The organism is Streptomyces sp. NPDC051636, from assembly GCF_044453765.1.
Taxonomy (GTDB): Bacteria; Actinomycetota; Actinomycetes; order Streptomycetales; family Streptomycetaceae; genus Streptomyces.
Window position 1 is genome coordinate 113155 of sequence record NZ_JBITDA010000016.1, and the last position, 57671, is coordinate 170825.

At 71.6% G+C, this 57671-nt stretch carries 47 protein-coding genes and 2 pseudogenes (2 of these 49 only partly in view); 19 read left to right on the forward strand and 30 right to left on the reverse strand.

The window, feature by feature from the left end; all coding sequences use genetic code 11:
• Positions 1-64: the 3' portion of a GNAT family N-acetyltransferase gene (locus ACIBBH_RS26110; RefSeq protein ID WP_399408517.1), read on the forward strand. Its footprint begins 1049 nt before the window's first position; 64 of the gene's 1113 nt are visible here — the last part of the coding sequence; its start codon lies beyond the left edge, outside the window; the stop codon is at positions 62-64.
• A 17-nt stretch (positions 65-81) separates the two neighbouring features.
• Here ACIBBH_RS26110 and ACIBBH_RS26115 read toward each other — a convergent pair whose 3' ends face one another.
• Entirely contained in the window at positions 82-1365 is a 1284-nt protein-coding gene (locus tag ACIBBH_RS26115; RefSeq protein WP_399408519.1) for a glycoside hydrolase family 26 protein, read from the reverse strand.
• A gap of 164 nt (positions 1366-1529) precedes the next feature.
• On the opposite strand from ACIBBH_RS26115, the gene ACIBBH_RS26120 reads away from it, so the two are divergent.
• Both ACIBBH_RS26120 and ACIBBH_RS26125 read left to right on the forward strand, forming a co-directional pair.
• Complete coding sequence (locus ACIBBH_RS26120; protein WP_399408521.1) at positions 1530-2789, forward strand: ATP-grasp domain-containing protein; 1260 nt, start codon at positions 1530-1532, stop codon at positions 2787-2789.
• Positions 2789-4051: an NAD(P)-binding domain-containing protein gene (locus ACIBBH_RS26125; RefSeq protein WP_399408523.1), complete on the forward strand. Its 1263-nt coding sequence runs from the start codon at positions 2789-2791 to the stop codon at positions 4049-4051. Before ACIBBH_RS26120 ends, ACIBBH_RS26125 begins: the two co-directional genes overlap by 1 nt.
• 56 nt (positions 4052-4107) lie before the next feature.
• Here ACIBBH_RS26125 and ACIBBH_RS26130 read toward each other — a convergent pair whose 3' ends face one another.
• The 9 genes and pseudogenes from ACIBBH_RS26130 to ACIBBH_RS26170 all read right to left on the reverse strand — a co-directional run bounded on the left by ACIBBH_RS26130 (position 4108) and on the right by ACIBBH_RS26170 (position 12711).
• Positions 4108-4806 (reverse strand): LPXTG cell wall anchor domain-containing protein, encoded by a 699-nt coding sequence (locus ACIBBH_RS26130; protein WP_399408525.1) that lies wholly within the window; start codon positions 4804-4806, stop codon positions 4108-4110.
• 655 nt (positions 4807-5461) lie between these two features.
• Positions 5462-5716 carry a hypothetical protein gene (locus ACIBBH_RS26135; protein ID WP_399408527.1) on the reverse strand — a complete coding sequence of 85 codons (255 nt, stop codon included), beginning with the start codon at positions 5714-5716 and terminating at the stop codon, positions 5462-5464.
• A 179-nt stretch (positions 5717-5895) separates the two neighbouring features.
• Positions 5896-6177, reverse strand: coding sequence for a hypothetical protein (locus ACIBBH_RS26140; RefSeq protein WP_399408529.1), 282 nt, complete (start codon positions 6175-6177; stop codon positions 5896-5898).
• A gap of 275 nt (positions 6178-6452) precedes the next feature.
• A complete protein-coding gene (locus ACIBBH_RS26145; RefSeq protein ID WP_399408531.1) occupies positions 6453-6734 on the reverse strand; it encodes a hypothetical protein in 282 nt (93 codons plus the stop codon).
• Between the two features lie 555 nt (positions 6735-7289).
• Complete coding sequence (locus ACIBBH_RS26150; RefSeq protein ID WP_399408533.1) at positions 7290-7571, reverse strand: hypothetical protein; 282 nt, start codon at positions 7569-7571, stop codon at positions 7290-7292.
• Between the two features lie 140 nt (positions 7572-7711).
• The gene (locus tag ACIBBH_RS26155) at positions 7712-8056 is read right to left on the reverse strand and encodes a hypothetical protein (RefSeq protein ID WP_399408534.1); all 345 of its coding nucleotides are present in this window, start codon (positions 8054-8056) and stop codon (positions 7712-7714) included.
• 450 nt (positions 8057-8506) lie between these two features.
• Positions 8507-9026 (reverse strand): annotated as a pseudogene (locus tag ACIBBH_RS26160) (von Willebrand factor type A domain-containing protein); the annotation flags it as partial.
• 164 nt (positions 9027-9190) lie between these two features.
• Positions 9191-10063, reverse strand: coding sequence for an ABC transporter permease (locus ACIBBH_RS26165; RefSeq protein ID WP_399408536.1), 873 nt, complete (start codon positions 10061-10063; stop codon positions 9191-9193).
• A complete protein-coding gene (locus tag ACIBBH_RS26170; RefSeq protein WP_399408538.1) occupies positions 10060-12711 on the reverse strand; it encodes a CocE/NonD family hydrolase in 2652 nt (883 codons plus the stop codon). The genes ACIBBH_RS26165 and ACIBBH_RS26170 overlap by 4 nt, the downstream gene beginning before the upstream one ends.
• A 115-nt stretch (positions 12712-12826) precedes the next feature.
• Here ACIBBH_RS26170 and ACIBBH_RS26175 point away from each other — a divergent pair, with 115 nt between their 5' ends.
• Positions 12827-13252 carry a GNAT family N-acetyltransferase gene (locus tag ACIBBH_RS26175; RefSeq protein ID WP_399408540.1) on the forward strand — a complete coding sequence of 142 codons (426 nt, stop codon included), beginning with the start codon at positions 12827-12829 and terminating at the stop codon, positions 13250-13252.
• 3 nt (positions 13253-13255) lie between these two features.
• Here the strand turns inward: ACIBBH_RS26175 and ACIBBH_RS26180 are convergent, their stop codons facing one another.
• Complete coding sequence (locus tag ACIBBH_RS26180; protein ID WP_399408543.1) at positions 13256-14653, reverse strand: APC family permease; 1398 nt, start codon at positions 14651-14653, stop codon at positions 13256-13258.
• A 295-nt stretch (positions 14654-14948) separates the two neighbouring features.
• On the opposite strand from ACIBBH_RS26180, the gene ACIBBH_RS26185 reads away from it, so the two are divergent.
• Entirely contained in the window at positions 14949-15782 is an 834-nt protein-coding gene (locus tag ACIBBH_RS26185; protein ID WP_399408545.1) for a hypothetical protein, read from the forward strand.
• A 52-nt stretch (positions 15783-15834) separates the two neighbouring features.
• Here ACIBBH_RS26185 and mmsA read toward each other — a convergent pair whose 3' ends face one another.
• From mmsA to iolC, 5 genes are read right to left on the reverse strand one after another with little or no spacing between them, the layout of a single operon-like run.
• Positions 15835-17337 (reverse strand): CoA-acylating methylmalonate-semialdehyde dehydrogenase, encoded by a 1503-nt coding sequence (gene mmsA / locus ACIBBH_RS26190; protein WP_399408547.1) that lies wholly within the window; start codon positions 17335-17337, stop codon positions 15835-15837.
• 14 nt (positions 17338-17351) lie between these two features.
• Complete coding sequence (gene iolD / locus ACIBBH_RS26195) at positions 17352-19244, reverse strand: 3D-(3,5/4)-trihydroxycyclohexane-1,2-dione acylhydrolase (decyclizing) (protein WP_399408549.1); 1893 nt, start codon at positions 19242-19244, stop codon at positions 17352-17354.
• Positions 19241-20065: a 5-deoxy-glucuronate isomerase gene (gene iolB / locus ACIBBH_RS26200; protein WP_399408551.1), complete on the reverse strand. Its 825-nt coding sequence runs from the start codon at positions 20063-20065 to the stop codon at positions 19241-19243. The genes iolD and iolB overlap by 4 nt, the downstream gene beginning before the upstream one ends.
• 7 nt (positions 20066-20072) lie before the next feature.
• A complete protein-coding gene (locus ACIBBH_RS26205) occupies positions 20073-21011 on the reverse strand; it encodes a deoxyribose-phosphate aldolase (RefSeq protein WP_399408553.1) in 939 nt (312 codons plus the stop codon).
• Entirely contained in the window at positions 21008-21958 is a 951-nt protein-coding gene (iolC, locus tag ACIBBH_RS26210) for a 5-dehydro-2-deoxygluconokinase (RefSeq protein ID WP_399408555.1), read from the reverse strand. The genes ACIBBH_RS26205 and iolC overlap by 4 nt, the downstream gene beginning before the upstream one ends.
• A gap of 151 nt (positions 21959-22109) precedes the next feature.
• Between iolC and ACIBBH_RS26215 the strand changes: the two are divergent.
• Both ACIBBH_RS26215 and ACIBBH_RS26220 read left to right on the forward strand, forming a co-directional pair.
• Positions 22110-22718 (forward strand): annotated as a pseudogene (locus ACIBBH_RS26215) (sugar phosphate isomerase/epimerase family protein); the annotation flags it as partial.
• Positions 22719-23027: 309 nt separating this feature from the next.
• Positions 23028-23228 (forward strand): helix-turn-helix transcriptional regulator, encoded by a 201-nt coding sequence (locus ACIBBH_RS26220; RefSeq protein ID WP_399408627.1) that lies wholly within the window; start codon positions 23028-23030, stop codon positions 23226-23228.
• 34 nt (positions 23229-23262) lie between these two features.
• Here ACIBBH_RS26220 and ACIBBH_RS26225 read toward each other — a convergent pair whose 3' ends face one another.
• Both ACIBBH_RS26225 and ACIBBH_RS26230 read right to left on the reverse strand, forming a co-directional pair.
• Positions 23263-24306, reverse strand: coding sequence for a zinc-dependent alcohol dehydrogenase family protein (locus ACIBBH_RS26225; protein ID WP_399408557.1), 1044 nt, complete (start codon positions 24304-24306; stop codon positions 23263-23265).
• A gap of 93 nt (positions 24307-24399) precedes the next feature.
• The gene (locus ACIBBH_RS26230) at positions 24400-26634 is read right to left on the reverse strand and encodes an MMPL family transporter (RefSeq protein WP_399408559.1); all 2235 of its coding nucleotides are present in this window, start codon (positions 26632-26634) and stop codon (positions 24400-24402) included.
• Between the two features lie 161 nt (positions 26635-26795).
• Here ACIBBH_RS26230 and ACIBBH_RS26235 point away from each other — a divergent pair, with 161 nt between their 5' ends.
• From ACIBBH_RS26235 to ACIBBH_RS26250, 4 genes are all read left to right on the forward strand, one after another.
• Positions 26796-27473: a TetR/AcrR family transcriptional regulator gene (locus ACIBBH_RS26235; protein ID WP_399408561.1), complete on the forward strand. Its 678-nt coding sequence runs from the start codon at positions 26796-26798 to the stop codon at positions 27471-27473.
• Between the two features lie 57 nt (positions 27474-27530).
• Positions 27531-28481 (forward strand): PrsW family intramembrane metalloprotease, encoded by a 951-nt coding sequence (locus tag ACIBBH_RS26240; protein WP_399408563.1) that lies wholly within the window; start codon positions 27531-27533, stop codon positions 28479-28481.
• Positions 28482-28553: 72 nt separating this feature from the next.
• Complete coding sequence (locus ACIBBH_RS26245; protein WP_399408565.1) at positions 28554-28793, forward strand: heavy-metal-associated domain-containing protein; 240 nt, start codon at positions 28554-28556, stop codon at positions 28791-28793.
• 419 nt (positions 28794-29212) lie between these two features.
• On the forward strand, positions 29213-30055 hold the full coding sequence (locus tag ACIBBH_RS26250; protein ID WP_399408629.1) for a hypothetical protein: 843 nt from the start codon (positions 29213-29215) through the stop codon (positions 30053-30055).
• A gap of 410 nt (positions 30056-30465) precedes the next feature.
• Here ACIBBH_RS26250 and ACIBBH_RS26255 read toward each other — a convergent pair whose 3' ends face one another.
• The 5 genes from ACIBBH_RS26255 to ACIBBH_RS26275 all read right to left on the reverse strand — a co-directional run bounded on the left by ACIBBH_RS26255 (position 30466) and on the right by ACIBBH_RS26275 (position 37936).
• A complete protein-coding gene (locus ACIBBH_RS26255) occupies positions 30466-31755 on the reverse strand; it encodes a citrate synthase (protein WP_399408567.1) in 1290 nt (429 codons plus the stop codon).
• A 223-nt stretch (positions 31756-31978) separates the two neighbouring features.
• A complete protein-coding gene (locus ACIBBH_RS26260) occupies positions 31979-34228 on the reverse strand; it encodes an ATP-dependent RecD-like DNA helicase (protein WP_399408569.1) in 2250 nt (749 codons plus the stop codon).
• A gap of 572 nt (positions 34229-34800) precedes the next feature.
• Positions 34801-35601: a sugar phosphate isomerase/epimerase family protein gene (locus ACIBBH_RS26265; protein WP_399408631.1), complete on the reverse strand. Its 801-nt coding sequence runs from the start codon at positions 35599-35601 to the stop codon at positions 34801-34803.
• Between the two features lie 35 nt (positions 35602-35636).
• Complete coding sequence (locus tag ACIBBH_RS26270; RefSeq protein ID WP_399408571.1) at positions 35637-36788, reverse strand: dihydrodipicolinate synthase family protein; 1152 nt, start codon at positions 36786-36788, stop codon at positions 35637-35639.
• A complete protein-coding gene (locus tag ACIBBH_RS26275; protein WP_399408573.1) occupies positions 36785-37936 on the reverse strand; it encodes a Gfo/Idh/MocA family protein in 1152 nt (383 codons plus the stop codon). Before ACIBBH_RS26275 ends, ACIBBH_RS26270 begins: the two co-directional genes overlap by 4 nt.
• A 295-nt stretch (positions 37937-38231) precedes the next feature.
• Here ACIBBH_RS26275 and ACIBBH_RS26280 point away from each other — a divergent pair, with 295 nt between their 5' ends.
• Positions 38232-39278, forward strand: a complete 1047-nt coding sequence (locus ACIBBH_RS26280; RefSeq protein ID WP_399408575.1) for a LacI family DNA-binding transcriptional regulator — start codon at positions 38232-38234, stop codon at positions 39276-39278.
• Between the two features lie 273 nt (positions 39279-39551).
• Entirely contained in the window at positions 39552-40145 is a 594-nt protein-coding gene (locus tag ACIBBH_RS26285; RefSeq protein WP_399408577.1) for a dihydrofolate reductase family protein, read from the forward strand.
• Positions 40146-40241: 96 nt separating this feature from the next.
• Here ACIBBH_RS26285 and ACIBBH_RS26290 read toward each other — a convergent pair whose 3' ends face one another.
• Both ACIBBH_RS26290 and ACIBBH_RS26295 read right to left on the reverse strand, forming a co-directional pair.
• On the reverse strand, positions 40242-42347 hold the full coding sequence (locus ACIBBH_RS26290; RefSeq protein ID WP_399408579.1) for an ABC transporter substrate-binding protein: 2106 nt from the start codon (positions 42345-42347) through the stop codon (positions 40242-40244).
• Positions 42344-42742, reverse strand: a complete 399-nt coding sequence (locus tag ACIBBH_RS26295) for a hypothetical protein (protein ID WP_399408581.1) — start codon at positions 42740-42742, stop codon at positions 42344-42346. The genes ACIBBH_RS26290 and ACIBBH_RS26295 overlap by 4 nt, the downstream gene beginning before the upstream one ends.
• Before the next feature lie 221 nt (positions 42743-42963).
• Here ACIBBH_RS26295 and ACIBBH_RS26300 point away from each other — a divergent pair, with 221 nt between their 5' ends.
• Positions 42964-43764, forward strand: a complete 801-nt coding sequence (locus ACIBBH_RS26300; protein ID WP_399408583.1) for a sugar phosphate isomerase/epimerase family protein — start codon at positions 42964-42966, stop codon at positions 43762-43764.
• Between the two features lie 292 nt (positions 43765-44056).
• Here the strand turns inward: ACIBBH_RS26300 and ACIBBH_RS26305 are convergent, their stop codons facing one another.
• The 3 genes from ACIBBH_RS26305 to ACIBBH_RS26315 are packed head-to-tail and all read right to left on the reverse strand — an operon-like array spanning position 44057 to position 47043.
• Positions 44057-44689 (reverse strand): GNAT family N-acetyltransferase, encoded by a 633-nt coding sequence (locus tag ACIBBH_RS26305; RefSeq protein ID WP_399408585.1) that lies wholly within the window; start codon positions 44687-44689, stop codon positions 44057-44059.
• Between the two features lie 22 nt (positions 44690-44711).
• On the reverse strand, positions 44712-45953 hold the full coding sequence (gene aroA, locus ACIBBH_RS26310; protein WP_399408587.1) for a 3-phosphoshikimate 1-carboxyvinyltransferase: 1242 nt from the start codon (positions 45951-45953) through the stop codon (positions 44712-44714).
• A gap of 4 nt (positions 45954-45957) precedes the next feature.
• Entirely contained in the window at positions 45958-47043 is a 1086-nt protein-coding gene (locus ACIBBH_RS26315; RefSeq protein ID WP_399408589.1) for a helix-turn-helix transcriptional regulator, read from the reverse strand.
• A 100-nt stretch (positions 47044-47143) separates the two neighbouring features.
• On the opposite strand from ACIBBH_RS26315, the gene ACIBBH_RS26320 reads away from it, so the two are divergent.
• The 5 genes from ACIBBH_RS26320 (at position 47144) to ACIBBH_RS26340 (ending at position 54992) form a co-directional block, all read left to right on the forward strand.
• Positions 47144-47551, forward strand: a complete 408-nt coding sequence (locus ACIBBH_RS26320) for a DUF3224 domain-containing protein (protein WP_399408591.1) — start codon at positions 47144-47146, stop codon at positions 47549-47551.
• A gap of 294 nt (positions 47552-47845) precedes the next feature.
• Complete coding sequence (locus ACIBBH_RS26325) at positions 47846-49678, forward strand: glycoside hydrolase family 3 protein (RefSeq protein ID WP_399408593.1); 1833 nt, start codon at positions 47846-47848, stop codon at positions 49676-49678.
• Between the two features lie 113 nt (positions 49679-49791).
• Positions 49792-50418 carry a hypothetical protein gene (locus tag ACIBBH_RS26330; protein ID WP_399408595.1) on the forward strand — a complete coding sequence of 209 codons (627 nt, stop codon included), beginning with the start codon at positions 49792-49794 and terminating at the stop codon, positions 50416-50418.
• 96 nt (positions 50419-50514) lie between these two features.
• On the forward strand, positions 50515-50862 hold the full coding sequence (locus tag ACIBBH_RS26335) for a CU044_2847 family protein (protein WP_399408597.1): 348 nt from the start codon (positions 50515-50517) through the stop codon (positions 50860-50862).
• A gap of 5 nt (positions 50863-50867) precedes the next feature.
• Entirely contained in the window at positions 50868-54992 is a 4125-nt protein-coding gene (locus ACIBBH_RS26340; RefSeq protein WP_399408599.1) for a trypsin-like peptidase domain-containing protein, read from the forward strand.
• A gap of 39 nt (positions 54993-55031) precedes the next feature.
• Here ACIBBH_RS26340 and ACIBBH_RS26345 read toward each other — a convergent pair whose 3' ends face one another.
• Positions 55032-55424: a hypothetical protein gene (locus ACIBBH_RS26345; RefSeq protein ID WP_399408601.1), complete on the reverse strand. Its 393-nt coding sequence runs from the start codon at positions 55422-55424 to the stop codon at positions 55032-55034.
• Between the two features lie 122 nt (positions 55425-55546).
• Positions 55547-57671 carry the 3' portion of an ABC transporter ATP-binding protein gene (locus tag ACIBBH_RS26350; protein ID WP_399408603.1) on the reverse strand. It continues 1598 nt past the right edge of the window, so 2125 of the gene's 3723 nt are visible here — the last part of the coding sequence; its start codon lies beyond the right edge, outside the window; its stop codon occupies positions 55547-55549.

Here is a 57671-nt window from a genome sequence, read left to right on the forward strand (position 1 = left end):
GCGCGGCAAGGACTTACTGCGCCGCCTCCCCCAGCGCGCCGGTGGCGGCGGCCCCGCCTCATGAGCCGCCGCCGACGGCCGTCACCGGGTGCGCGACCACCATCCGAGGCGCAGGCACAGCTTCCCGCCGAGCCAGTGCTCGGCCCAGTCCTCGAGGTTCAGCGGCGAGCAGTCTTCGGGGAGCCGCGGCAGCGCGACCGGGGCCTCCGGCGTGGCCGGTTCGTCGGCGCCCCCGAAGAAAGCGGCCCGGTAGATCCGGGACGACTCGGGGTTGGCCGCGCACTGCCAGACACCGTGCGGACAGTAGTCGGTCAGCGTGTTGTACAGCGGCTTGTGCTCGTCCATCCAGGCGAGCATCCCCCGCATGTAGTCGGCGTTGTCGCCATTACGGAAGAGCCCCCATTCGGGATAGGAGATGGGCTTGTTGTGGGATTTCGCGAAGTCCACGTGTGCCTGAAGCCCGTAGGGCTCTGTGACCTGCTCGGCGAACGGGAGACCCGCCGGCTGGTCGTAGGCGTCCATGCCGATGATGTCGACCGTGTCGTCTCCCGGATAACACTGCGTCCAGGCAACGGCGTCCCGGCCGCGGCTCGGCGTGAATTCGAACCGGAATTCCTGGCCCGGCACCGAACGCATCGTGGTGACGATCCTGTTCCAGTACTTCTTCCATGCCTTTGGATCCGGCCCGCAGCGATGGGTGTACGTCGTGCCGTTCATCTCCCAGCCGAGCACCAGGACCGTGTCCGGCACCTTCAGCTCGACCAGCCGCTCGGCGAGGGCGCGGAAGTGGTGATCGAACTGGCCGTCCGCGCCCTGCCGCAGCAGCCGCCGGACCCGGGTGTCAGAGACGGCCTCCTCGTTGCCCTCCTGCAGGGGCACGTTGAGGACGAGCATCCGGTCGTCCTTCTCCCTGCGCCAGCGCGCCCACGGGTCGAGGACGTCGGGGGCACCCTCGATGTTGCTCCAGCTGTCGCCGGGCAGGTAGGTGTGGCCGACGCGCAGGCCGGCGCCACCCAGCCAGCTGCTGAACTGCGCCATGCGGGCCACGCCGCGGGCTCCGGAGCCGAGGAACGCACCGAAGGCCGGCCTCTCCTTCCGGGGCTCCGCGGCCGTCGGCCCGGGGGCGGACGGGCTCGGCGGGTCCGGCGTCGGCGATACGGAGCCGGACGGGGCCGTGGGGACGGGAGTGACCGTGGTTGCCTGCGGTTCTGCCGGTTCCGCGGCCGGCGCCGGAGCGGGAGGGTCGGGCAGGCGCACGGACCCCGCCGCGAACCCGGTCCCGGACGCCAGCGCGACCGAGACGGCAACCGCCACCGCGATGACCGCCGGCCGTCCGGTCCGGGCACGGCTCTGCTGTGGGGCCATGCCTGCTCCTCTCTCCGCTCTCGATCGCCATGTGTGCGCTCTTCACTACTGACGCTCTGTCACCCGAAGTCAGTCACATGAAATGACATACCGCCACTGCCGGTAGCGCTTTCGAGTGCCTTGCTCGCCCGCACGGGTGAGCCGACCCCAAGGAAAGACAATCCGTGTCACTGCTCGACACCCGCGTCCCCGCCGTTCTGCTGCGAATCGACCGGAATCCCTTTCACCACGGAACGCTCGGAGCCGTGCGCTCGCTGGGCAGAGCGGGAGTGGAGGTGCATGTGGTCGCCGATTCGGTGGGAAGTCCCGTCTCCAGATCCCGCTTCGTACGCCAGATGCATCCCCCGCCGCCACCCGGGGCATCCCCCCGCGAGATCGCCGCGGTGCTGCGCCGGGTGGCCACCCGGATCGCGCGTCCCGCCGTCCTGGTCCCGATGGACGACGCCGGCGCGGTCGCGGTCAGCCGCATGCGTGAGGAACTCGCGCCCTGCTATCTGCTGCCCGACGGACCCGGCGCACTGCCCGAACGCGTCGCCGACAAGGCCGAACTGGCCACCGTCTGCGCGTCCGCCGGCATCCCGCACCCGGTGACGGTGGTCCCGGACAGTCCGGCACAGGCCGCCGACGCCGCCTGGCAGCTGGGGCTGCCGGTGGTGGCGAAGTGGAGCCGGCCCTGGCTGGTGCCGGCCGGCAGTGGGCTGCGCAGCACGGTGCTGGTGGGCTCGGCGCAGCAGGCCCGGCAGCTGTATCTGCGCACCGAGGAGGCCGGCAGCCCGCTGCTGCTCCAGGCGTATCTGCCCCCGGGCCCGGACCGCGACTGGTTCTTCCACGGATACGCCGACCGCTCCTGCGCCGTGCGCGCGGGCGGGCCGGGCCGCAAGCAGCTGGCCTGGCCGCGCGGGGCGGGCCTGACCGCGGTCGGCTGCTGGACGCCCAACCCGCAGGTGCGGACGCTCGCCGAGCGGCTCACCGGGGAGCTGGGCTACCGCGGCATCTTCGACCTCGACTTCCGCCGCTGCGGCGCGACGGGCCGCTATCACCTGCTCGACTTCAACCCGCGTCCCGGCGCCCAGTTCCGGCTCTTCACCGACACCGCCGGGCTGGATGTCGTACGCGCCCTGCACCTCGACCTGACACACCGTCCCATGCCGGAGGGCTCGCCGCAGGCGGGGCGGGCGTTCGTGGTGGAGAACTACGCGCCGCTCGCGGCGCTGCGGCCGGCGCCCCGCGGCCGCGAACTTGCCTGGCACGCCCCGGACGACCCGGCTCCCGGCCGGGCGATGTGGGCCCTGTGGTGCCGCCATGTGTCCCGTCGGCTGCGGGAGCGGCTGAGTGCGGCCACGACGGCATCTCCACCCGCGCGCGTGGTCCGCCAAGCGGCCACGCCGTCCCCGACCGACGACGAGAAAGCGAGTAGTTGCTGATGTACGACCTGCTGGTGGTGGGCGCCGGCCCGTACGGCCTGTCCATCGCGTCCCATGCCGCGGCCGCCGGGCTGAACGTGCGCGTCCTCGGGCGGCCCATGGCGTCCTGGCGGGACCACATGCCCCGCGGCATGTTCCTGAAGTCGGAACCCTGGGCCTCCAACCTCGATGATCCCGACGGCCGTTGGCGGCTGGACGCCTACTGCGCGACCCAGGGCCTGACGGCCCGTCACGCCGAACCGATTCCGGTGGCGACGTTCGCCGCGTACGGCCTGTGGTTCGCGCACCACGCCGTACCCCGGGTGGACGAGCGCATGGTGAGCCGGGTGACGGCCCGCCCTTCCGGATTCGATGCGGTCACGGAGGACGGAGAGGTACTGCGCGCCCGGACGGTGGCGCTGGCGGTCGGCGTCATGCCCTTCGTGGAGGTACCGTCCCCCCTGCGTGGCCTGCACCCAGCGTTCGTCTCGCACAGCAGTCACCACAGTGACCTCGAACGCTTCCGCGGCAGGGACGTCACGGTGATCGGCGGCGGCCAGGCGGCCCTGGAGACCGCTGCGCTTCTCGCCGAACAGGGCACGCGGGTACGGGTACTGGCCCGGGCCGACGGGCTGTGCTGGAACGATGTGCCACCGCCGTGGCAGCGCCCCTGGTGGCAGTCGGCCCGCGCCCCGCACAGCGGACTCGGCTGCGGCTGGCGCAACTGGTTCTACGCCGAGCGCCCAGGGCTCTTCCGCCGCCTCCCCGAGCCGACCCGGGCCCGCATCGCGGCCACCGCGCTGGGACCGGCGGGCGCCTGGTGGGTACGGGACCGGGTCGAGCGGGCGGTGGAGGTGCTGCTCGGCCGCGAGGTCGCCGCGGCCCGTCCGGTGCCGGGCGGCGTACGGCTGGAGACGGTGAGCCGGGCCGGGGAGCGGTACTCCCTGGAGACCGAACACGTCATCGCGGCCACGGGGTTCCGGGCGACCCTGGACCGGCTCGGCCTGCTCTCCGACGAACTGCGCGGGAGCCTGGCGACGGCGGCCGACGGCTCCCCCGCGGTCGGGCGGGACTTCGAGTCCTCGCACCCGGGGCTGTTCCTGGCGGGCCTGGTGACCGCCTCCGCGTTCGGGCCGGCCATGCGCTTCGTCCACGGCGCGACGTTCACGGCCACGACGCTCGTACAAGGGGTGTGCCACCGACTGCGCACGACGCCGCCCGTCGGAACGATCCCCGCAGCGGTGGTCCGGGGCCGGGTGGAAGCGGTGCACGCACTCCGTTGACGGACGGAGTGGCTCCGGGTGCCGGACATGGTCCGTCCGGCACCCGGACCGGGACGCTACCGACGGGACGCGGCCCGGCCCCGGCGGTACAGGAGGGCGCCACCGGACATCAGCAGTGCGGCGGCACCCGCGGCCATGAACGTCTGCTCTCCGGCGCCGGTGTCGGGAAGGGAGGGCGGCTGCACCGGAGGTGCGGCAGGCGGGTTGGCGGGCGGCGTGGCCGGCGGGGTGGCCGGCGGCACCGACGGGTGCGGCGTCTTCGCCGGTGGAGTGGTGGCGGGCGGCGTGGAGGGGGGCGGCGTGGTGGGGGGAGTCGTGGGCGGCGTGTCCGAGTCGTCGCCGTAGCCGACCTCGTCGTCAACGGCGTGGTTGCCGTTACCGCCGTCGTCCCCCTTGCCGACGACGTCCTTACCGCTGCCGCCGTCGTCGCCCTTGCCGACGACGTCCTTACCGCTGCCGCCGTCATCGCCCTTGCCGACGACGTCCTTGCCGTTACCGCCGTCGTCGACACCATCGCCGTCGTCGCCGTAACCGTAGGCGTCGGCGTCGGCATGCCCTCTGGCGGAGCTGTGATCGGCGTGCTCACGGGGGGCGCTGTCATCGGGCTGGGCGTCGGGCGCACCCGACAGGGCACCGAGCGATCCCCCCAGGGTCCCTTCGGAGTGTGCGTCCGCGAACGCCGGGATGCCGCACAGGGACAGGATGCTGGTCGCGGCGGCGGCCACGACCATTCCCTTGCTCAGGTTCTGTCGCACTCTAGTCGTCTTCCTGATCGAAGCAGTGGGAAAAGCCGGCCCCGGTTCGTCAACTCCTCCCCCTCTTTCTGCCGTTGCGCCGGGAAACGGCTTGCCGCCTGCCGTAGTTTCGTTGCCAGCTGATTTTCTGGCTGGGCCAGTGATGGGATCCGGTGAAGTGCCAGTACCGGCAATCCGAGCATCGGTAGATGCGATCCGGAATTCTCTCCAACAGTGGCTGCTTGATCAGCCAGGCCCTTGCCTCGGATTCGGTCCGGAAAGACGCTTTCCCTGTCTCCGGACAACGCGGAAAGACGATCATATCGCCCACATTTCCCTCCGAGGCGCGATTCGGTTCACGTTCCTCTTCAGCAGAAGGACGGAACCGATGTTGCACCAAGAGGAAAACGGGTATCAAGCAGGTGGCACTCTTACGGATGAAGATCCGGCGAAGTTCATTCGCACAGCCCACAATATGGGGGTGATGTGAATTTCACTGATCGGACGATATTTGTAGAGCTAAAAAGAATCAGCGGCCACCGTGAAGGTGGCCGCTGCCGATCCGCTGATGTTCAGTTCTACCGAGCCTCGCGGTTCGCCGCCGGCGTCCGAGGGGCGAGCGCGTTTCCGCATCACGGGGCTCACCCCTCCGGATCAGCCGGCGACGGCCATCCGATCAGTGGTTCGGACCGACCAGCGTGCAGAAGTTGCCGATGTTCGTAACGCTGTCACCGAGGACCGTGATCGGCGCGTTGACCGTTACCAGGGAGGAAGAATCGAATTCCTGGTCGCATTCGAGGGACTGCGCGTTGGCGACGGGGGCGTGGGGCGGCTCACCACCACAGTCCTCGGCCTGGGCGACCCCTGCGGCCGTCAGGCCGATGCCACTGATAACGCTGGTCACCAGCATGACTTTCTTGAACCTGCGCATAGATGTCTCCGTGTGTTGACTCGCGGCCTCTGCGAAACTCAGTGGCCGCGTCAGAGAAGCAAAGGGGACGTCGAGCTCTTACTGCCTCAACGTCCCCTGTCAGCGATTTGTCGGTCCCCGTCCCGAGGACCAGGTCACGCACCGAAGGCACGAGACCCAACTGCTCCCGGCGCCCGGGATCAGTCGTCGATGGACCCGATCACCGTGCAGAAGTTACCGATGTTGGCCGTGGTGGTGTCGAGCCCGCCGGCGATGAGGGGACCGCCGGGGCCGGCGTCGAACGACTGGTCGCAGTCCACGACCTGCAGGTTGTTGACGGCGAACGGGTACTGGTCGTCGTAGTCGTGACCACCGTGGGCGCTGGCAACCCCGCCGCCGACCAGACCGAGACCGCCGACCATGGCCGCAACGGCCGCGGCCTTCTTGAGCTTGTGCATCGTTTCTCCGGTTTCTTCACGCACACGGCCCTCCTTACGGACCGTGTCCGACTCGTCACAGACGATAACACACTCCAGCCTTAATGCCCTATTCCCGACACCTACTCTAAAGTGAGGCTAATAGAGTTATGTACCTTTTATCCTGGCCGGAATTGCCACCCGGCTCACCCGAGGGTCCAAACAGAGCGCCTCCGACAGGCACTGAAGAAAGGACCTCATGTCCTCATTCGCACCAGTCGGAGGCTTCTTCTGTTCGCACGCCGGAGGACACGCGACCCAGCCGTGCCCGGAGTCCGGGATCAGTCGTCGATGGACCCGATCACCGTGCAGAAGTTACCGATGTTGGCCGTGCTGTCGTCGATCCCGCCGGCGACGAGGGGACCGCCGGCGCCACCGTCGAAGTCCTGCTCGCAGTCCACAACCTGCAGGTTGTTGACGGCGAACGGGTACTGGTCGTCGTAGTCGTGACCACCGTGGGCGCTGGCAACCCCGCCGCCGACCAGACCGAGACCGCCGACCATGGCCGCAACGGCCGCGGCCTTCTTGAACTTGTGCATCGTTTCTCCGGTTTCTTCACGCACACGACCCTCCTTACGGACCGTGCCCGACTCGTCACAGACGATAACATATGTCGCTCTCGTTCCCGAATTCCCGACACGCCCGATTGGGTGCATCTGCGCATTGCTCGAACCTATTTGGGGTATTCGAGACCGCTGCGCCGCGCCACAGCAGGGGCGGCCGGACAGTTCGGGGCCCGAGCCCGCCGTACGCAGGCCTGAGCGGAGGAAGAGGTCGGCTGAAAGCCGTCCCGACCGCGGAGAAGGAGTGCGGCCGGGACCCCGCACGAAGGGCACCGCTGTCCAGATTGGCGCCGGCGGCAACTCCCGTGGGCGCCGACGGCACACGTGCGCGGTCGCCGCCGTCCACCAAGACCCTGACGGATCGCGGGATGGGCGGCGGCGGCCGTGTCAATCAGACGGATGCCGGTGAGGGACTACCGTCAGAGGGTGCAGACCGCGATGCGCTCACCGTCGGCCCGCAGCGTGGCGCAGACCCGGGCACGGTGGCGGTCCGCCGGACCGAGGAGCGGGCCGCACACTCGGGCGCGGCACCCGGCTCTCCTCGGCGCCGTGGGGTCAGTCGCCGATGGACCCGATCACCGTGCAGAAGTTACCGATGTTGGCCGTGGTGGTGTCGAGCCCGCCGGCGATGAGGGGACCGCCGGCGCCACCGTCGAAGCTCTGGTCGCAGTCCACCTTCTGCAGGTTGTTGACGGCGAACGGGTACTGGTCGTCGTAGTCGTGGTCACCGTGGGCGCTGGCAACCCCGCCGCCGACGAGGCCGAGGCCGCCGACCATGACTGCAACGGCCGCGGCCTTCTTGAGCTTGTGCATCGTTTCTCCGGTTTCTTCACGCACACGACCCTCCTTACGGACCGTGTCCGACTGGTCACAGAGAATAACACGCACCCCTCTTAGTGCCTCATTCCGGACACACCCGATGAGTGCAACTAAGGGAGTTATGCGCCTCATTCAGATGGACGGCGGCGGTCACGCCGTCAGGGGGTGCAGACCATGGTGGTCTGTTCGTCGGCCTCCAACGTCGCGCAGACCTGCGGCACTCGAGGCACGGTGACGGTGACCGTCTGCCGGACATTGGCCTGGACGGTCTCCTGCAGGCTCAGGAGCTCGGTGCTGCCTGCGGTGATTCTCACGCTGACGGTGCGCGTCTCACCGCACTGGACACTGAGGGTGACCGTACTGGTCAGCGTGCTGTCGACCTTCTGGAGGCCGACAGCACAGGGAAAGTCCCGCTGAGGGGCGGCATGCGCGGGCGCGGCGGCGAGGAGCGGTGCGGATGTCAGCAGCGCGATGGCCGCCGAACGGAGCATACGGTGAGGCATTGGTCCTCCCAGGTGTCACTCGGGCAGGCCGCCACACGCCGTCTGCCCTCGATGGTGGCGCCCGAATTACCCACTGGGTGCCATTTCGGGAAGATAAGATCATTGGCGAACAAACCCCGCAACGCGGGTGCGCCGCCCAGCTGAAGATCCGTCGGGACCCGCCGCGGGCCCGTGGTTCAGTCCAGGGCGGTGGCGTGGCGGTGGAGCGTGTCGAGGTTCGGGGCGCCGGGCAGCGGGGTGCGGTCGTGGTCCGTCGAGCGGAGGGCGTCGGCGAAGCAGGCGGTGACCGCGGTGACCTGGGAGCGGGGGCTCGCGGTCCAGACGGACGTCTTCAGCGCGCCGCTCTCCAGGTCGCCGGAGGCCTCGTGGGAGTGCGGGTACCGGGGTCGAGCCAGCGGACGGTGGCGGTGGCCAGGTGGCCGTCGTGGCCGGGGCGGGTGCGCACTCCGGGGACTTCTTGGCGAGGTCCCGGCGGCCCGGCTCGTCCATGGAGCCGGAGACGTCGACGACGAAGGTCAGGGCGGCGGGCGGGCGTTCGCCCTCCGGGTCCGCCTCCCGGGTGGCGAGGCCGACGCGGACCAGGGACCACTTCGCCTTGTCCGTGCGGGCGCCGTCGACGGTCACCGAGGAGCCGTTGCCGTCGGGGCGGCGGTAGTCCTGGCTGAAGCTGTGACGAACTCCTCCGGCCGCACCGTCGACGCGGCGGGCCGGCGCCCCTCGGCGAGCAGGCGGCGCGCGTAGTCGTAGGAGGCGGTGTCGACGTCGAGGGGGAAGGTGGACACGTGGTCGGAGGGTGATGGGGAGTCGGCGGTCGTGCCGCCCGGGGCCACGGTCCGAGCCGGCGCGGGGCCCGCTTCTGTCCGTGGTTCGGGCCGTCGACGCCCACGTCGCTGTCGCCCGCGCCGCAGGCCGTCAGCAGCAGGCCGCCCGTCACCGTGAGCGCGAGCAGCGCACCGCGCAGCCGCCTGATCCGGTACCGCTCCCTCTCGTCCGCCCCTGTGCCGGTCGACGCCGTCGTCTGTGACTGTGACGGCGCGGGCGGCGCCCGAACGTGCGCCCCGGGGCGTTGCGGAAGCCTCTCGAAGCGGCCACGGCAGAGGCCCGCCGAGACCGGTGGCTGATCCTCCCGGTGACCTAGGAGACCACGTCCTTGCGGGCGAACCCCCTGAAGGCCAGGGCGAACAGCACCAGGGCGTACGTTGCGGAGATCGCGGTGCCCTGGATCATGCCGGACCACTCGGGACGCGGCTGGACGGCGTCCGCCCAGGCGAACTGCCAGTGCGCGGGCAGGAAGTCGCGCCAGTGGCCGAGGGCGGTGACGGCGTCCAGGACGTTGCCGACGATGGTCAGGCCGACCGCGCCGCCGACCGCGCCCAGCGGGGCGTCCGTCTTCGTCGACAGCCAGAACGCGAGGCCCGCGGTGACCAGTTGGGACACGAAGACGTAGGCCACGACCACCACGAGGCGCTGGGCCGCGGTGCCGGAGCCGAGCTGGCCGCCGGTGGGGATCTCCAGGGGGCCCCAGCCGTAGGCGGCCGTGCCGACGGCGAGCGCCACGAGCGGCAGCAGCACCATCGCGGCCAGGCTGAGCCCGAGTCCCACGACGAGCTTGGACCACAGCAGCCGGGCCCGGGGCACGGGCGCGGCGAGCAGATAGCGCAGGGAGGACCAGCTCGCCTCCGAGGCCACCGTGTCCCCGCAGAACAGGGCGACCGGGATGACCAGCAGGAAGCCCGCCGACACGAACAGGTTCACCGCGGCGAAGTTGGCGCCGGACGCGGTGGCCGTGTCCATCAGGGTGACCTGGTTGTTGCGGCTCCCAGGGTCGCCGCCGATGGCGAAGGCGATGACCAGGACGAACGGCAGAACGGCGAGGATGCCCCCCATGATCAGCGTGCGGCGCCGCTTCAGCTGGCGGACCAGCTCGACCCTCAGGGGCAGCGTGCGGCCGGCCCGGTAGCCGGAGGCGGTCTCGACGGGCTCGGTGCTCTCGGCGAGCGGGCTCATGCCGTTCCTCCGATCAGGGTGAGGAAGGCGTCCTCCAGGCGGCGGTGGGGGCCGACGGACTCGACGGGGATGTCGAGCCGGACCAGTTCGGCGACCAGGCGGGATGCGCTTCCGTCGGTGTCGAGGCGGACGAGGAGCCCGTCCTCGGTGCGGACGGCCGAGGCGACGCCCGGCAGTGCGGCGACCTTCTCCACGACCGGCTCCTCCACGGGCGCGGTGGTGCCGACCAGAAGGGTGTCGCCGGAGCCGACGATCTCCCCCACGGGTCCGGCCCGGACGAGCCGGCCCCGGTCCATCACCACGAGGTGGGTGCAGGACTGCTCGACCTCCGCCAGGAGGTGGCTGGAGACGATCACCGTGCGCCCGGCGGCGGCATACCGGATCATCACCTCGCGCATCTCGCGGATCTGGGGCGGGTCGAGGCCGTTGGTGGGCTCGTCGAGGATCAGCAGGTCGGGCAGGCCGAGCATGGCCTGGGCGATGGCGAGGCGCTGGCGCATGCCCTGGGAGTAGGTGCGCACCGCGCGGCCGAGCGCCTCGCCCAGGTCCGCGATCTCCAGGGCCTCGTCCAGGTGTGCGTCCTCGGCCGGGCGGCCGGTGGCCCGCCAGTACAGCTCCAGGTTCTCCCGCCCGGACAGGTGCGGCAGGAAGCCCGCGCCCTCCACGAACGCGCCGACCCGGGACAGCACCGGCGCGCCCGGCCGGATGGCGTGCCCGAAGACGCGGATCTCGCCGTCGTCCGGCCGGATCAGGCCCATCAGCATGCGCAGGGTCGTTGTCTTTCCCGCGCCGTTCGGCCCGAGCAGGCCGAGGACCTGGCCCTTCTCCACGCGGAAGGACAGTTCCCGGACCGCGTACCGGTCCGCCGACTTCGCGTACCGCTTGCTCAGGTCCGTTATCGCGAGCGGGACTTCGGCCAGCCCGGGGTCGGGGGCGGGACCGGCCGTGCGGCGGCGGCCGGTCACCAGCAGGACCAGCGCGAGCGCCGCGCCCGCCGCGGGCAGCCACCACACCCACGACGGCAGCGGGGCCGCCGCGGTGCTCACGCCGGGGGCCGTCGGCACGCTCAGGTCGCTCTTGAGGGAGACGGTGTACGTGGCCGGGGCCGCCGGGGAGGCGTAGCCGAGGTCGGTGGAGGCGAGGACCAGGCGGAGCCGGTGGCCCTTCCGCACCTCGTGGTCGACCGCCGGGAGCGTGAACGTGACGTCCTTGCCGGACCTGGCACCCTCGACGCGGATCGGTGCGACCAGCTGGGAGGGCAGCACCTGCTGGGTGCCGCCGGGCGAGACGTCGTACACCTTCCCGAACAGCACGGCGTCGTCGCTCGTCGAGGTGACGTGGACGGTGACCGTCGGCGACCCGGTGATCTGCAGGTCGTCGCCCATCCGCGCCGAGTCGAACGCGGCGTACTGGCCGGGGAAGTCGAGGGACACCCCGACGCCGAGGGCGGACAGCTGGGCGAGGCCGCCGGAGCCGCCGAGGCCGGGCAGGGCGGAGACACCGGGCGGGCTGGCTCCCGCCGGGTTGGCGACGGGCTGCTCGCCGCCGCGCAGCGCGATCGTCCGCCGGCCGCTCTCCAGGCCGGGGTAGGCGTCCGCGCTCGCGCCCCGCAGCTGGGCGGCGCCGTCGGTGGAGTCGACGCCTCCGGTTCGGGTGATCCGGAAGGCCGGGCCGGTGTCGGCGCTTCTGTCGTCCTTGAGGTAGCGGTCGAACCAGGCCGTCACCCGGGCCTGGACGCGGCCGGTCTCCATGTCGCCGCCGTCGTGCCCGCCCGCGATCCAGTCGACGTCGACCGGGGCGCCGTTGGCGTGGATCGCCTTCGCTGCCGCGTCGGACTGGGCGAGCGTGAACAGGGAGTCGGTCTGGCCCTGCGTCAGGAGCGCGGGCACCTCGATGCGGTCGGCCACGGCGGACGGCGAGCGCTCCTCGAGGAGTTTCCGCGCCGCCGCGTCCGGCGTGCCCGACTCGGCGACCCGGTCGTACATCCGGCACAGCGCGGGCTCGAACCTCGCGCAGCCGCCGCCGTTGCTGAAGAAGATGCCGGCCCAGAGCTTCTTGAACACCCCGTTGGGGAACAGGGCGTCGGCGAGGTTCCAGTAGGTGATCGACGGGGCGATGGCGTCCACCCGGTGGTCGTACCCGGCGGCGAGCAGGGAGACCGCGCCGCCGTAGGAGCCACCGGCCATGCCCACGCGCGGGTCGCCCGCCTTGTCGAGCCGGACCTGGGGCTGCTCGGCCAGCCAGTCGATGAGCCGGGAGACGTCGGCGACCTCGCCCTTCGGGTCATTGATGCCGATCTTCCCCGTCGATTTCCCGAAGCCGCGCGCCGACCAGGTCAGCACCGCGTACCCGTCTCCGGCGAGGTCCTCGGCCTGCTGCCGCATGTCGTCCTTGCTACCGCCGAAGCCGTGCCCCAGCAGCACTGCCGGGCGGCGGCCGGTGGAGCCGGCGGTGAAGTACGAGGTGTCGATGCGCACCCCGCCCCCCATGCTCATGACCCGGTCGGTCCGGCGCACCGAGGGCGTGTCGTCGGAGGCGACCGCCGTCCACGTACCGGCACCGGCGAGCACGACGACGGCGGACACGGCGGCCAGCAGCCGCCGCGGCCCCCGAAGCGGCCTGCGCCATCCGGGCACTCGAAGATCCATGCGTCCACGGTACGGGCCACCACGGACAACCGATGCAATCCGCGGACCGAACCTCTCGCCCTCCTGCGGGAGTACGGCTCGGCTCCCGCGTACGCCGACCGTGGTACGAAGTGCCATGAGCAGCTTCGCCATCCGCCGCGCCGGCACCGTGGCAGAAGTCGCCGCCGCCGAGTGCCTGTTCGATATCCCCGTCCGCGCCGAGTGGGCCGGGCGTTTTCTGACCGCCGCCGGGCACCATCTCCTCCTGGCGTACGCGGACGAGGAGCCGGCGCCCGTCGGCTTCGTCAGCGGGGTCGAGACGATCCACCCGGACAAGGGCACCGAGATGTTCCTGTACGAGCTCGGGGTCGCGGAGCCCTACCGGCGCCGGGACATCGGGCGGGCGCTGGTCCGGCGGCCGGCGGCGCTGGGCCGGGAGCTGGGCTGCTACGGGATGTGGGTGCTGGTCGACACCGGCAACGACGTCGCCCTCGCCGCCTGTCGCAGTGCGGGCGGCAGGGACGACGGGACGTGCGCGGTGGTGACGTGGGAGTTCCCGTAACGGCTACGCCTGCGCGTCCTCGGGGATCGACACCAGCCAGCGGGTGTCGCGGCGCGGGCGGAGGTAGCAGGCCCAGTAGAGGGTGGCGACCGCGGTGATGCCGCCGGTCCACAGCAGGTAGCTCGTCTCCTGCCGGCTGAGGATGTAGCCCAGGACCGCGATCAGGAGCACCGGCATCGCGGGCCACAGCGGCATGCGCCAGGCGGGCGTGTGCTTGTGGTGACCGCGGCGGGCCAGCAGGGCGGCGACCGCGACGAGCAGGTACATGCCGGTCACGGAGACGCCCGTGACGCCGTACAGCGTGTCCAGGTTGACGAAGCAGAGCAGTGCGCCGGGGACGCCGACCGCGAGCGTGGCGACCCAGGGGGAGCCGAAGCGGCCGAGCTCGGCGAAGACGTTGTTGACCGGCTCGGGCCAGGCCTTGTCGCGGGCGGAGGCGAACAGGACGCGGGAGTTCTGGATGACCATGACGATGCCCGCGTTGATGATCGCGAGGGCCACGCAGAGGCTGACGAAGGTGCCGACGGCGGAGTCGGACCAGGCGGTGACCATGGAGCTGATGTCACCGCCGGTCAGCTCCTCGAGGTCGGAGGCGCCCAGGGTGATGGCGGCGACCGGGACCAGGATGACCACGGTGGAGATGGCGAGGGTGGCCAGCACCGTGCGGGCGACGTTGCGGCGCGGGTGCTCCAGCTCCTCGGAGAGGTAGACGGCGGTGGAGAAGCCCTGGGTGACGAAGAGGGCGATCGCGAGTCCGGAGACGACCAGCATGGCCGTCACGCTGTCCGTGTGCCCGTCGGCGCCCGCGACCCGCATGGAGGTGAGGCTGCCGAAACCGCGGTGGCCGTGTGTGAAGCCCAGCAGGGCGACGACCCCGGCGGCGACGACCTCCAGGACCAGGAAGATGCCGGTGATCCAGGCGTTGGCGCGCAGGTCCAGCAGGCCGGCGAGGGTGGCAAGGAGCATCACGCCGGCGCCGGTCATGGCCGGGTCGAGGTGGACGATCGGCAAGAGGTAGTCGGCGGTGCCCATCGCGATCACCGGCGGCACGATCATGACGACCAGCAGGGACAGCACGAAGACCAGCCAGCCCGCAAGGCGCCCGGCCATCGTCGACACCATGGCGTACTCGCCGCCCGCGCTGGGGATGAGGGTGCCCAGCTCCGAGTAGCAGAACGCCACGGCGATGCAGAGCAGCGAGCCGATGGCGATGGTCAGGGCGGTGGCGGTGCCGAGCGAGCCGAACAGGTCGGGCACCACCACGAAGAGGGTGGAGGCGGGGGTCACGCACGACAGCGTGAGGAGGGTGCCGCCGACCACCCCGATGGAGCGCTTGAGCTTCTGGGGGCTGTCGGGCGCCTGTGGGGCGGCGTTCTCGACAGGGCGGAGCGTGTCGGTCATGCGGCGGTTTCCGATCGACTCGTGCGGATGCCTCCGGCGGCTGAGGTGCGCTGCATCGAACCCCGACGAAAACCGCCACGTCAATAGCCGTTTACCTACGGAATTCGTAGATCCGGACGGCTCGTGATCGCGTATACAGCAGTTTCCGTAGCTGTTTCCCTGCCTTTGGTCCGTGCGGGAACCGCAGGGCCCGTGGCGAAAACGTTGCGGTAATCCGGTCGCGCCGCTGTCAGTGGATGCCGCTAGAGTCCTCACCGTTCACAACAGACACACAGTCATACAGGGGTGGGGACACATGAAACTGCGGCACACCGCGGCCTGGGTGGGGTGCACGGCGGCGGCGCTGCTGGCGACCTCCGCGTGCGGCGCCGAGGGGGCGAAGACGGCCGCCAAGACGGTCGACAGCGCCGGCAAGGCGATGGCGGCGCTGGCCCGGGCGACGGACCGTACGGAGGACCTGGGGTCCGCCGAGGTCAGGACGACGACCGACCTGGGCAACGGCACCCCGATCGCCATGGAGGGCACGTTCTCCTGGGGCCACGGGTACGCGTACGACGTCGAGATGGACACCAAGGCCGCGAACATGCAGGCCGTGCAGGACTCCCCGAAGATTCACTGCCTGCTGGTCGACGGCTCCTACTACTACAACGTCGACCCGCAGCCCTCCGGGCCGCTCAAGGGCAAGGAGTGGATGAGGATCGACGCGTCCGCCGTGCTCGGTGAGCAGGGCGCGCAGAGCCTCAGTGGCAGCAGCGGCAGCCCGACGGCTTCCATGAAGGGCCTGAAGTACGCCAACGACGTCGACGACCTCGGCACCCAGACGGTGAACGGGCAGCGCACGACCCACTACCGGGCCGTGATCGACGAGGCGCACATGGGCAAGTTCAAGCACGCCTACGGCGACAAGGACAGTGTCCTCGGCTCGATGACCGGTGGCGCGAGCTCCATCACCATGGACATCTGGGTCGGCGCCAAGGACCTCCCGGTCCGGATGCGCCAGGAGGTGGGCGCCGTGAAGATCACCATGGACTTCGAGAAGTTCGGTGAGACCGCCGCGGTGAAGGCGCCGCCCGCCGCGCAGACCGCCGACCTCACCGAGCAGGTGAAGAACGCCTCGAAGACGAGCTGAACACACCGGTGCCCCGGCCTCTCCCACGGGACGGACGGGGCACCGTACGGCGTCAGTGGTTGCGCGGGAAGCCCAGGTCGACGCCCGCCGGGGCGTCGGCCGGGTCGGGCCAGCGCGTGGTGACGACCTTGCCGCGGGTGTAGAAGTGCGTGCCGTCGTTGCCGTAGATGTGGTGGTCGCCGAAGAGGGAGTCCTTCCAGCCGCCGAAGGAGTGGTAACCCACGGGGACCGGGATCGGCACGTTCACACCGACCATGCCCGCCTCGATCTCCAGCTGGAAGCGGCGGGCGGCGCCGCCGTCCCGGGTGAAGATCGCGGTGCCGTTGCCGAACGGCGAGTTGTTGATGAGGGCCACGCCGTCCTCGTAGGTGTCGACGCGCAGCACGCACAGCACCGGGCCGAAGATCTCGTCCTGGTAGGCCTTGGCGCCGGTCGGCACCTTGTCGAGCAGCGAGATGCCGATCCAGTGGCCGTCCTCGAACCCGTCGACGGTGAAGCCGGTGCCGTCGAGCACCACCTCGGCGCCCTCGTCGGCGGCGCCCTCGACGTAGGACGCCACCTTGTCGCGGTGGGCCCTGGTGATCAGCGGGCCCATCTCGGAGGCCGGGTCGTTGCCCGGGCCGATCTTGATCTTCTCGGCGCGCTCGCGGATCTTCTCCACCAGCGTGTCACCGATCGCGCCGACGGCCACGACCGCCGAGATGGCCATGCAGCGCTCGCCTGCGGAGCCGTAGGCCGCCGAGACCGCCGCGTCGGCCGCCGCGTCCAGGTCGGCGTCCGGCAGGACCAGCATGTGGTTCTTGGCGCCGCCCAGGGCTTGTACGCGCTTGCCGTTGGCGGAGGCGGTGGTGTGGATGTAGCGGGCGATCGGGGTGGAGCCGACGAAGGAGACGGCCTTGACGTCCGGGTGCTCCAGCAGCCGGTCCACGGCCACCTTGTCGCCGTGGACGACGTTGAAGACGCCGTCGGGCAGGCCGGCCTCGGCAAGCAGCTCGGCGATCTTGACGGACGCCGAGGGGTCCTTCTCGCTCGGCTTCAGCACGAAGGTGTTGCCGCACGCGATGGCGATCGGGAACATCCACATCGGGACCATCGCCGGGAAGTTGAACGGCGTGATGCCCGCGACGACACCCAGCGGCTGCCGGATGGAGGAGACGTCCACGCGGCTGGCGACCTGCGTGGACAGCTCGCCCTTGAGCTGCACGCTGATACCGCACGCCAGGTCGACGATCTCCAGACCGCGCGCGACCTCGCCGAGGGCGTCCGAGTGCACTTTGCCGTGCTCGGCGGTGATGAGCTCGGCGATGGCGTCCCGGTTGGCGTCCAGCAGCGCCCGGAACGTGAAGAGGACGGACGTGCGCTGGGCCAGCGAGGACTGGCCCCAGGTGGCGTAGGCGTCCTTGGCGGCGGCGACGGCCGCGTCCACCTCGTCGACCGTCGCGAACGCGACCTTCGTGGTGACCGCACCGGTCGCCGGGTCCGTGACCGGCCCGTACGTACCCGAGGCGCCTTCGACGGTCTTGCCGCCGATCCAGTGGTTGACGATCTTCGTCATGACCGAGTACTCCTTCACAGATGGCGGCGTCGGGTCGAGACCTGCCGTTCGTACAGCTCACGTGCCTTGACCGCGGATGGTCGGGTCGCGGTCTCGGCCACAGGAACATCCCACCAGGCCTGCGCCGGAGGCGCGCCCGACACTGTGTCTGCGGTTTGCGTCTCCACGTAGACACATGTGGGAGTGTCGGCGGCCCGCGCCTCGGCGAGCGCCGCGCGCAGGTCCCGTACGGTCTTCGCGCGCAGCACGCGCATGCCGAGGCTGGCCGCGTTGGCGGCGAGGTCGACGGGCAGCGGGGGCCCGGTGAACGTGCCGTCGCCCGAGGTGAAGCGGTAGGCGGTGCCGAACCGCTCGCCGCCGACCGACTCCGACAGGCCGCCGATCGAGGCGTACCCGTGGTTCTGCACGAGCAGGATCTTGATCGCGATCCCCTCCTGCACCGCCGTGACGATCTCCGTCGGCATCATCAGGTACGTCCCGTCACCGACCAGCGCCCAGACCGGCCGGTCCGGGGCCGCCATCTTCACACCGATCGCGGCCGGGATCTCGTAGCCCATGCAGGAGTAGCCGTACTCCAGGTGGTACTGGTCGCGCGACCGGGTCCGCCACAGCTTGTGCAGGTCGCCGGGGAGGGAGCCGGCCGCGTTGATGATCACGTCCGTCTCGTCGACGAGCGCGTCCAGGGCCCCGAGCACCTGCGGCTGCGTCGGCCGTACGTCCGGCTCGTCGGCCTCGTAACAGGCGTCGACGCGCTGCTCCCAGCGCTCCTTGTCCTCGGTGTACTCGGCCGCGTACGAGTCGGCAACCCGGTGGCCGTGCATCTGGAGTGCCTGGGTCAGCTCCTGCAGACCGCTGCGGGCGTCCGCGACCAGGGGCATGCCGGCGAGCTTGTGGCCGTCGAAGGACGCGATGTTGAGGTTGAGGAAACGGACGTCGGGGTTCTCGAAGAGGGTGCCGGACGCGGTGGTGAAGTCGGTGTACCGCGTGCCCACGCCGATCACCAGGTCGGCGGTGCGGGCGAGTTCGTCGGCAGTCGCGGTGCCGGTGTGGCCGATGCCTCCGACGTCCTGCGGGTGGTCGTACCGCAGCGAGCCCTTGCCGGCCTGGGTGGAGGCGACCGGTATCCGCGTCGTCTCCGCGAACTCGGCGAGAGCCTCCTCGGCGCGGCTGTGGTGGACTCCGCCGCCCGCGATCACCAGGGGGCGGCGGGCGCCGAGGATCGCCTGCACGGCCTCGGCGTGTTCGGTCGGGTCGGCACCCAGCCGGCGCACCACCCAGACCCGCTCGGCGAAGAACTCCTCCGGCCAGTCGTACGCCTCGGCCTGCACGTCCTGCGGCAGCGCGAGCGTGACCGCGCCCGTGTCCACGGGGTCGGTGAGCACGCGCATCGCCTGAAGCGCGGCCGGGATCAGGGCCTCCGGCCGGGTGATCCGGTCGAAGTAGCGCGACACCGGGCGCAGGCAGTCGTTGACCGACACGTCCCCCGCGTACGGCACCTCCAGCTGCTGGAGCACCGGGTCCGCCGGGCGGGTCGCGAAGACGTCACCGGGCAGGAGCAGGACCGGGAGGTGGTTGATGGTGGCGAGGGCGGCGCCGGTGACCAGGTTGGTGGCGCCGGGGCCGATGGAGGTCGTCACCGCGTGCGTGGACAGCCGGTTCGACTGACGCGCGTAGCCCACCGCCGCGTGCACCATGGCCTGTTCGTTGCGGCCCTGGTGGTACGGCATGTCGTCGGCGTACTCGACGAGCGCCTGCCCGATCCCGGCGACGTTGCCGTGGCCGAAGATGCCCCAGGTGGCGCCGATCAGCCGCCGGCGTACGCCGTCCCGCTCCGTGTACTGGGCGGACAGGAAACGTACGAGCGCCTGCGCGACCGTGAGCCTCGTGGTAGCTGTCGTCGAGGTCATCGGTACCCCCCTGTGCTTTCGACGTGGGCCGGGTGGAAGCAGATCCGCCACTCCCGCGTCTCCCCCGGACCGGCCATGACGTTCAGGTAGTACATGGCGTGGCCGGGCTGGGCGATGGACGGGCCGTGCCATCCGTCGGGGACGAGGACGGCGTCGCCGGTGCGGACCTCCGCGAGGACGTCCGATCCGCCCTCACGGGAGGGGAATACGCGCTGATAGCCGAAACCGTTCGGACCCTCGATCTCGAAGTAGTAGATCTCCTCCAGCTCCGCTTCCTCACCCGGCCGGTGCTCGTCGTGCTTGTGCGCCGGGTACGAGGACCAGTGGCCGCCCGGGGTGATCACCTCGACGGCGATGAGCTTGTCGCAGTCGAAGGAGTCCGCGGAGGCGAAGTTGCGCACCTGGCGGGCGCAGGTGCCGCTGCCGCGGTCTTCGACGGGGACCTCCGGCGCGGGGCCGTAGCGGGCGGGGAGTCGTCGCTCGCACTTCGCTCCTGCCAGGGCGAAGCGGCCTCCCGCGCCGGAGGCGATCTGGACCCGGGCGTCGCGGGGCGCGTACACGAAGTCGGAGACCCCGCTGAACACGCTGTCCCGGCCCAGGATTTGGAACTCTTCGTCCTCTATGTGCACCGTACAACCGCCGCTGAGCGGAAGCACGACCCATTCGCTGTCGCCGGTGCCGAACGTGTGCGTCCCGCCCGGCTCCAGCACGACCACGCGCAGGCTGCTGTACGTCCAGCCGGCCCGCTTGGGGTCGATGTCGAGCGCGTACTGGGCTCCCGCGGTCGCGCCCTGGGGAAGGTGCAGGTCGTTGCTGGTCATGCGGTCCTCACAGCAGTCCTACGGCGGTGTCCACGGCGGCGGCCACATCGCCGTCCGCCGGGTACAGCAGCGAGCGGCCGACCACCAGGCCGCGCACGGTGGGGAGTTGGAGCGCGCCGCGCCACTTCTCGTACGCGGCGTCCTGGTCCTCGGGAGAGTCGCCGATGTCGCCGCCCAGGAGTACGGCGGGCAGGGTCGACGTCTCCATGACCTGGGCCATGTCGTCGGGGTTGTCGGTGACCGGCACCTTCAGCCACGTGTAGGCCGAACTGCCGCCCAGGCCCGAGGCGATGGCGATGGACTTGGTGACCGCGTCGGCGGACAGGTCGTTGTTGACCCTGCCTTCAGGGCCGCGGCGGCTGATGAACGGCTCGACGAAGACCGGGAGCCGGCGGGCGGCCATGTCGTCGATGGCGCGGGCCGTGGACTCCAGGGTGGTCAGTGAGCCCGGGTCGTCGTAGTCGATGCGCAGCAGCAGCTTGCCGGCGTCGAAGCCGAGGCGCTGGATGTCCTCGGGGCGGTGGCCGGTGAAGCGGTCGTCGAGTTCGAAGGAGGCGCCCTGCAGGCCGCCGCGGTTCATCGAGCCCATGACGACCTTGTGGTCCAGGGCGCCGAGCAGCAGCAGGTCGTCCAGGATGTCCGCGGTGGCGAGGACGCCGTCGACGCCGGGGCGGGACAGGGCCAGGCAGAGCCGTTCGAGGAGGTCGGCGCGGTTGGCCATGGCCATCTTGCGGTCGCCGACGCCGAGGGCGCCGCGGGCCGGGTGGTCGGCGGCGACGATCATCAGGCGGCCGTTGTCGTTCAGCAGCGGCCTGCGCGCGCGGCGGGCGGCGGCCTCGGCGATCGCCTCGGGATGGTGGGTGCGGATGCGGACCAGTGCGGAGACGTCCACCGGCGGGAGCCGCACGCCGTCGTGGTGGGTGCCCGTGACCCGGCCGGCCCTCACAGCACCGCTCCCGCCTCGAGCGCGGCGGCCACCTCGTCCGGGGTGGGCATCGCGGAGGAGCACTCCAGGCGGGAGGCGACGATGGCGCCGGCCGCGTTGGCGTGCCGCATGATCCGCTCCAGGTCCCAGCCCGCGAGCAGGCCATGGCAGAGGGAGCCGCCGAAGGCGTCTCCGGCGCCGAGGCCGTTGAGGACGTTCACCGGTAGCGGCGGGACTTCGGCGGTGTCGCCGTTGCTGTTCACGGCGAGGACACCCTTGGGTCCCTGCTTGACGACGGCGATCTCCACCCCGGCCTCCAGGAGGGCGCGGGCGGCGGTGTGCGGCTCGCGCACGCCGGTGGCGACCTCCACCTCGTCGAGGTTGCCGACGGCGACGGTGGTGTGGCGCAGGGCCTCGGTGTAGAAGGGGCGGGCCGCGTCCGGGTCCGACCAGAACATGGGCCGCCAGTCGAGGTCGAAGACCGTCGTACCCGACTTGGCCCGGTGGGCGAGGGCCGCGAGGGTCGCCGTACGGCTGGGCTCCTCGCTCAGGCCGGTGCCGGTGACCCAGAAGACGCGGGTGTCGCGGATGGCGTCGAGGTCGAGCTCGTGCGCGTCGATCTCCAGGTCGGGCGCCTTGGGCTGCCGGTAGAAGTACAGCGGGAAGTCGTCCGGCGGGAAGACCTCGCAGAAGGTGACCGGTGTGGGCAGCCCGGGGACCGGGGTGACCCAGCGGTCGTCGACGCCGAAGCCGCGCAGGGCCTCGTGCAGGTAGGCGCCGAAGGCGTCGTCCCCGGTGCGGGTGATCACGGCGGTGTTCCGGCCGAGGCGCGCCGCGGCGACCGCGACGTTCGTCGCCGATCCGCCCAGGAACTTGCCGAAGGACGACACCTGGGCGAGCGGAACGCCCGTTTGCAGCGGGTAGAGGTCCACTCCGATCCGCCCCATGGTGATCAGGTCGTACGCCATCCGGCTTCCCTTCTGCGTCATCCGGTTCGCCCACGGCTCACGCGGCTCTCCCCCGGTTTGTAGTCCCGCACCCCGAGGCCTGTCAATGTTTTGTCCAGACATTCGGACGAGAGCTTGACACGCGCTTTCTGCGAACCGCACGCTGACGGCAATAAGGTCGTTGTCGCCTCAAGCCCCACTGTCCCGCATCCCGATCGGACCGGCGCCCGAATCCTCGTGTCTCCGGAGCCCGGACGACCAAGCGCAGGTGCCCTGGCAGCGCTTTCTCGACGAGGTCGCCGACTCCGGCTACGAGTGGATCGAGCTGGGCCCCTACGGCTGCCGGCCGACCGACCGGCCGTGCTTGCGCCGGAGCAGTGGCGCGACCTGACCTCACTGACCGAGCGGCTGGGCCGGGAGGTGCGCGAGCGGTACGGGCTGCGGATCGTCGTCCACCCGCACGCCGACACCCACATCGACAGCGAGGACAACGTCACCCCCTTCTCGACGGCACCGACTCCTCGCTGGTCTCCGGTCTCGCTGTGCCTGGACACCGGGCACTACGCCTGCTGCGGCGGGGACAGCGTCAGGCTGATCGAGACCTACGGCGAGCGCATCGGCTACCTCCACCTCAAACAGGTGGACCCGGACATCCGCGCGGAGGTACGGCGGACGGTATCCCCTTCGGCCCCGCAGTCGACAGGACATGTACCCCTGCGCCCCGGACAGGCCCCTGCCGATCGCCCTGCGGACACGGGCGTTCTTGAGGTCGTGCGGGCGTAGGGTTCCGGCGGTCGGCGGGGTTGGGCGTCCCGGCGGCCGCGCCGGATCGGCGGACGGCTCGCTTGTCAACGCGCCGCGCCCGCGCACCGGCACACTCCTTTGCGTCACCTCTGTCACAAACTCCCCGTCCCTGTCACACATGTCCCATGTACGCGGGTCCCGGGTCACACTCGCTCGACAGGCACTTCCCCGCGGTCACTGTCCGTCGTTGACCGGGCACAGGCTTGGTGATCGCCAGCGCAGCGCCCGGCTCCCCCGACGGCCACCCCCCGGCCGCCGCCGCGGCGCGCGCAGGGAGGTGCAGCTCATGACCGACCGAAGGCTCTGGTCGTACAAGGAGATCGCGGCGCACATCCGGGTGCAGCCGGACACCGTGCGGTCCTACCGCAAGCACGGGCTGCTGCCCCCGCCCGACCACGTGGAGGGCGGCAAGCCCTACTGGTACGCCGACACCGTGCGCGCCTGGGTCGCCTCCCGGCCCCGCAACCGCGGCCGAAGAGAGGACTGAGCCCGTCCCGTGCCCTGCACGCGTGTACCGGCTGTCAGCTCCACGGTTCGATGACGGTGACTCCCGCCCCGGATGCCGATCCCATCCCGGCGAGCGCCGCGGGGGCCGCGTCCAGCGGGATGGTCGACGTCACCAGCAGGTCGGGCCGCAGCACACCCGCACGGACCAGTTCCAGCATGCCCGGGTAGGCGTGCGCGGCCATGCCGTGGCTGCCGAGGAGTTCCAGCTCCAGGGCGATGGCGCGGGCCATGGGCACGGGGGTCGTGCCGTCCGGCGAGGGCAACAGGCCGACCTGGACGTGCCGGCCCCGGCGGCGCAGCGAGTTGACGGAGGCCGCGCAGGTGGCGGGGGAGCCGAGCGCGTCGAGGGAGAGGTGCGCGCCCCCGCCGGTCAGCTCGCGGATCGCCGCACCCGTGTCCTTCGTCCGCGCGGCGTCCACGCACTCCGCCGCCCCGAACCTCCGCGCGAGGTCCAGCGCCCCCGGTGACACGTCGACGGCGACGACCCTGGCCCCCGAGGCCGCAGCGATCATCACCGCGGACAGGCCCACGCCCCCGCAGCCGTGCACCGCGACCCACTCCCCCGCCGCCACCCGGCCCTGCCGCACCACCGCCCGGTACGCCGTCGCGAACCGGCAGCCGAGCGAGGCCGCCGTCGCGAAGGACAGTTCGTCCGGTACGGCGACGAGGTTCACGTCGGCTTGGTCCAGCGCCACGTACTGTGCGAAGGAGCCCCAGTGGTGGAAGCCGGGCTGGGTCTGCCGCTCGCACACCTGCTGGTCGCCGGCCGCGCAGGCGGGGCAGCTGCCGCAGGCGCAGACGAAGGGCACGGTGACCCGGTCGCCGGGGCGCCAGGCCGTGACCCGCTCGCCGACCGCCTCGACGGTCCCGGCGAGTTCGTGCCCGGGCACGTGCGGCAGCGTGATGTCCGGGTCGTGTCCCATCCAGCCGTGCCAGTCGCTGCGGCACAGTCCGGTGGCCTCGACACGCACCACCACGCCGTGCTCCGCGGGCTCCGGGTCCGGCACCTCGCGTACGCCGGCCGGCTCCCCGTACCGCTCGAACACCACAGCGCGCATCTGTCTTCGCCTCGCCTTTCGTACGGCCGTCCGCAGATCACCGCGAACGCCAGGGCCTGGTGCCGTGACCGGAAAGGTTCGCCGGGCACAGCACTAGCCGCGCGCGCCCACCCTGTCCAGCTCCCGCTCGGACCCGGCGGCCGGGGCCGGCTCCCCCTCGCTGAGTCCGAACCGTGCGTGGAGCCTGCGCAGCGGTGCCGGAGCCCACCAGGTCGCGCGGCCGGTGAGCCGCATGATCGCCGGGACCAGCAGACTGCGCACGACCATCGCGTCCATCAGCACCGCCAGCGCGATACCCAGGCCGAGCATCTTGGTGTTGGTCACCCGCGAGGTGCCGATGGCGACCATGACCACTGCGAGGATGACCGCCGCCGCGGTGATCAGCCCGCCCGTACGCTGCAACCCGTGCCGCACCGCCTCGTTGTGGTCGCCCGTGCGGTCGTACTCCTCCTTGATGCGGGAGAGCAGGAACACGCCGTAGTCCATGGAGAGGCCGAAGGCCACGCAGAACATCAGGACGGGCAGGGTCGTCTCGATGGAGCCGGAGCTGGTGAAGCCGAGCGGGCCGGAGAAGTGGCCGTCCTGGAAGACCCAGACGACAGCGCCGAACATGGCGGTCAGGCTGAGCGCGTTGAGCACCACCGCCTGCAGGGGTATCAGCACGCTGCCGGTGAGCAGGAAGACCAGGAGCAGGGTGACGATCGCGATGAACGCGCCCGCCCAGGGCAGGTGTTCGGCTATCGCGTGCTTGGAGTCGACCAGGACGGCCGCCGTGCCGGTCACCTGGGTGTCGAAGGGCGTGTCCACCGCGCGCAGGTCGCCCACCAGGCGCTGGGCCGGGTCGTCGACGGCCTCGCCCTTCGGCAGCACCGTGAAGTAGGCCGCGTCCCCCTTCACCAGCGGGCCGTCGACCCGCACCACCTCGGGCAGGGCGGCCACCCGCTGCTTGTAGGCGGCGTACTGGGCCTCGGTCGCCTTCCCCTCGGTCAGCACCTCCAGCCCGCCGCCGGGGCTGCCCGGGAAGCCGTCCCGGATGTGCTGCTGCACGACGTGGGACTCGGCGCCCGACGGCAGCTGGCGGTCGTCGGCGGTGCCGAACTTCACGCCCAGGAAGGGCAGTCCGAGGACGACGAGCAGAGCCGTGGTGCCGATGGCGAAGAGGGGCGCGCGGCGCATCACCAGCGTCGCCGTGCGCGCCCAGGCCGTGCCCTGCGCACCCGAGTCACCGAAGCCGGCGGGGGCGCCCGAGCGCCGCCCGCGCCGGAACAGGCGCCGCAGGTCCAGGGCGTTGACCCGATGCCCCAGCAGCACCAGGGCCGCCGGCAGCAGGATCAGGGCGGCCGCCGCCGCGAGCAGCACCACGGCTATGCCGGCGTAGGCGAAGGAGCGCAGGAAGTACTGCGGGAAGAGCAGCATCGCCGCCAGGGAGACCGCGACCGTGAGGGAGGAGAAGAGCACCGTGCGGCCGGCCGTGCGCAGGGTGGTGCCCACGGCCGTGAGCGGCTCGGCGCCCGTGGCCAGTTCCTCGCGGAAGCGGCGGACGATGAACAGGGCGTAGTCGATGGCGAGGCCCAGGCCCAGGGCGGTGGTGAGGTTCAGCGCGAAGACGGAGACGTCGGTGAACTCCGTCAGCCCGCGCAGCACCGCGTTGGTGCCGAGGATGGCGACGATGCCGATGCCCAGTGGGAGCAGGGCGGCGACGGCGCTGCCGAAGACCATCACCAGCAGTACCAACGTCACCGGCAGCGCGATCAGTTCGGCACGGGCGAGGTCCTCCTTAATGATCGTCTGCATCTCGTGCCGCACGGCGACGGCCCCGCCGATCCGCACGTTCACCGGGCCGTGCGTCCCCCGGTAGGAGGGGGCGATCCGGTCCAGGGTCCGGCCCATCGCCTTCTCGTCGCCCGTGATGCGGGCGGCTATCAGCGCCTCGTGGCCGTCCTCGGCGCGCAGGGCCGAAGACGCCGAAGGATCGGCCTGCCAGTAGGAGCCGACGCCCGTGACGCCCTTCTCCCCGGCCAGGCGGGTGGCGAGGCTCCGGGCCTCGGCGGCGACCGCCGGGGCGTCGACCGAGGAGCGGCCGGAGTCGATCAGGAGCAGGAGGTTGGGCTGGGAGTCGGGGAACGCGCGCTCCAGCGCCTTGGTCGCGTAGGTCGACTCGGCGGCCGGATCCTCCCAGCCGCCGCTGCCCAGCCGGTCGGCGACACCGCTGCCGGTCAGCACCGCGAGCACGGTGAGGACCAGGGCCGCGAGCAGCGACAGCCTCGGGCGGGCGGTGACGAAGCGGGTCCAGCCACCGGCCCGGGGCGGGCGGTTGACTTCGGTCATCGTGCGGTGTCCCCTTCACCATGACCCGTGCTGTACGCAGGAAGGCAGCATGGGTCTGTCATTGCCATAGACTGACAAACACGAGAGATCGCTCGCGTTTCTCAAGAATGCGAGCGAGCGCTCGTGTTTGTCAATCGCGTTCGGAGAGCTGGGGATAACGCGTGCCCGACACCGCCGACAGCCAGGGGAAGGAACAGCCGCGCCGCCGCCAGGCGCGCGGCGAGCGCCGCATCGCCCAGTTGCTCCAGGCCGCCGCCAACGTCTTCTGCAGCACCGGCTACACGGCCGCCAGCACCAACGCCATCGCCCGCGAGGCGGGCGTCTCCCCAGGCACGCTCTACCAGTTCTTCCCGAACAAGGAAGCGATCGCGATCGAGCTGAGCGACCGGCTCGTGCACGAGATGCGGGAGACCTACGGCGAGGCACTCGCACCGGTCGACCCCGGCACTCCCCTGGAGGAGGCCGTGGGCGCGGCCGTCGACCGGTTCATCGCCTTCAACACCGAGCACCCGGTGCTCTTCGCACTGATGCACGGCCCCGACATCCCCGGCCGGATCGCCGAGGAACACGACGCCCTGCACTCCACGCTGGCCGGCCGTATCGAGGGGCTGCTCGCCGTCTTCCTGCCCGACGCCCCCCCGGCCGACGTCACCCGCACGGCGCACGTCTGCCTCGGCATCTACAAGGCGGGCCTGGAGCTGGTCCTCGCCCACGAGGGCGCCGAGCGCGAGGCGTACGTCCGGGAGCTGAAGAACGTACTCGTCCGCTACCTCGATCCCCTGGTCTGCGACGGGCTCGGCCGCACGGACCCCACCGGCCTTCCCCGGACTGCGACATAGGGGACACCTGCTTAGGGTTCGGGTAAATCGCCCCGCAGGAGCACGAGGGGAACTCCCGTGACCCACCCTCCGCCGCCAGGCGCGCCCCGCGCCCGCATCCCCGGCCCGCAGCAGCCCCCGCCGCCGTACCCGCGGATCCGCGCCGGCCTGTGGCGGCGCTGCCTGGGCGGCGGGCTGGCGCTGTGGGCGCTGACCGCGCTGGTGACGTACGTGACGGGGGGCACCACGCTGCTGCCGACCCTGATCCTGCTCGGCGGCTTCCTGGTCCCCGTCACCTTCGTGCTGTGGGCGTACGAACGGCACAGCCGCGACCTGGGCGTCAGCGCGATCCTCGGCTGCTTCCTGACCGGCGGCACGCTCGGCGTGCTGGGCGCGTCGGTCATGGAGTACCACCTGCTCCACCCGTCGCCGTGGATGTTCGCCGGTGCCGGGCTGATCGAGGAGGCGGCGAAGGTCGGCGCGCTGGTCTTCGTACTGCGCCGGCTGCCGGCGATCCGCGGCATGCGCGCCGGGCTCGTGCTGGGCGCGACCGTCGGCTTCGGCTTCGCGGCGCTGGAGGGCTCCGGCCACGCCTTCGACGCGGCCCTCTCCGCGGACGGCGTCGACCTGCGGGCGCTGCTGGAGACGGAGATCCTGCGCGGGGTGCCGGCACCCCTCGGGCACGGCCTGTGGACGGCGATCGCGGGCGGGATCCTGCTCGCCCACCGCCGCCCGAACGGCCGTTTCCGCCTCGGCGGACGGGTCGTCGGCGCCTGCCTCGGCGTCTCCCTGCTGCACGCGGTGTGGGACTTCACGCCCGGCATCGCCCTCTGGATGGTGGCGCACCTGGCCGGCCCGGGCCTGGACCGGCAGCTGTTCGCCGGGGGTTACACCGCCGGGACGACGGCCGCACAGTCGCACCTCTTCACGGTGTGCTCGGTCGGCGGACTGGTACTCGTCTCACTGCCGGGCATCGCCTGGGTGCGCGCGCTGACGCGCCGGGACCCCTCCTGGAGAAATACCCCCTAGGGGTATAGTGTCAACAGGGCAGGCCCCACCGTGGGCCTCGTCGGCCCCACCGCCTCGACGAGGAGTAACGACATGACCGCCCCGACCGACACCCCGGGCTCCGTCACCACCGTCTACAAGGTGAGCGGGATGAGCTGTGGCCACTGTGAGGGCTCCGTCTCCAGCGAGATTTCCGAGATCCCGGGCGTCACCTCGGTGAAGGCCGTCGCCTCGACCGGCGAGGTCACCGTCGTCTCCGCCGCCCCGCTCGAGGAGGAGGCCGTCCGCGCCGCCGTCGACGGGGCCGGCTTCGAACTGACGGGCGAGGCCTGATCTGCGTTCACTCTCCGACCTGGCCCTGCCGACCGGCTGACACCGGCCCCGTACGGTCCGGTCCGCCGCCTGGAGTCCGGGCATGACCAGCGCCACCGCAAAAGACAGCCATACGCGCGACCCCGGACACGCCGGCAGGTACGGCCTCCGAGGTCGAGCACCGCGGTCATCCTCATCGCGCTCGGCATGTTCACGGCGCGGCTGAGCGTCACCGCCGCCGCCTTCACGGCCGCCGTCGCCGTGCTGATCCCATCGCCTGCCCGTGCGCAGTGGGCCTCGCGACCCCGGCCGCGCTGATGGCCGGCACCGGACGCGGCGCCCGGCTCGGCGTCGTCGTCAAGGGCCCGTAGGTGCTGGAGTCCACGCGCCGCGTCGACACGGTCGTCCTGGACAGGACCGGCACGGTCACCACCGGCCGCATGACCCTCCAGGAGGTGTACGTCGCCGAAGGCGCCGACGAGGAGGACGTGCCGCGGCTCGCGGGCGCCCTGGAGTACACCTCCGAGCATCCCGTCGCCCGGCGGTCGCCGCGAGCACCGAGGAGCGGGTCGGGCCGCTGCCTGCGGTCGAGCACTTCGAGAACGTTCCCGGGCGGGGCGTACGCGGACGCGTGGCGGGCCGTGGGGCGGCTCTTCGACCACGTGCCGGAGGAGTTGGCCGCCGCCCGCTCCCGGGCCGAGCAGGAGGGCTGTACGGCCGTCGTGGCCGGCTGTGGCGGGGTGGCACGCGGTGTCCTCGCCGTCGCCGGCGCGGTCAAGGAGACCAGCGCCGAGGCCGTGCGCGAGCCGCGGGCACTGGGCCTGACGCCGGCGCTGCTGACCGGGGACAACCGGACGCGGCGGCCGAGGCCGTGGCGCGGGCCGTGGGCATCGCGGAGGTCGTCGCCGAGGTGCCGCCCGAGGACAAGGCGGATGGGCGGCGGCGAGTACGCGGCGACCTGCGGGTGGCCGTGGACGCCGTCCGGCCGGCGCGGCGGACGCCGACCACGATCAAGTGCAACCGGTGTGGGCCTTCGGCTACCACGTGGCCGCGCCTTCTCGTCGGTGTTCGTGGTGATCAGCAGCCCGCGGCTGCGGACATTGAGGCCTCGGAAGTTACTCCGGGGTTCCGGAAGCCGAAGTAAGAGTCCCCCTGGAGTCCGGCGCACACCTCACATAAGCTCTTCACACGGCTCGCGCATCTTCCTTACGCTTGAGTCCGATCGCGGGATCGGGGCTCTTGCGCATCTAACGGACATATGCAAGAGACGCAGATCACAGTGATGCGAACGTAACCATCGAAGGGGTTCGAAGGTCTAAGTTGGCGATGTCAGACCAGCGTCTTGGGGGGCGCTGACTGGCATCTGGGGATGTCTTGGGGGACTTCCTCAGAGATGCGTTGCCGGGGCACGTACACCGGGAAGCTTTGAGCGGCCCTCCCTACGTGCGTTGTCCCGGCAGATCGCACCGCATCACCGGAGTGCGACGAGTTTTGCTCGTTGTGCTCACACAGCGATTCAGGCGCTGTCCTCACCAAGCGCCCGGCCGGATCCCGTGGGGGGAATCCGCACCGGGACATGGGAAGGCGCCCTGGTCGTCGGCCCGTGGGGGGACCGGCGCTCCAGGGCGCCTTCTGCTGTGCGCCGTCAGGGCGTCCGAGAGGCTCACGCACTCCCGGACGCCGGGGAAGAAGCTCAGCGCTCCTCGACCGGAACGAAGTCGCGCTCGACGACGCCCGTGTAGATCTGGCGCGGGCGGCCGATGCGGGAACCCGGCTCCTTGATCATCTCGTGCCACTGGGCGATCCAGCCCGGCAGGCGGCCGAGAGCGAACAGGACCGTGAACATCTCGGTCGGGAAGCCCATGGCCCGGTAGATCAGGCCGGTGTAGAAGTCGACGTTCGGGTAGAGGCTGCGCGAGACGAAGTAGTCGTCGGAGAGCGCGTGCTCCTCCAGCTTGAGCGCGATGTCCAGCAGCTCGTCGGACTTGCCGAGGGCCGACAGAACGTCGTGCGCCGCCGCCTTGATGATCTTGGCGCGCGGGTCGAAGTTCTTGTAGACCCGGTGGCCGAAGCCCATCAGGCGGACGCCGTCCTCCTTGTTCTTCACCTTGCGGATGAAGGAGTCCACGTCGCCGCCCGCGTCCCGGATGCCCTCGAGCATCTCCAGGACGGACTGGTTGGCACCGCCGTGCAGCGGGCCCCACAGGGCGTTGATGCCGGCGGAGATGGACGCGAACATGTTCGCCTGGGACGAGCCCACCAGACGGACCGTCGACGTCGAACAGTTCTGCTCGTGGTCCGCGTGCAGGATCAGCAGCTTGTCCAGGGCGGAGACCACGATCGGGTCGAGCTGGTACTCGTCCGCCGGGACCGAGAAGGTCATGCGGAGGAAGTTCTCGACGTAGCCGAGGTCGTTGCGCGGGTAGACGAACGGGTGACCGATCGACTTCTTGTACGCATACGCCGCGATCGTCGGAAGCTTGGCGAGCAGGCGGATCGTGGAGAGGTTGCGCTGCTTCTCGTCGAACGGGTTGTGGCTGTCCTGGTAGAACGTGGACAGCGCCGAGACCACCGAGGACAGCATGGCCATCGGGTGGGCGTCGCGCGGGAAGCCCCGGTAGAAGTTCTTGACGTCCTCGTGCAGCAGGGTGTGCCGCGTGATCTCGTTCTTGAAGGCGGAGAGCTCGTCGACGGTGGGCAGCTCCCCGTTGATCAGCAGGTAGGCCACCTCGAGGAAGGTGGAGCGCTCGGCCAGCTGCTCGATCGGGTAGCCGCGGTAGCGGAGGATGCCCGCCTCACCATCGAGGTAGGTGATGGCGGATTTGTAGGCAGCCGTGTTGCCGTAGCCGCTGTCCAGAGTCACCAGACCGGTCTGGGCGCGGAGCTTCCCGATGTCGAAGCCCTTGTCACCGACGGTGCTGTCGATCACCGGGTAGGTGTACTCGCCGTCGCCGTACCGCAGTACTACAGAGTTGTCGCTCACGTCATCCCTCACCGACGTTGTGCCTCTTCTTCGAGGTTGCCCTGACTGTCTCTACCATCCCCCATTTGGCGCAGGAGAGTGCACTCGGGGTCGACCATTGGGCCTATTGGCGGCACTCAGTGCCGCCAACCTGCTCATCCTGCCCCCTCGACCCCGGCCTCTGGAAGTGCTCTGTGACCTTCACGACTCGTTTGATCGATCATTTTTTTCGATGTCAGGAGCGTCAGCTCCGGTCGAGCCTGAAATCCAGTGCCGTACAGCGCCGTCCGGCCGACACCGTGCGCACCGCCTGGCCGATCGCCTTGCGTGAACCGACCAGTACGACCAGCCTCTTGGCGCGGGTGACCGCCGTGTAGAGCAGGTTGCGCTGGAGCATCATCCAGGCTCCGGTGGTGACCGGGATCACCACCGCCGGGTACTCACTGCCCTGCGAGCGGTGGATGGTCACGGCGTACGCGTGTGCCAGTTCGTCCAGTTCGTCGAATTCGTAGGGAACCTCCTCGTCCTCGTCCGTCAGCACCGTGAGGCGCTGGTCGACCGGGTCGAGCGAGGTGACCACGCCCACGGTGCCGTTGAAGACACCGTTCGTGCCCTTCTCGTAATTGTTGCGAATCTGGGTGACCTTGTCGCCGACGCGGAAGACCCGGCCGCCGAACCGCTTCTCCGGCAGGTCGGGGCGGCCGGGCGTGATGGCCTGCTGGAGCAGGCCGTTGAGGGTGCCGGCGCCCGCCGGGCCGCGGTGCATGGGTGCGAGGACCTGGACGTCCCGGCGCGGGTCGAGACCGAACTTGGCCGGGATACGGCGGGCGGCGACGTCCACCGTGAGCCGGCCGGCCGCCTCCGTGTCGTCCTCGACGAAGAGGAAGAAGTCCTTCATGCCGTCGGTGACCGGGTGCCGGCCGGAGTTGATCCGGTGCGCGTTGGTCACCACGCCCGACTGCTGGGCCTGGCGGAAGACCCGGGTGAGGCGGACGGCCGGGATCGGGCTGCCCTCGGCCAGCAGGTCGCGCAGCACCTCGCCCGCGCCGACGCTGGGCAGCTGGTCGACGTCCCCCACGAAGAGCAGATGGGCGCCCGGGGGCACCGCCTTGACCAGCTTGTTGGCCAGCAGCAGGTCCAGCATGGAGGCCTCGTCCACGACCACCAGGTCGGCGTCCAGCGGGCGGTCCTTGTCATAGGCCGCGTCGCCGCCCGGCTTCAGCGCCAGCAGACGGTGGACGGTGGAGGCCTCCGCGCCGGTCAGCTCGGCCAGGCGCTTGGCGGCGCGGCCGGTGGGGGCGGCGAGCACGACCTTCGCCTTCCTGGCGCGGGCCAGCTCCACGATCGAGCGTACGGTGAAGGACTTGCCGCAGCCGGGGCCGCCGGTCAGCACGGCCACCTTCTCGGTGAGCGCCAGCTTCACGGCGGCCTCCTGCTCGGGCGCGAGCTCGGCCCCCGTACGGCCCTTGAGCCAGGTGAGTGCCTTGTCCCAGGCCACCTGCCTGAAGCCGGGCATCCGGTCCTCCTGCGTGCGCAGCAGGCGCAGGAGCTGGGCGGAGAGGGAGAGTTCGGCGCGGTGGAACGGAACGAGGTAGACGGCGGTGACGGGCTCCGCGTCGCCGTCGGGGCCGGGCACCTTCTCCCGTACGACCCCGGGGTCCTCGCCCTCCTCCGCGGGCTCCGCCAGCTCGGCGAGGCACTCGATGACCAGCCCGGTGTCGACCTGCAGCAGCTTCACCGCGTCCGCGATCAGCCGCTCCTCGGGCAGGAAGCAGTGGCCCTGGTCGGTGGACTGCGACAGCGCGTACTGCAGGCCCGCCTTCACCCGCTCGGGACTGTCGTGCGGGATCCCGACCGACTGGGCGATCCTGTCGGCGGTGAGGAAGCCGATGCCCCAGACGTCGGCGGCCAGCCGGTAGGGCTGGTTCCTGACGACCGAGATCGAGGCGTCGCCGTACTTCTTGTAGATCCGCACGGCGATGGACGTGGACACCTCGACGGTCTGGAGGAAGAGCATGACCTCCTTGATCGCCTTCTGCTCCTCCCAGGCGTCGGCGATCTTCTTGGTCCGCTTGGGCCCCAGCCCGGGCACCTCGATGAGCCGCTTCGGCTCCTCCTCGATGATCCGCAGGGTGTCCAGGCCGAAGTGCTGCGTGATCCGGTCGGCGAAGACCGGGCCGATGCCCTTGACCAGGCCCGATCCCAGGTAGCGGCGGATGCCCTGGACGGTGGCCGGGAGGACGGTCGTGTAGTTCTCCACGGTGAACTGCTTGCCGTACTGCGGATGGGACCCCCACCGCCCCTCCATCCGCAGCGACTCCCCCACCTGGGCGCCGAGCAGCGCGCCGACCACCGTGAGGAGGTCTCCGCCGCCCCGGCCGGTGTCGACGCGGGCGACCGTGTAGCCGTTCTCCTCGTTGGCGTACGTGATCCTCTCCAGCACGCCTTCGAGCACGGCCGGTCGCCGTTCACCGCTCCCCGACTCTTGAGCCATGATCCGAAGGTACCTGCGCGAACCGACAACCGGGCGGGCCCGGGCTCCTCAGGACGGCTCCGCGGACAGGCCGCCGGCGGGCCGGGGACCCCTTCGTCGAGTCGCGCTGACGGCCCTGTGAGCCACCCCCTGGAACGCTTCGAGGGGCCCGGTCGACCGGGCCCCTCGGCTTTTCCCCTCCGAATCAGAACCCCCGCGATCCCCCCGGATCCCCCCTCCAGAAGTCCTGATGCAAGGTACGACCGGCGGGATGCGGGAAGGGTTGCACGGGATTCCGGATTTTTTCGGGCGACCGTGACCGCGTCGCCCTCCCGGACCCGCCCACCTCGCACCACCTGCGCGTACACGGTGGCTGCTTGGCGCCGGCGACCTTGCCCCGTCCGCCGGTCCAGCAGCGCGAACCGGCGGTCGTCCGCCAGGCCGCGCTCGGTCACCTCGGCCGCGCCGGTCCGCTCGCCGAGCATCGACTTGACGGGGTGGCGCCAGAGGGCGCCGACCGTGCCCGTCCCGCGGTGGCGGACGGCTCGGTCCGCCACGCCCTCGTCACCGCCCCACGCGTGTCGCTCACCCGCTCATCGGATCACGTGTGCCACGAACCGCGCCGCGGTCTCGGCCAGCACCTCCCGCCCGTCCCGCGCCCACAGGTCGTCGTTGAACAGCTCCACCTCGATGGGCCCGGTGTAGCCGGCCGCCTCCACGTACCCCTTCCACTCCCGCATGTCGATCGCGCCGTCCCCGATCTGCCCGCGCCCGTTGAGCACGCCCGCGGGCAACGGGGTGGTCCAGTCGGCGAGCTGGAAGGTGTGGATGCGGCCGCCCGCGCCGGCCCGGGCGATCTGCTCGGGGGCGGTGTCGTCCCACCAGATGTGGTACGTGTCCACGGTCACGCCGACCTGGTGGGCGGGAAAGCGTTCCGCCAGGTCCAGGGCCTGGGCGAGGGTGGAGACCACGCAGCGGTCGGAGGCGTACATGGGATGCAGGGCCTCGATGGCCAGCCGGACGCCGTGGGACTCGGCGTACGGGCCGAGTCCCGCCAGCGCGTCCGCGACGCGCTCCCGGGCGCCGTGCAGATCCCTGGAGCCGGCCGGGAGGCCGCCGCAGACCAGTACGAGGGTGTCCGTGCCCAGGGTGGCGGCCTCCTCGACCGCCCGGCGGTTGTCGGCCAGGGCCGCCGCGCGGGCCGCCGGGTCGATTGCGGTGAGGAAGCCGCCCCGGCACAGGGTCGTCACCGCCAGGCCGGCGTCCCGCATCAGCCCGGCCGCCGCCTCGACGCCGTACGCCTGGACCGGCTCACGCCACAGGCCCACCTGGGAGACACCCGACTCACGGCACGCGACGCTCAGTTCGGGAAGGGACAGCTGCTTCACGGTCATCTGGTTGATCGAGAGGCGTTCCAGACCGGTCTTGCTCACTGGTTCACCCCGTACAGCGACAGCAGGTTCTTCATCCGCTCCTGAGCCGGCTTCGGGTCCGGGAACAGGCCCAGCCCGTCGGCGAGTTCGTAGGCGCGGGCGAAGTGCGGGAGCGAGCGGGCCGACTGCAGGCCGCCGACCATCGTGAAGTGCGTCTGGTGGCCCGCGAGCCAGGCGAGGAAGACCACGCCCGTCTTGTAGAAGCGGGTAGGGGCCTGGAAGAGGTGGCGGGACAGCTCGACGGTGGGGTCGAGGAGGGCGCGGAAGCCGTCCGCGTTCCCGGTGTCGAGCACCCGTACCGCCTGGGCCGCCAGCGGGCCCAGCGGGTCGAAGATGCCCAGCAGGGCGTGGCTGAAGCCCTGCTCGTCGCCCGCGATCAGCTCGGGGTAGTTGAAGTCGTCACCGGTGTAGCAGCGCACCCCCTGCGGCAGGCGGCGGCGCAGGTCGATCTCGCGCCGGCCGTCCAGGAGGGAGATCTTCACGCCGTCGACCTTGTCGGGGTGGGCGGCGATGACCTCCAGGAAGGTGCCGGTGGCCGCGTCCAGGCCGGACGAGCCCCAGTAGCCCTCCAGCGCCGGGTCGAACATCGGGCCGAGCCAGTGCAGGATCACCGGTTCGGCGGCCTGGCGCAGGAGGTGGCCGTAGACCTCCAGGTAGTCCTCGGGACCCTTCGCGGCAGCGGCGAGGGCGCGGGAGGCCGTCAGGATCGCCTGCGCGCCGGAGGCCTCGACGAGCGCGAGCTGCTCCTCGTACGCGGCACGGATCTCCGCGAGCGTGCCGCCGGTGATCTGGTCGGTGCCGACGCCGCAGGCGATCCGGCCGCCCTCCGCCTTCGCCTCGGCGGCGGAACGCCGGATCAGCTCGGCGGCGCCCGCCCAGTCCAGGCCCATCCCCCGCTGGGCGGTGTCCATCGCCTCGGCGACCCCCAGTCCGTGCGACCACAGGTGGCGGCGGAAGGCGAGGGTGGCGTCCCAGTCGACGGCGGCGGGTGAGTCGGGGGACACGTCGGCGTACGGGTCGGCGACGACGTGCGCCGCCGAGAAGACCGTACGGGAGGTGAAGGGGGTGCCGGGGGTGAGGGCGAGCGGCTCGGTGCGCGGCTCGTACACCTTCAAGCCCCCTGTGCTGTCCGGCAGTCGGATGGTCACAGCGCGATCTCCGGTACGTCGATACGGCGGCCCTCGGCCGACGACTTCAGGCCCAGCTCGGCGAGCTGGACGCCACGGGCGCCGGCGAGGAGGTCCCAGTGGTAAGGGGCATCGGCGTAGACGTGCCTGAGGAACAGCTCCCACTGGGCCTTGAAGCCGTTGTCGAACTCGGCGTTGTCGGGGACCTCCTGCCACCGGTCGCGGAAGACCTCGGTGGCGGGGATGTCCGGGTTCCAGACGGGCTTGGGGGTGGCGGAGCGGTGCTGGACGCGGCAGTTGCGCAGCCCGGCGACGGCGGACCCCTCGGTGCCGTCCACCTGGAACTCCACCAGCTCGTCACGGTTGACGCGCACGGCCCAGGAGGAGTTGATCTGGGCGATCGCGCCGCCTTCGAGCTCGAAGATGCCGTAAGCGGCGTCGTCCGCCGTGGCGTCGTACGGCTTGCCGTTCTCGTCCCAGCGCTGCGGGATGTGGGTGGTGGCGAGGGCCTGGACGGACTTCACCCGGCCGAAGAGCTCGTGCAGGACGTACTCCCAGTGCGGGAACATGTCGACGACGATGCCGCCGCCGTCCTCGGCACGGTAGTTCCAGGACGGGCGCTGGGCGGGCTGCCAGTCGCCCTCGAAGACCCAGTAGCCGAACTCGCCGCGGATGGACAGGATCCGGCCGAAGAAGCCGCCGTCGATGAGCCGCTTCAGCTTGAGCAGGCCGGGGAGGAAGACCTTGTCCTGGACGACGCCGTGCTTGATGCCGGCGGCGTGCGCGAGCCGGGCGAGTTCGAGGGCGCCGTCGAGGCCGGTGGCGGATGGCTTCTCGGTGTAGACGTGCTTGCCCGCGGCGATCGCCTTCTTGATCGACTCCTCGCGGGCGGAGGTGACCTGGGAGTCGAAGTAGACGTCGACGCCCGGGTCGGCGAGGACGGCGTCCACGTCCGTGGAGACGTGCTCCAGACCGTGCCGTTCGGCGATCTCCTTCAGGGCGTGGTCGCGGCGGCCGACCAGGACCGGCTCGGGCCACAGCACGGTGCCGTCGCCGAGGTCGAGGCCGCCCTGGTCGCGCAGGGCGAGGATCGACCGGACGAGGTGCTGGCGGTAGCCCATGCGTCCGGTAACGCCGTTCATGGCGATACGCACCGTCTTGCATGTCACGTCAGTCCCTTCATGGGCGCCGGGCGCCCCGGTAAGCAGTACGGCAAGCAGTAGGGCAAGCGGTGGTACGGGGAGCAGTGGTACGACGGGCCGTTCGGCAAGCGCTTTCTATCTCCTGCGAAGCTAGCCTCTGACCAGTGGTCGAGACAAGGCCTGGTCCAGCCGGACTTGTTCGAGGGGGCGAACAAACGGGGTGGTTGGCCTTAAGGTCTGCTCGACACCGCACGGAACCGTGGCCGTCGGTGATCTGTCTACGAGGACGTACGACGAACATGCGCGACCGGAGGACTACGAGATGACGGTGACCCTTGCGGACGTGGCGGCCCGCGCCCAGGTCTCGCCCGCGACGGTGTCGCGCGTGCTGAACGGCAACTACCCCGTGGCCGCTTCCACGCGGGAGCGGGTCCTGCGGGCGGTGGACGAGCTGGACTACGTCCTCAACGGCCCCGCGAGCGCCCTGGCGGCGGCGACCTCCGACCTCGTCGGCATCCTCGTCAACGACATCGCGGACCCCTTCTTCGGCATCATGGCCAGCGCCATCCAGGGCGAGATCGGCGGCCCCGGCGGCCGGGCGGGCGGCGAGCGGCTGGCCGTCGTCTGCAACACCGGGGGCTCGCCGGAGCGCGAACTGACCTACCTGACCCTGCTCCAGCGGCAGCGGGCGGCGGCCGTGGTGCTCACCGGCGGGGCCGTGGAGGACGCGCCGCACGCGGCGGCGGTGGCGGCGAAGCTGCGCAAGCTCACGGAGGCCGGGACCCGGGTGGTGCTGTGCGGGCGGCCGCCGGCCCCCGACACCCAGGCCATCGCGCTCACCTTCGACAACCGCGGGGGCGCCCGGCAGCTGACCGAGCACCTCATCGGCCTCGGCCACCGGCGGCTCGGCTACATCGCCGGCCCCGAGGAACGGACCACCACCCGGCACCGGCTGGAGGGCCACCGCGAGGCGCTGACCGCGGCCGGCATCGAGGAGGACCCGCGCTGGACCGTGCACGGCCGCTACGACCGCCGGTCCGGGTACGAGGCCACCCTGGAGCTGCTCCGCCGCGACCCCTCCCTCACCGCCGTCGTCGCCGCGAACGACTCCGTCGCCCTCGGCACGTGCGCCGCCCTGCGGGACTCCGGGCTGCGGATCCCGGCCGACATGTCCGTCGCCGGGTTCGACGACCTGCCGTTCAGCCTCGACGCGGTGCCTTCCCTTACGACGGTGCGGCTGCCGCTGGCGGAGGCGGGGGCGCGGGCCGGGCGCATAGCGATGGGCCGGGAGGAGCCGCCGCCCGGCGGGATCGCCACGGTCCGGGGGGAGCTGATGGTCCGGGGGTCCTCGGGGGTCCCGCGGGCTTGATCGGCGGGGGTTCCAGGATGCCGTCGCCGGGTTCGGCACCCGGCGCGGGTACGGGGGCCCACTGCACGCTGCCACTGCCTTGCGGCCGTCGGCGATGGGAGGACACGGGCCACATCCGCGTTGGCCGACCTGCGCGTTTGCGGACTGTTTGTGGCCCAGATCCTCCCATTGAGCGAGGTGGTGCTCGACCCCTGCGATGAGTTTCGGGCGGGGTGTCGGTCTTCCGTTCCGTAAGCGCTGTGTACGCCGTAGCAACCAAGAGGAGCGACTCCCATGCGTGTCGTAGTCACCGAGTTCATCAGCCTCGACGGAGTCGTGCAGGCGCCCGGTGGGCCCGAGGAGGACACCGACGGGGGGTTCGCGCACGGGGGCTGGTCGCATCCGTTCTTCGACCCGGAGGTGGTCGGCGGGGCCTTCACCGCGGGGCTGGAGAAGGCGGAGGCGCTGCTGTACGGGCGGCGGACGTGGCAGACGATGGCGGCGGCGTGGCCGGAGCGCGCCGGGGATCCGTTCGCGGACCGGTTGAACTCCATGCGGAAGTACGTCGTCTCCGACAGCCTCGGGGATGACGAGCTGACCTGGGAGAACACCGTCCGGATCCCGGGTGGCGAGGCCCTCGCCCGGATCCGTGAGCTGCGGGCGGCCGACGGTGGGGACCTGGCGATGATGGGCAGCCCCACGCTGGTCCGGACGCTGCTCGAGGAGGGACTGGTCGACGAGCTGCAGCTCGTCGTGATGCCGGTGATCCTCGGCGGCGGTAAGTCGATCTTCCCCGGGGACGGGGCGAAGCGGACGCTGGAGCTGGTCTCCACGGTCACCGGTAAGACGGGCGTGCAGGTGAACGTCTACCGGCCCGTCGCGGAATAGGCGGACAGCGGCGAGGCCTGGACTCCTGCCGGCACCTTCCCGTCGTCCGCCCGCAGGGCAGGCGGGAAGGTGCCGACCGGACCTGGACGACCGGACCTAGTAGAGGGACGTCCGGCGGACCCAGGAGCCGTTGCGCAGCGTGTAGACGGTGACCGTCCGGGACACGGGGGCGCCGTACCCGTCGAATCCGACCGTCCCCGTCACCCCGTCGAAGTCGGTCTTCTGCACCGCCGCCCGCACGCCGGCCCTGGCACTCGCGGGCAGGGGGGTGACGGCACCCGGGTGCACGGTCTGCTTGACGGCGCGCACCAGCGCCCAGGTGGCGTCATAGGCGTACGCGCCGTAGGGCTTGTAGTCGCCCGCGTAGTCCTCTCTCCGGTAGGCGGCGACGAAGGGCTTGGCCGACGCGAGCGCGTCGGCGGGGGCGCCGAGCCCCGTGCAGACGTCGTCTTCCGCGCCGTCGCCCGCCAGTTCGGCGTAGGTGTCCGTGAAGATGCCGTCACCGCCGGCCAGCCGGATGTCCGGGTCGGTGGCGTGCAGCTGCTTGCTGAGCTCGGCCGCCTCGACGTACCCCCCGCCGAAGTACAGGACGTCGGCGCCGGTGCTCTCGGCCTTCGCGACCTGGGTGGTGAAGTCGTGTTGGCCGGTACTCACATGGTCCACTCCCACGATGGTCCCGCCCTCCTCCCGGAAGGCTTCCTCGAAGGTGCCCGCCAGCGTGGCACCGTAGGCCTGCCGGTCGTCGACGACGAAGGCCTTGCGACGCTTGTCGTCGCGGTACAGGTAGCGGGCGGCGGCCGGTCCCTGGGCCCTGTCGTCGGCCACCATGCTGAAGTAGGTGTCGTACGGTCTGGCCTTCGCGTCCTCGGCCCAGTCCGCGCCCAGCGAGAGGGCCGGGTCCGAATTGGCGGGGGAAATCTGGGTGAGGTGCGCGTCGGCGAACACCTTCTGCATGCCTGCCGCCACCCCGGAGTTCAGTGGTCCCACCACACCCAGCACGCTGCGGTCGGCGACGAGCGCCCGGGCGTTCTGCTGCCCCAGGGCGGGCACGGCCTTGTCGTCCAGGGCCTTGACCTGGAAGGTGATCCCGGGGGCGTAGCCCTCGGCGTTGGCCTCGTGCACGGCCAGCTCGACCGAGTTCCTGATGCCCTTGCCCATGTCGGCGAGCTCGCCGGTCAGGGGCACGCTCGCGCCGATCTTCACGGTGACGTTCTTGGCCGCCTTCGAGTTGTCATGTGCCGCGGTGCCCCCGCTGGAGCCGTTGTCCGTGCCCCCGTCGGCGAGCAGGTTCAGCACCACGGGGAGCGAGCCCAGCACCGCGACCAGGAGGACGGAGGCCGCCACGACCGTCCGGCGGCGGGGACGGGGGCGGGGGCGGGGGCGGCGGGGACGGGGGGCCGGTTCGGGCACCGGTGCGGGAGGCTCCGGTGCGGGAGGTTCCGGCTCCGGCTTCGCCGCCGACGGGCGGTACCGGTTGCGGGCCAGGGCGATCGAGCCGGCGGTGTTGCCGTTGCGCTGCTGCGGGGCAGGCCGTCCCTTGGCCACCAAGGAGTCGTACAGATGGTGGTAGAGCGTCGTCATGGTCAGCAGGGGCGGGGCCTCGGGCACGCCGTGGTCGAGAGCGTCGATCAGCTCGCCGGTGAACGCCGTGTAGGTCTCCCCGGGCGGTGCCAGCGCCGTCCGCGTCTCCGACGTGGCGGTCAGGACGAAGGTGCCGCCGATGGCCGACAGCCCGCCGAGTCCGCCCGCCGCCATGGCGCCGCCCAGCGCGAGACCGCTCCAGCAGCAGTCGAGGATCACCACCTTGCGGCGGGCCCGGACCTGCGGGCCGAGCAGGAGTTCGCGGATGTCCTGGTAGCGCAGGGCGCTGTACAGGCGCTGGGGGTTGGTCCGGGGCAGGGCCAGATACAGCTCGTTCGAGAACTCGTGTACGAAGCCGTGGCCCGCGTAGTAGACCAGCAGGGTGTCCTCGGCCTCCTCGGCCAGGCGGGTGACCTCTTCCAGCGTCCGGTCGCGGTCCGGTTCCGCGAGCACGCTGAGGTGGCCGGCCGGGAGACCCCAGACGCCGGGGTCGCACAGCAGTTCGGCGAGCCGGGCGAGGTTGTGCGCGACGGCGGGCAGCGGCTCGAGATCCGGATGGGCGAAGGAGTGGGCGCCGATCAACAGGGCCCGACTGCGGGCCGGGTCGGAGAGTCCGCTCATCCTCGCGGCCCGGCGGGCGCGGTCGGAGCAGCCGCGCCGTCCTCGTCGCCGGACTGTCCCCCCGTCAGATCGCGCACCAGGCGCTCGATCTGTGCCGGGTCGGCTCCGCTCACCGTCACGGTGACGCCCTCGTGCTCCACCCGGACCCGGGGTGCGTTGCCGCGTGACTGACGCCAGTTGGCGACGGCGAGGAGCAGCCCGCCCAGGCCCACGGCGTTGCTGAGCACCACGTCGATCAGGTCCAGGCCGGTGGCGCCGCCCATGGCGCCCGGTCGCTCGTCGCGGGCCCGCAGGGAGAGGACCGAGCCCGCTGTCGCCGGGTCACGCGCCAGCCAGCTCTGGAGCGAGCGAAGCTGTCCGCCCTCGTCGCCGGGCACTTCGATGCCGAGCCGCATGCTTCCCCCTGCACGCCGGTGATCTCGGCATCATAGCCGCGGCGCAAGCACCTCGTACGCGTCGCAGAAAACGCAACATCGCCACCAGAAGATCGACAGCTTCTGGGGAAATCCTGAGCGGAAAGACATGGAAAGGTACAAAAAACGGTACGGAAAAAGGCACGGGAAAGGCACGTCCAGAGCATCCGGCGTGCCCGCCGCGGCGGGTAGGCTCGCTGAGCATGAAGCTGGCGTTCTCCACCCTCGGTGTCCCCGGCCTGCCCGTACCGGAGGTACTGGCCCTCGCGGTCGAACACGGCTACCACGGCGTCGAACTGCGCGCCCACCCGGAGGAACCGGTGCACCCGGGCCTCGCTCCCGCCGAGCGGGCCGAGGTGGCCGCCGCGTTCAAGGCGGCGAGGGTCGAGCCGCTGGGGGTCGCCGGGTACGCTCGCGTCGCCGCGCCGGGTGACGACGAGCCCGTACTCGGCGAGATCCGTCAACTCCTCGAACTGGCCCACGACCTGGGCGCCCCCTACGTACGCGTGTTCCCGGGCGCCGCCCCCGACCAGCCCCTGGCCGAGGCCGACGCGACGGCCGCCCGGCGGCTGGGCACCGCCGCCGAGGACGCCGCCGCCCTCGGTGTCCGCGTGCTGCTGGAGACCCACGACTCGCACCGCACCGGCGCCGACGCGATCCGCGTGCTCGGCCCGGTCGGCCACCGCCAGGTCGGCGCGCTGTGGGACGTGATGCACACCTGGCTGGGCGGCGAACAGCCCGCGGAGACGTACGCGGCGCTCTCCCCGCACCTCGGATACGTCCAGGTCAAGGACATCGCCTCGGCCGAGGACACCACCCCGCTGCCGCTCGGCACCGGCGTGCTGCCGCTCACCGAGTGCGTGGAGGTGCTCTCCCGGCACGGCTGGGACGGCTGGCTGTGCTGGGAGTACGAGAAGCGGTGGTACGAGGCGGCCGCCCCGCTGCCCGAACTGCTGGGCCCTGGCCGGGAGCACCTGGTACGGCTGCTGAGCGACTCCGCGTAGGAGCCGGGGGCCGCCCGTGATCCAGCAGCCCGCGCCGCCACGCCGTACCGCCGCGCTCTCATGAGCCTGACGCGGACCCTCATCGACACCCGCCCCCGGCGCGCCTCCCCCGTGTGCCGACGGTTGCTGATCGGCGTGACGGTCCGGCTGGACCTCCGGCACGACCGCCCTGATCAGCGGCGGCCTGCTGTTCCTGCTGGCGGTGGGCGCCACGACGCCGGAACTCCGGGACGGCGCTACCCCGCCGGACGAGTGGTGAGGGGCTGGGGCCGGGGGAAGGGCGCCGGACATCTCACCCCGCTCGGGACAGGAACCCGGCCACCCGCTCCTCCAACCGCACCCGGCATTCCGCCCACTCGGTCGCCGTGACCGAGAAGATCGCGGAGTCCCGGAGCCGCCCGTCCTCCCCCGGCGCCCACGAGCGGGACCAGTTCCTCAGCACGCCCTCGAAGCACGCCCCCGTGCTCTGGATGGCCGCGCGGGAGCGGCTGTTGCGGGCGTCGGTCTTCAGGTCCACCCGCGAGACGCCCCAGTGCTCGAACGCGTACCGGAAGAGGAGGAGCTTGGCCTCGGCGTTCACTCCCGTGCCCTGCGCCGACGCGCCGAGCCAGGTGAAGCCGACCTCCACGGCGTCCAGCTGATCGTCGGTCAGCCAGCAGCGCGGCTCCCAGTACGCCGTGGCGCCGACCGCCCGGCCCGTGGCCGTCGATATCTGGGCGTACGGCGCCAGGCGTCCCGTCGCGGCCCGGGCCAGCTGGGCATCGACGTAGGCGCCGACCTCACCGGCCCGGGGTACCCAGGTGAACGCGTAGGTGTCCCGGTTCTCCTCGGCCGCCCTCGCCAGGTCGGCCGCATGGCGGTGGTCCAGCGGTTCGAGGCGCACCAGCGCGCCTTCCAGAACCGGCCCCTCCAGCTCGAAGCTCATGTCGCTGACGCCCCTCACCCCGTCACAGCCCCGTCCGCAGCTCCGCGAACGCCTCGTGGAAGTCCGGGAAAGTCTTGCGGACGCACCCGGGATCGTCGAACGAAATACCCCGCGCCCGCAGCCCGGTCACCGCGAAGGACATCACGATGCGGTGGTCGCCGTACGACGTGATCCGGACCCCGGGCTCGGGCTCGCCCGGGCTGATCTCGATCCAGTCCGGGCCGGTGGACACCCCCACCCCCAGCCGCCGAAGGTTCTCCGCGCAGGCCTCCAGCCGGTCGCACTCCTTCACCCGCGTGTTCGCCACGTCCTCGATGCGGACCGGGCCGGAGGCGAACGGGGCGATGGCGGCCAGGGTCGGCATGGTGTCCGAGATATCCCGCATGTTCACCGTGACCCCCCTCAGCTCGCCCGTCCCGCGCACCGTCGTACGGTCCTTGCCGGCCTCCACCTCCGCGCCCATCCGCCGCAGCACGTCCACGAAGGCCAGGTCCCCTTGCAGCGCCCCGGTCCCCAGGCCGGGCACGGTCACCTCTCCGCCCGGTGTCACCGCCGCCGCCGCGAAGAAGTAGCTCGCGGTGGAGGCGTCGGGCTCGACGGCGTACGTCGTCGCGCGGTATCCCCCGGGCGGGACCACGAAGACGTCGCCGTCGCCCTCCCGGCGCACCTCCACCCCGAACGCCCGCATCATCGCGAGCGTGATCTCCACGTACGGCGCCGAGACCAGATCCGTGACCCGGATGCGCAGGCCCGTGCGGGTCAGGGGGCCGAGCAGCAGCAGTGCGGTCAGGAACTGGGAGGACTGGCCCGCGTCCAGGACCACCTCCCCGCCCTCGACGCCGGCCGCCGCGATCCGCAGCGGGTGGTGGCCCTCCGCCTCCTCGTGGCGCAGGTCCACACCCAGGTCGCGCAGGGCCCGGGTCAGCGGCCCGAGGGGGCGGCGGCGCATCTGGGGCGAGGCGTCGAACCGGTAGGTGCCGTGCCCGGCCGCCGCGAGCACGGGCAGGAAGCGGGACGTCGTCGCGCCGTCCCGGCAGTACACCTCGGCGTCGGTGGCCGCCGGGCCCTGGGGGCGGCCGTCCACCTGCCAGGCGCCCGGTGTACGGCCCACGCGGTAGCCGAGCCGGGTGAGGCCCTCGGCGAAGCCCTCGGTGTCGTCCGAGCGCAGGGGCCGTACGAGGGTGGTGACGCCGTCGGCCGCCGCCGCCAGGAAGAGGGCGCGGGCGGTGATGGACTTGGATCCGGGTATGTCGGCAACAGGCATGACGTCATGATCCGGCGTCGGCTTCCTCCGCCGCCGGTGCGTCCGGTGAATGGACCGGAGACCGCCGCGCCGCCAGGCCGTAGCGGTGGGCCAGCGCGGCCACGGCCTCGGTGACCGCCTGCCGCAGCCCGGGCGGGCCGAGCACCTCCGCCTCCGTGCCGAGCCGGAGCAGGTCGGTGACCGCCACGGCCCGCGCCTCCACCGGCAGCTCCACCTCCACCCAGCCCTCACCGTCCGGCGGCCCGGCACCGTCCAGGGCCCGCCTGCCGGGCGCCCCGAACTGCATCGGCAGCAGGCGCTGGGCCCGGGGCGAGATCCGCAGGCGGGCGGTGTCCTGGTGGAGCGCCTCCTCCAGGCGCCGGGAGGACTCCGCCCAGTGGGCGGCCAGATCGAATCCGGCCGGCCGCTCGAAGGTGTCGTCGGTGAGGTCCACGGTCAGGAACCTCGACACGCGGTACGTCCGTACCGTCCCGTCCCTGCACGCAGCCCCGTCCGTCCGCTCGCCCTCCCCTGTCCCGCCGCCTGCGTCCGCCAGCGCCACCAGGTACCAGTTGCCGCCCTTGAGTACGAGTCCGAGCGGTCGCAGCTCCCGCCGTACCTCCCCGCGCCAGCGCCGGTAGTGCGCGCGCAGCACCCGCTGTTCCCACACCGCCCGCGCGACCGGCTCCAGACACGGCACCGGGTCCGCGTCCCGGAACCAGGCCGGGGTGTCGAGGTGGAAGCGCTCCTGGACGCGCCGGGTGCGTTCGGCGAGCTCGGCCGGCAGGGCCGCGCGCACTTTCAGCTGGGCGGTCGCCAGGACCGCGCCGAGGCCCAGGTCCCGTGCCGGGCCGGGTGCTCCGGCAAGGAAGAGGGCACCGGCCTCGGCGTCGGTGAGGCCGGTCAGGCGGGTGCGGTAGCCGTCCATCAGGCGGTAGCCGCCGGCGGGGCCGCGGTCGGCGCACACCGGTACGCCCGAGGCGCTGAGTGCCTCGATGTCCCGGTAGACCGTGCGGACCGACACCTCCAGCTCCGCGGCGAGTTCGGGGGCGGTCATCCGGCCGCGGTTCTGGAGCAGCAGGAGCAGGGAGAGGAGCCGGTCGGCACGCATGGCGTCATTCTGCGGTCCCGTCGGCGTACCTGACAGAAGGTGTCAGGTACGGCGGCCAGGCTGGGCACGCACCGCACGGCGCACGACCGAAAGGACCCGCATGCCCACGCACACCACCGGCCGCATCTCCTACGCCGACTGGCAGGAGAACCCGGCCGGCCCGCAGGAGCCCCTGCCGAGGCTCGCCCGCGCCTCCGTCACCAACACCTTCACCGGCGGCATCGAGGCCGCCCCGACGACCTGCGAGTACACGATCGTCTACGGCACGGAGAAGACCGGTACGTTCACCGGGCTGGAGTTGCTGAGCGGGCGGCTGGACGGGCGGGAGGGAAGCTTCGTACTGGAGGAGCGCGGGTCGTTCGAGGCGGACGGCTCGGTGCGCTGCTCCTTCGAGGTGGTGCCGGGGACGGGCACCGGGGAGCTGACCGGACTGCGCGGCACCGGCACCTTCACCTACCGCCCCGGCGAGACGCCCTTCCCCTACTCCTTCGCCTACGACCTGGACTGACGGCGACACGGGAACCCGCCCGCACCCGGCTCCGTCCAACCCGCGGACTGCCGGAGGAGTTCGCGCGGTGCGGTGTCGGCCCTCGCTGCCGGCTGCGATCGCTGACCACCCTCTCCGCCGCACCGCGCCCGGCAGCACCCCGCCATCGGCGCGCCCCCCTCCGGCTGCGCCGGTGGCGGCCCCCTTCTGGTTACTGTGCATTCCCTTGACTGGCAGAAACTTCCCGGATATGGGTGACTCCTCGGAAGTTTCCTTCAGCGGACCTCCAGCGGATCCTTTCCGGAAGGAGCGCACGTGCACCACACCGGCACGGGAAGCACGGGAAACACCGCACGCCCCTCGAGACGTACCGTCCTCGCCGCGACGGCGGGTCTCACCGCCGCCGCGTCGGTCGGCGGCACCGCACAGGCCGTACCCCACGACGACCGCGGGCTGCGCGCCCTCCTCTCCCGCATGACGCTGGAGGAGAAGGTCGGCCAGCTCTTCGTCATGCGGGTGTACGGGCACTCGGCCACCGCCCCCGACCAGGCCGACATCGACGCCAACCTCAAGGAGATCGGCGTACGGACGGCCGCCGAGCTGATCGCGAGGTACCGGGTCGGCGGCATCATCTACTTCACCTGGGCCCACAACACCCGGGATCCCCATCAGATCGCGGACCTCTCCAACGGCATCCAGAAGGCCTCGCTCAGCCGGCCCCGCGGCCTGCCCGTCCTCATCACCACCGACCAGGAGCACGGCGCCGTCTGCCGCGTCGGCAAGCCCGCCACCCTGTTCCCCGGTGCGATGGCGATCGGCGCCGGCGGCTCGCGCACCGACGCCCGCACGCTCGGCCGGATCTCCGGGGCCGAGCTGCGCGCCATGGGCATCCGCCAGGACTACTCCCCCGACGCGGACGTGAACGTCAACCCGGCCAACCCGGTCATCGGCGTACGCGCCTTCGGCGCCGACCCCGAGGCCGTGGCCGGGCTGGTGGCGGCCGAGGTGAAGGGGTATCAGGCGGCCGGGGTCGCGGCGACCGCCAAGCACTTCCCGGGGCACGGGGACACCGCCGTCGACAGCCACTACGGCTTCCCGGTCATCACGCACAGCCGTCAGCTGTGGGAGGAGCTGGACTCGGTGCCCTTCCGGGCGGCGATCAGGGCGGGCATCGACGCGGTCATGACCGCGCACATCCAGTTCCCGGCTCTCGACGAATCCGGCGACCCGGCCACTCTCTCCCACCCGATCCTCACCGGAATCCTGCGCGGGGAACTCGGCTACGACGGGGTCGTGGTCACCGACTCCCTCGGTATGGAGGGCGTGCGCAGCAAATACGGGGACGACCGGGTGCCCGTGCTCGCGCTGAAGGCGGGTGTCGACCAGCTCCTCAATCCGCCGTCCCTGGAGGTGGCCTGGAACGCCGTGCTCAAGGCGGTCGGCGACGGTGAGCTGACCGAGGCACGGCTGGACGAATCGATCCTGCGGATCCTGCGGCTGAAGGCGAAGCTGGGGCTGCTCGACCATCCGTACGTCACGGCGGCCGGCGTCGACCGCACGGTCGGCACGCCGCGGCACCTCGCGGCGGCCGACCGGATCGCCGACCGCACGACCACGCTCCTGGTCAACGAGGGCGGCCTCCTCCCGCTCTCCCGCCGCACGCACCCCAAGTTGCTGGTGGTCGGCGCCGACCCGGCGTCCCCCTCCGGCACCACCGGTCCGCCCACCGGCGTCCTGGCCGCCGCCCTCACCGAACTGGGCTTCACGGCCACCGCCCTGCCGACCGGGACGGCCCCCTCGGCCGCGACCGTCGCCAAGGCGGTCACGGCCGCGCAGGACGTGGACGCGGTGGTCGTGGCGACGTACAACATCACGGCGGCCGGCGGCCAGAAGACGCTGGTGGACCGGCTGGTCGGCGCGGGGCGGCCGGTGGTGGCGGTCGCCGTCCGCAACCCCTACGACGTGGCCCAACTTCCGTCCGTGAAAGGATACTTGGCGACCTACTCCTGGACGGACGTCGAACTGCGCGCCGCCGCCCGGGTGATCGCCGGGCGGGTCGGGCCGCGCGGGAGGCTGCCGGTGCCGGTGCAGCGGGCGGACGATCCGGCCCAGGTGCTGTACCCCATCGGCCACGGGCTGACGTACTAGACGTACGTCACTCATCGGGCGTAACACTCACAACGGGCGGAAAGCCTCCCACACGTCTGGCGTGGCCCCGTCGCCGCGGGCCACGCCGAGCCGGGGGTGCCCGGGGGGTGGCGATGCGCGGGAGACGTTCCGGGACGGTGGTCTGCGGCCTGCTGGCGCTGCTCCCGGCCCTGCTGGCGGGGTGTCAGCGGGCGCCGGGGGCCGCCGGAGGCGGCATCCCGGCCGGGGCGGCCACGCCCGCCCCGACCAACGGTTACGGCGCCCAGTTCCTCGGGGTCGACGAGTGCAGCTCCTTCGGGACCACCAGCTTCACCGAGGTCCCGTGCGCCGGCGAACGGGCTGCGGCCCGGGTCGTCGCCCGCTACGACGGCACGGCGAGCGACGGCCCGCTGTGCCCGCCGACCACCGACTTCGTCCTGCACATCAGCGAGCAGCGCCCCGCCTCCGACGAGGACGGCGACGGCACGGTCCCCCATGGCTACGCCTGCATGCGCAACCTGCAACCCCCGCATCCCGGCGACCCCGGCGCCGGCGGCGGCCCCCGCACGATCACCGGCGACTGCGTCCACGGCTCCGGCGGCGGCCAGGTCCGCGAGACCGCGTGCGACGGCTCGGGCGGGCGGAAGCCCCAGTACAAGATCACCAAGGTGGTGCCGACCCGCACCGCGTGCCCGGCGTCGACGGCGCTGTACGTCCAGCTCGGCGGCCGGTATCCGGTGGGGTGCGCCCGGCGGGTGTGACCGGACGGCAGGCGGATCGTGCGTACGGCCTACTCCGGGCTGCGGTCCTGGCCAGGGTCCGGTGATCCTGGCCAGGAGGACAGTCTTGGAGGCGTCTTGGCAGCTCTGACTCGGATTCCGCTGGAGGGCGGGGGCTGCCTCCTGGTCGAGGCACCGGCCGCGCCGCCGGGCCCCGTGAAGGCCGGTCGGGCCGGCGACGCGGTGCATGAGCTGCCGAGGACTCTGCAGCAGGCCCTGGAGCCGGTCACGGAGGCCGCGCGGGCCACGCTCGACCAACTGCGCAAGGCCCGGCCCGACGAGATTTCGGTCGCGTTCGGGGTGGACCTCGCGGTCGAGGCCGGGGCCGTGATCACGAAGAGCCGGGCGACCTGCCATCTGAAGGTGACCCTGTCGTGGAGCCGGGACAGCACCGGGCACGACCAGGCGGACGAGGACCGGGGCTGATCCCGGTGGACAGCACCGAGCGGGAGCTGCCCGGCGCGGTCGCCCAGGTCCTCGGACCGGACGGGACGGTCGCCGGGGCCGGATTCCTGGTAGCCGACGGCATGCTGGTCACCTGTGCGCACGTCGTCCGGGCCGCGGGGGGTGGGCCCGGGGAGAGCGTGCGGCTGGCCTTCCCCCATGCGGAGGGCGGGGACGGGGTCGAGGGCCAGGTCCTGGCGGCCCTCTGGCGGGCTCCCGAGGACGAGGACGTGGCCTTCGTCCGACTGGGCGGTACGACGGCGGGCATGCGGACGCTCCCGTTGGGCTCCGCGGAGGGATGCCGGGGCCACCAGGTGCGGTCGTTCGGCTTCCCGGCCCAGGCCCCGCCGGAGGGGCACTTCGGCTTCGGGACGACCGGTGATCTGCTGCCCGCCTCCCCCGGCAGGTGTGCGTATCTGCAGTTGACCGACGCCAACGACCTCACCACCGGTTTCAGCGGCGGCCCCGTGCTCGACGAGGTGACCGGCCTGGTCACCGGCATGCTGACCGAGATCACCGCCCCCGACGCGTACGAGCGGGGGCAGGGCATCGCGTACGTCACCCCGACGCAGGTCCTGCGGGAGATCCTGCCGGAGCTGGCCGAGCGGGAGGTGTGTCCCTACCGGGGGCTGGAGCCTTTCACCGCGGAGCACGCGCGGTGGTTCCACGGGCGGGACGGCGCGGTACGGCAGGTCGTGGCCAACCTTGCGCGGCAACGGCAGCTGACGTTGTTGCTGGGGCCCTCGGGGTCGGGGAAGTCGTCGCTGATCCAGGCGGGTGTCCTGCGGGCGCTGGCGGAGTGTGAGCTTCCGGGCAGTGACCGGTGGCTGCCCGTCCTCGTCCGGCCGAGACAGGACCTGCTGGCCGAGTTCGAGCGCGCGGGGCTGTCCGGGGCGACCAGTGAAGGGATCCTGGCGGCCGTCAATCGAAGGCTTGCGGCCGAGCCGGGCTGTCAGCGCGTCCTGCTGGTCGTCGACCAGTTCGAGGAGCTCCTGGTCCAGGGCGCCGACGGCCGGCTGCGGGATCTCCTGGACGTCGTCGACGAGGTCGCCTCGGTGGTCGACTCCTATGCCAAGCTCACCGCGATCCTGATCATGCGCGACGACTTCTATCCGCAACTCGCGGCGCTGGCGCCCAAGTTGCTGGACGCCGCGATGCCGGGACTCCTCAACGTACCGGGCACCCTGAGCCGAGAAGACCTGCACGACATCATCACCCTGCCCGCCCGGGACGTGGGCCTCCGTTTCCAGCCGGGGCTGCCCGAGCAGATCATCGCCGACGTCCTTGCCAGCAGCCCGGAGGCGGCGACCACGCTGCAGGCACCCGTCACGGTCCTGCCCCTGCTGGAGATGACCCTCAGTCAGCTGTGGCTGCGGCGGCAGGACGGCTACCTCACCCACGAGGCGTACCGCCGTATCGGAGGGGTCAGCGGAAGCGTGACGACGTGGTGCGACAGCGCCCTGGCGGAGCTGGCACCCGAGCAACGGCTCATCGCCCGCCGGGCACTGACCTCCCTGGTCCACCCGTCCGACCCCACCCACCACGTCACCGCCGTCCGCGCGCAGGTCCCCCTGGACGAACTGCGCGATCTGGCCGCCAACCCCGACGACGTGGTCAACGGGCAGCAGGCGTCCGTCGACGACGTCATCGCCGCTCTCGCGCGCCACCGCATCATCACCACACAGACGCTCCACGCGCCCCAGCGTCCCGACGCCCCTCCCGGGGAACCGGTGGCCGAGCTGATCCACGAGGCGCTCATCCGGGACTGGGGTGCGCTGCGCGAGTGGGTGGACCAGGACCACCAGTTCCAGGAATGGCTCGACCGCACGAGAGAGCGGCGTGCCCGCTGGGCCGCGGACAGACACCCCGGCGACCTGCTCGGCGGGACCGCCCTCGTGGAAGGCCTCGAATGGCAGCGCCGACGACGCCTGCCGGCGGACATCGCGGCGTTTCTCGCTGCCAGCAAGCAGCGGCAGCAGGCCGCGGCGCGGCGGAGCAGGCGGGTGATCGCGGGTCTCGCGGGGCTGCTGGTGCTCGTGCTCGTCGGTGCGGGGGGCGTCGTCTGGCAGTGGCGTACATCGGTCACGGAACGGCAGGCGGCGCTGTCGCGCCAGCTGGCCGCCGAGGCCGAGGCGCTCTTCGAGCCGAGTCCCGAACTCGCCGGGCTCCTGGCCGTCCAGGCCTACCGCACCAACCGGACCCCCGAATCCACCGCGATGCTGCGCACCGTCGCATCCCTCCCGGAGAACCGGCGGTTGCTCGCCGCTCACGCGGTGAACGCCGTGGCCTTCAGCCCCGACGGCCGCACCGTGGCCGTGGCGAGTGCGGGTGACGACCATTCCGTCCGGCTGTGGAACGCGGTGAACGGCAGACCGATCAGGTTCCTTGTCGGGCACACCGGTCCGGTGAATTCGGTGGCCTTCAGCCCCGACGGCCGCACCATCGCCACGGGCAGTTGGGACAAGACCGCGCGACTGTGGGATGCCACCACCGGCAACAGCCTCAGAACGCTGGCAGGGCACTCCAACCAGGTGAACTCGGTGGCCTTCAGCCCGGACAGCAAGACGCTCGCCACCGGCAGTTGGGACAAGACGGCACAGCTGTGGGACGTCGCCACCGGCGAGCGCCGTGCCATCCTGGCAAAGCACCGCGACCAGGTGAAGTCGGTTGCGTTCAGCCCGGACGGCAGGACACTCGCCACGGCCAGCGCCGACACGACCGTACTGCTGTGGGATCTCGCCACTCACCGGCCCCGCCCACCGCTGGAAGGACACACCAGCTGGGTGAATTCGGTGGCGTTCAGCCGCGACGGCCGCACCCTCGCCACCGCCAGTACCGATGGCACCACGCAGCTGTGGGATCCGGCCAGCGGTGAGGATCGCACCGCCCTGATCGGACAAGGCGGCTGGGTGACCGCAGCGGCGTTCAGCCCCGACAGCCGCACGGTCGCCACCACCAGCTCCAACAACACGGTCGCACTGTGGGACGCGGCTACCGGCGCAGAGCTCGCGACCCTGCTGGGGCACACCGGCGAGGTCCTTTCGGTGGCGTTCAGCCCCAACGGAAAAACCCTGGCCACCACCAGCACCGACCACACGACACGCTTGTGGAACGTCGCCACCGACAAGCACCGCACGACCCTGGCCGGACACACCGACTGGGTGCATTCCGTGGCGTTCAGCCCGGACGGCAAAACCCTCGCCACCGCCGGCGGCGACCACAAGGTGCACCTGTGGGAGGTCGCCACCGGGAAGCGTCTCGTGACTCTGCCGCACAAGGACGAGGTGTACGCGGTGGCGTTCAGCTCCGACCGCCACACCATCGCCACCGGCAGCGCCGACCACACCATCCGCCTGTGGGACTACGCCGGCAGACACCTCGCAGACCTGAAAAGGCACAGCGACCTGGTGACAACGGTTGCGTTCAGTCCCGACGGCCGCACCCTCGCCACCGGCAGTGCCGACAGCACCGTGGAACTGTGGGATGTCCGCACCCACAAACCCCGCACATCCCTGCGCGGACACCAGGGCCCGGTGTATTCAGTCGCGTTCAGCCCCAGGGACGGCACAATCCTGGCCACCGGCGGCGCCGACGGCATCGTACGTCTGTGGGATGTCACCACCAGCTCCGAGAGAGACCTGTGGGGCCACACGGACGAGGTGCACACGCTCGCGTTCAGCCCCGACGGCCGCACCCTCGCCACCGGCAGCTGGGACCATACCGCACGGCTGTGGGATGTGGACACCGGCAGTCTCCGCAGAACCCTGACCGAGCAAACGGCCACGGTGGACTCGGTGTCGTTCATCGGCGACAAAACCCTCGCCACCGCGTCGGGCTACTACGTCGGGCTGTGGGACGTGGCCACCGGTGAACCACGGGAAAATCTGCACGGGCACTTCGACTGGGTGAATTCGGTGGCTTTCAGCCCCGCCGGCCGCATTATCGCCACCGGCAGCACCGACATGACCGCCCGCCTGTGGACCGCGGAACTCCAGGACCCCGCCGAGGCGATCCGGAAGGTGTGCCGCACCGTCCACCGCGACCTCACTCCGCAGGAACGGACGGCATACCTGCCCGGCCTCTCGGTGGGCCAGGTATGCCCACCGCGCTGACGTCCCGTCAGCTCGTCAGCTCGTCAGCTCGTCAGCTCGTCAGCACAGGATCCACCCCGAGCTCACCGTGCCGCGCCCCACCGAGCCCTTGATCCACACGCAGCGGTGACCGGCGTGCACCGTCACCGGGCCCGCGCGGTGTGCGTAGCGGCCCTTGTCGACGACCGCGCGGTTGCCGCGGGCCTGCACGCTGACCGACATCATGCGCCTGGTGCCGGACGTCTTGGGGAGGGTGAGCGCGCAGACGTAGCCGTTGCGCTTGTAGACGTGCACCGTGCCGGTCGAGAAGGGCAGGGTTCTCACCTCGCGTCCGGCGCAGGACGTCGCCGTCGCCGCCTGGGCGCTGCCCGGCGCCACGAGCGCGAACAGCCCGGACGCGGCGAACACCGCCGCGCCGAGCGCCAGACGCCGGCGTATCGCACCACTGTCCACTGTCGTCCCTCCGAACCGCGGCCATGCACCGGCCGCGCACCAGCCATGAACGTACTGATGTACGGACGCATGACGTATGTCGGATGGTTGCACGACCGTCAGCGAGTCACGTCGACAGGCCGTCAGCGGGTGGCGCCGACCGGCTCCTCCGGCTCCGCCTGGCCGACGAACGTCCGCCACAGCTCGGCGTACCGTCCGCCCCGGGCGAGCAGCTCCTCGTGGGTGCCGTCCTCGGCGACCCGGCCGTGGTCCATCACCACGACCCGGTCGGCGCGGGCGGCCGTGGTGAGGCGGTGGGCGACGACGAGGGTGGTACGGCGCCCGGCCACGCGGTCGGTGGCCTGGTTGACCTGGGCCTCCGTGGCCAGGTCGAGGGCGGCCGTGGCCTCGTCGAGGAGCAGGATGTCGGGGTCGACGAGTTCGGCGCGGGCGAGGGCGATGAGCTGGCGCTGGCCCGCGGAGAGGTTGCGGCCGCGCTCGGCGACCTCGTGCAGGTAGCCGCCCTCCAGCGTGGCGATCATGTCGTGCGCGCCGACCGCCCGGGCCGCCGCCTCCACCTCGGCGTCGGTGGCGTCGGGGCGGCCGTAGGCGATGGCGTCGCGGACGGTGCCCTGGAAGAGGTAGGCCTCCTGCGGGACGACGCCGAGGCGGTGCCGGTACGACGTCAGGTCCAGGGCGCGCAGGTCCGTGCCGTCGACCGTGACCCGCCCGCCGGTCGGGTCGTAGAACCGCGCCACCAGCTTGACCAGCGTCGACTTGCCGGCCCCCGTCTCGCCGACGAAGGCGACGGTCTGACCGGCGGGGATCGTGAGGTCGATGCCGCTCAGGGCCTCCTCGTCCTCGCCGTAGGCGAAGTGCACGTCCTCGAAGGCGATGTCCCCCCTCAGCGACAGCACCTCCAGCGGCTCCCGCGCCGCCTTGGTGGACGTCGGCTCCTGGAGCAGCTCCTGGATGCGGCCCAGCGACACCGTGGCCTGCTGGTAGCCGTCGAAGACCTGGGAGAGCTGCTGGACGGGGGCGAAGAACAGGTCGATGTAGAGGAGATAGGCGACCAGCGCGCCCGTCGTCAGCGTGGCCGCCTCGATCCGGCCCGCGCCCGCGATCAGTACGCAGGCCGCGGCGACCGAGGACAGCAGCTGGACGAAGGGGAAGTAGACGGATATCAGCCACTGGCCGCGGATGCGGGCGCTGCGGTAGCTGTCGCTGCGCTCGGCGAACCGGCGCCGGCCGTCCCGCTCGCGCCGGAAGGCCTGCACGATCCGCAGTCCGGACACCGACTCCTGGAGGTCGGCGTTGACCGACGACACCCGTTCGCGGGCGAGTTCGTACGCCTTCACGCTGGCCCGGCGGAAGAAGTAGGTGGCGATGATCAGCGGGGGCAGGGTCGCGAAGACGACCAGCGCGAGCTGTACGTCGAGGACCAGCAGGGCGGCCATGATGCCGAAGAAGGTGACGACCGAGACGAACGCGGTGACCAGGCCGGTCTGGAGGAAGGTCGAGAGGGCGTCGACGTCGGTCGTCATCCTGGTCATGATCCGGCCGGTCAGCTCCCGCTCGTAGTAGTCGAGTCCGAGCCGCTGGAGCTGGGCGAAGATCTTCAGGCGCAGGGAGTACAGGACGCGCTCGCCGGTGCGGCCGGTCATCCGGGTCTCGCCGATCTGCGCGGCCCACTGCACGAGGACGGTGAACAGGGCGAGCAGCGACGCCGACCAGACGGCGCCGAGGGCCATCTTGCTGACGCCCTGGTCGATGCCGTGCCGGATCAGGATCGGCAGCAGCAGGCCCATGCCCGCGTCCACGGCGACCAACAGCAGGCTGACCAGGAGGGGCAGGCCGAAGCCGTGCAGCAGGCGCCGCAGGCCGTAGGAGTCCTCCGCGCGGACCGCGCGGGCCTCGTCGATGTCCGGGGTGTCGGTCGCCGGGGGCAGCGCCTCGACCTGGGCGAGGAGCCCGGGGGTGGCGGGGGTCCCGGCGAGGGCGGTGTCCTTCGGCTCGCGGTCGCCGGTCCACAGGTGGGGGGTCACGCCGCGCTCGGCGTCGAACTCGGCGTCCAGCTCCTCCCGTACGGAGGTGTCCTCCTCCTCCGGCACGGCCGGCTGGGCGTGCCCCGGGGAGACGCCGCCCAGCTCGTCGGGGTCGGTGAGCAGGCGGCGGTAGAGGGCGGACCGCTGCTGGAGCTCCTCGTGGGTGCCGATGTCGGCGAGGCGGCCGGCGTCGAGGACGGCGATGCGGTCGGCGAGGTTGAGG

What these genes read in the sequence shown, in the direction of transcription:
- ACIBBH_RS26305 (WP_399408585.1), bottom strand. Translation starts at nt 44,689, where the DNA reads ATGAGCTTCGAGCTGGAGGGGCCGGTTCTGGAAGGCGCGCTGGTGCGC.
- ACIBBH_RS26285 (WP_399408577.1), top strand. Translation starts at nt 39,552, where the DNA reads ATGCGTGTCGTAGTCACCGAGTTCATCAGCCTCGACGGAGTCGTGCAG.
- ACIBBH_RS26280 (WP_399408575.1), top strand. Translation starts at nt 38,232, where the DNA reads ATGACGGTGACCCTTGCGGACGTGGCGGCCCGCGCCCAGGTCTCGCCC.
- ACIBBH_RS26155 (WP_399408534.1), bottom strand. Translation starts at nt 8,056, where the DNA reads ATGCCTCACCGTATGCTCCGTTCGGCGGCCATCGCGCTGCTGACATCC.
- ACIBBH_RS26250 (WP_399408629.1), top strand. Translation starts at nt 29,213, where the DNA reads ATGACCCTCCAGGAGGTGTACGTCGCCGAAGGCGCCGACGAGGAGGAC.
- ACIBBH_RS26225 (WP_399408557.1), bottom strand. Translation starts at nt 24,306, where the DNA reads ATGCGCGCTGTGGTGTTCGAGCGGTACGGGGAGCCGGCCGGCGTACGC.
- ACIBBH_RS26180 (WP_399408543.1), bottom strand. Translation starts at nt 14,653, where the DNA reads ATGACCGACACGCTCCGCCCTGTCGAGAACGCCGCCCCACAGGCGCCC.
- ACIBBH_RS26295 (WP_399408581.1), bottom strand. Translation starts at nt 42,742, where the DNA reads ATGCGGCTCGGCATCGAAGTGCCCGGCGACGAGGGCGGACAGCTTCGC.
- ACIBBH_RS26245 (WP_399408565.1), top strand. Translation starts at nt 28,554, where the DNA reads ATGACCGCCCCGACCGACACCCCGGGCTCCGTCACCACCGTCTACAAG.
- iolD (WP_399408549.1), bottom strand. Translation starts at nt 19,244, where the DNA reads ATGACCTCGACGACAGCTACCACGAGGCTCACGGTCGCGCAGGCGCTC.
- aroA (WP_399408587.1), bottom strand. Translation starts at nt 45,953, where the DNA reads ATGCCTGTTGCCGACATACCCGGATCCAAGTCCATCACCGCCCGCGCC.
- ACIBBH_RS26300 (WP_399408583.1), top strand. Translation starts at nt 42,964, where the DNA reads ATGAAGCTGGCGTTCTCCACCCTCGGTGTCCCCGGCCTGCCCGTACCG.
- ACIBBH_RS26170 (WP_399408538.1), bottom strand. Translation starts at nt 12,711, where the DNA reads ATGGATCTTCGAGTGCCCGGATGGCGCAGGCCGCTTCGGGGGCCGCGG.
- ACIBBH_RS26260 (WP_399408569.1), bottom strand. Translation starts at nt 34,228, where the DNA reads ATGGCTCAAGAGTCGGGGAGCGGTGAACGGCGACCGGCCGTGCTCGAA.
- ACIBBH_RS26135 (WP_399408527.1), bottom strand. Translation starts at nt 5,716, where the DNA reads ATGCGCAGGTTCAAGAAAGTCATGCTGGTGACCAGCGTTATCAGTGGC.
- iolB (WP_399408551.1), bottom strand. Translation starts at nt 20,065, where the DNA reads ATGACCAGCAACGACCTGCACCTTCCCCAGGGCGCGACCGCGGGAGCC.
- ACIBBH_RS26165 (WP_399408536.1), bottom strand. Translation starts at nt 10,063, where the DNA reads ATGAGCCCGCTCGCCGAGAGCACCGAGCCCGTCGAGACCGCCTCCGGC.
- ACIBBH_RS26185 (WP_399408545.1), top strand. Translation starts at nt 14,949, where the DNA reads ATGAAACTGCGGCACACCGCGGCCTGGGTGGGGTGCACGGCGGCGGCG.
- ACIBBH_RS26320 (WP_399408591.1), top strand. Translation starts at nt 47,144, where the DNA reads ATGCCCACGCACACCACCGGCCGCATCTCCTACGCCGACTGGCAGGAG.
- ACIBBH_RS26330 (WP_399408595.1), top strand. Translation starts at nt 49,792, where the DNA reads ATGCGCGGGAGACGTTCCGGGACGGTGGTCTGCGGCCTGCTGGCGCTG.
- ACIBBH_RS26220 (WP_399408627.1), top strand. Translation starts at nt 23,028, where the DNA reads ATGACCGACCGAAGGCTCTGGTCGTACAAGGAGATCGCGGCGCACATC.
- ACIBBH_RS26175 (WP_399408540.1), top strand. Translation starts at nt 12,827, where the DNA reads ATGAGCAGCTTCGCCATCCGCCGCGCCGGCACCGTGGCAGAAGTCGCC.
- ACIBBH_RS26115 (WP_399408519.1), bottom strand. Translation starts at nt 1,365, where the DNA reads ATGGCCCCACAGCAGAGCCGTGCCCGGACCGGACGGCCGGCGGTCATC.
- ACIBBH_RS26290 (WP_399408579.1), bottom strand. Translation starts at nt 42,347, where the DNA reads ATGAGCGGACTCTCCGACCCGGCCCGCAGTCGGGCCCTGTTGATCGGC.
- mmsA (WP_399408547.1), bottom strand. Translation starts at nt 17,337, where the DNA reads ATGACGAAGATCGTCAACCACTGGATCGGCGGCAAGACCGTCGAAGGC.
- iolC (WP_399408555.1), bottom strand. Translation starts at nt 21,958, where the DNA reads ATGGCGTACGACCTGATCACCATGGGGCGGATCGGAGTGGACCTCTAC.
- ACIBBH_RS26315 (WP_399408589.1), bottom strand. Translation starts at nt 47,043, where the DNA reads ATGCGTGCCGACCGGCTCCTCTCCCTGCTCCTGCTGCTCCAGAACCGC.
- ACIBBH_RS26230 (WP_399408559.1), bottom strand. Translation starts at nt 26,634, where the DNA reads ATGACCGAAGTCAACCGCCCGCCCCGGGCCGGTGGCTGGACCCGCTTC.
- ACIBBH_RS26265 (WP_399408631.1), bottom strand. Translation starts at nt 35,601, where the DNA reads ATGACCGTGAAGCAGCTGTCCCTTCCCGAACTGAGCGTCGCGTGCCGT.
- ACIBBH_RS26125 (WP_399408523.1), top strand. Translation starts at nt 2,789, where the DNA reads ATGTACGACCTGCTGGTGGTGGGCGCCGGCCCGTACGGCCTGTCCATC.